This window comes from Streptomyces sp. NPDC050534 (assembly GCF_044457745.1).
In the GTDB taxonomy this organism is placed as follows: Bacteria; Actinomycetota; Actinomycetes; order Streptomycetales; family Streptomycetaceae; genus Streptomyces.
Genome location: NZ_JBITHF010000010.1, coordinates 341158 through 395532, shown reverse-complemented (window position 1 = coordinate 395532; position 54375 = coordinate 341158). Strand labels below are relative to the sequence as shown.

The 54375-nt window shown below is 71.5% G+C and carries 56 protein-coding genes (2 of these 56 cut by a window edge); 34 read left to right on the top strand and 22 right to left on the bottom strand.

Annotation, left to right across the window (positions count from 1 at the left end; all coding sequences use genetic code 11):
• Positions 1-23: the beginning of a helix-turn-helix domain-containing protein gene (locus ACIBN2_RS31895; protein ID WP_399139552.1), read on the bottom strand. 883 nt of this gene lie to the left of the window's left edge; 23 of the gene's 906 nt are visible here — the first part of the coding sequence; it begins with the start codon at positions 21-23; the stop codon falls past the left edge of the window.
• 117 nt (positions 24-140) lie between these two features.
• On the opposite strand from ACIBN2_RS31895, the gene ACIBN2_RS31890 reads away from it, so the two are divergent.
• The 3 genes from ACIBN2_RS31890 to ACIBN2_RS31880 all read left to right on the top strand — a co-directional run bounded on the left by ACIBN2_RS31890 (position 141) and on the right by ACIBN2_RS31880 (position 2564).
• Positions 141-1181 (top strand): NAD(P)-dependent alcohol dehydrogenase, encoded by a 1041-nt coding sequence (locus tag ACIBN2_RS31890; protein ID WP_399139550.1) that lies wholly within the window; start codon positions 141-143, stop codon positions 1179-1181.
• Between the two features lie 97 nt (positions 1182-1278).
• Positions 1279-1662, top strand: coding sequence for a VOC family protein (locus ACIBN2_RS31885; protein WP_399139548.1), 384 nt, complete (start codon positions 1279-1281; stop codon positions 1660-1662).
• A 125-nt stretch (positions 1663-1787) separates the two neighbouring features.
• Positions 1788-2564 (top strand): SDR family oxidoreductase, encoded by a 777-nt coding sequence (locus ACIBN2_RS31880; protein WP_399139546.1) that lies wholly within the window; start codon positions 1788-1790, stop codon positions 2562-2564.
• Positions 2565-2594: 30 nt separating this feature from the next.
• On the opposite strand, the gene ACIBN2_RS31875 is transcribed toward ACIBN2_RS31880, so the two are convergent.
• Positions 2595-3731 (bottom strand): serine hydrolase domain-containing protein, encoded by a 1137-nt coding sequence (locus ACIBN2_RS31875; protein WP_399139544.1) that lies wholly within the window; start codon positions 3729-3731, stop codon positions 2595-2597.
• A gap of 182 nt (positions 3732-3913) precedes the next feature.
• On the opposite strand from ACIBN2_RS31875, the gene ACIBN2_RS31870 reads away from it, so the two are divergent.
• The 8 genes from ACIBN2_RS31870 (at position 3914) to msrA (ending at position 10932) form a co-directional block, all read left to right on the top strand.
• Entirely contained in the window at positions 3914-5542 is a 1629-nt protein-coding gene (locus ACIBN2_RS31870) for a phosphodiester glycosidase family protein (RefSeq protein ID WP_399139543.1), read from the top strand.
• An 80-nt stretch (positions 5543-5622) separates the two neighbouring features.
• Positions 5623-6120 carry a hypothetical protein gene (locus tag ACIBN2_RS31865; RefSeq protein WP_399139542.1) on the top strand — a complete coding sequence of 166 codons (498 nt, stop codon included), beginning with the start codon at positions 5623-5625 and terminating at the stop codon, positions 6118-6120.
• Positions 6121-6277: 157 nt separating this feature from the next.
• Complete coding sequence (tgmA, locus tag ACIBN2_RS31860) at positions 6278-6469, top strand: putative ATP-grasp-modified RiPP (protein ID WP_399139610.1); 192 nt, start codon at positions 6278-6280, stop codon at positions 6467-6469.
• Between the two features lie 17 nt (positions 6470-6486).
• Positions 6487-7428, top strand: a complete 942-nt coding sequence (locus ACIBN2_RS31855) for an MvdC/MvdD family ATP grasp protein (RefSeq protein WP_399139541.1) — start codon at positions 6487-6489, stop codon at positions 7426-7428.
• A 166-nt stretch (positions 7429-7594) separates the two neighbouring features.
• Complete coding sequence (locus ACIBN2_RS31850) at positions 7595-8431, top strand: lysostaphin resistance A-like protein (protein ID WP_399139539.1); 837 nt, start codon at positions 7595-7597, stop codon at positions 8429-8431.
• On the top strand, positions 8428-9582 hold the full coding sequence (locus tag ACIBN2_RS31845) for a sensor histidine kinase (RefSeq protein WP_399139537.1): 1155 nt from the start codon (positions 8428-8430) through the stop codon (positions 9580-9582). The genes ACIBN2_RS31850 and ACIBN2_RS31845 overlap by 4 nt, the downstream gene beginning before the upstream one ends.
• Before the next feature lie 20 nt (positions 9583-9602).
• Complete coding sequence (locus ACIBN2_RS31840) at positions 9603-10262, top strand: response regulator (RefSeq protein ID WP_399139608.1); 660 nt, start codon at positions 9603-9605, stop codon at positions 10260-10262.
• A gap of 157 nt (positions 10263-10419) precedes the next feature.
• Complete coding sequence (gene msrA, locus ACIBN2_RS31835) at positions 10420-10932, top strand: peptide-methionine (S)-S-oxide reductase MsrA (protein WP_399139535.1); 513 nt, start codon at positions 10420-10422, stop codon at positions 10930-10932.
• A 111-nt stretch (positions 10933-11043) separates the two neighbouring features.
• Here msrA and ACIBN2_RS31830 read toward each other — a convergent pair whose 3' ends face one another.
• Positions 11044-12162 (bottom strand): hypothetical protein, encoded by a 1119-nt coding sequence (locus ACIBN2_RS31830; protein ID WP_399139533.1) that lies wholly within the window; start codon positions 12160-12162, stop codon positions 11044-11046.
• A gap of 123 nt (positions 12163-12285) precedes the next feature.
• Here ACIBN2_RS31830 and ACIBN2_RS31825 point away from each other — a divergent pair, with 123 nt between their 5' ends.
• Positions 12286-13440, top strand: coding sequence for a cystathionine gamma-synthase (locus tag ACIBN2_RS31825; protein WP_399139531.1), 1155 nt, complete (start codon positions 12286-12288; stop codon positions 13438-13440).
• A gap of 13 nt (positions 13441-13453) precedes the next feature.
• On the opposite strand, the gene ACIBN2_RS31820 is transcribed toward ACIBN2_RS31825, so the two are convergent.
• The 3 genes from ACIBN2_RS31820 to ACIBN2_RS31810 form a co-directional block, all read right to left on the bottom strand.
• A complete protein-coding gene (locus ACIBN2_RS31820; protein ID WP_399139529.1) occupies positions 13454-13702 on the bottom strand; it encodes a hypothetical protein in 249 nt (82 codons plus the stop codon).
• 25 nt (positions 13703-13727) lie between these two features.
• Positions 13728-14231 (bottom strand): sigma factor-like helix-turn-helix DNA-binding protein, encoded by a 504-nt coding sequence (locus ACIBN2_RS31815; RefSeq protein ID WP_399139527.1) that lies wholly within the window; start codon positions 14229-14231, stop codon positions 13728-13730.
• A gap of 171 nt (positions 14232-14402) precedes the next feature.
• Positions 14403-14909, bottom strand: coding sequence for a MarR family winged helix-turn-helix transcriptional regulator (locus ACIBN2_RS31810; protein WP_399139606.1), 507 nt, complete (start codon positions 14907-14909; stop codon positions 14403-14405).
• A gap of 163 nt (positions 14910-15072) precedes the next feature.
• On the opposite strand from ACIBN2_RS31810, the gene ilvA reads away from it, so the two are divergent.
• From ilvA to ACIBN2_RS31795, 3 genes are all read left to right on the top strand, one after another.
• The gene (gene ilvA / locus ACIBN2_RS31805) at positions 15073-16302 is read left to right on the top strand and encodes a threonine ammonia-lyase (protein WP_399139525.1); all 1230 of its coding nucleotides are present in this window, start codon (positions 15073-15075) and stop codon (positions 16300-16302) included.
• A gap of 205 nt (positions 16303-16507) precedes the next feature.
• Complete coding sequence (locus ACIBN2_RS31800; RefSeq protein ID WP_399139523.1) at positions 16508-17521, top strand: ATP-binding cassette domain-containing protein; 1014 nt, start codon at positions 16508-16510, stop codon at positions 17519-17521.
• Entirely contained in the window at positions 17518-18375 is an 858-nt protein-coding gene (locus tag ACIBN2_RS31795; protein ID WP_399139521.1) for an ABC transporter permease, read from the top strand. The genes ACIBN2_RS31800 and ACIBN2_RS31795 overlap by 4 nt, the downstream gene beginning before the upstream one ends.
• A gap of 84 nt (positions 18376-18459) precedes the next feature.
• Here ACIBN2_RS31795 and greA read toward each other — a convergent pair whose 3' ends face one another.
• Positions 18460-18960: a transcription elongation factor GreA gene (gene greA / locus ACIBN2_RS31790; RefSeq protein WP_399139519.1), complete on the bottom strand. Its 501-nt coding sequence runs from the start codon at positions 18958-18960 to the stop codon at positions 18460-18462.
• Positions 18961-19138: 178 nt separating this feature from the next.
• A complete protein-coding gene (locus ACIBN2_RS31785; RefSeq protein ID WP_399139517.1) occupies positions 19139-19537 on the bottom strand; it encodes a DUF4307 domain-containing protein in 399 nt (132 codons plus the stop codon).
• Between the two features lie 135 nt (positions 19538-19672).
• On the opposite strand from ACIBN2_RS31785, the gene mca reads away from it, so the two are divergent.
• Positions 19673-20533, top strand: a complete 861-nt coding sequence (gene mca / locus ACIBN2_RS31780; protein ID WP_399139604.1) for a mycothiol conjugate amidase Mca — start codon at positions 19673-19675, stop codon at positions 20531-20533.
• Complete coding sequence (locus ACIBN2_RS31775) at positions 20526-20774, top strand: hypothetical protein (protein ID WP_399139515.1); 249 nt, start codon at positions 20526-20528, stop codon at positions 20772-20774. Before mca ends, ACIBN2_RS31775 begins: the two co-directional genes overlap by 8 nt.
• A gap of 28 nt (positions 20775-20802) precedes the next feature.
• Here ACIBN2_RS31775 and ACIBN2_RS31770 read toward each other — a convergent pair whose 3' ends face one another.
• Complete coding sequence (locus ACIBN2_RS31770) at positions 20803-24003, bottom strand: tetratricopeptide repeat protein (protein ID WP_399139514.1); 3201 nt, start codon at positions 24001-24003, stop codon at positions 20803-20805.
• 77 nt (positions 24004-24080) lie between these two features.
• Complete coding sequence (locus tag ACIBN2_RS31765) at positions 24081-24569, bottom strand: hypothetical protein (protein WP_399139513.1); 489 nt, start codon at positions 24567-24569, stop codon at positions 24081-24083.
• 113 nt (positions 24570-24682) lie between these two features.
• On the opposite strand from ACIBN2_RS31765, the gene ACIBN2_RS31760 reads away from it, so the two are divergent.
• On the top strand, positions 24683-25273 hold the full coding sequence (locus ACIBN2_RS31760) for an ArsR/SmtB family transcription factor (RefSeq protein ID WP_399139512.1): 591 nt from the start codon (positions 24683-24685) through the stop codon (positions 25271-25273).
• Complete coding sequence (locus ACIBN2_RS31755) at positions 25254-27308, top strand: thioredoxin domain-containing protein (protein ID WP_399139510.1); 2055 nt, start codon at positions 25254-25256, stop codon at positions 27306-27308. Before ACIBN2_RS31760 ends, ACIBN2_RS31755 begins: the two co-directional genes overlap by 20 nt.
• A 33-nt stretch (positions 27309-27341) precedes the next feature.
• On the opposite strand, the gene ACIBN2_RS31750 is transcribed toward ACIBN2_RS31755, so the two are convergent.
• The 4 genes from ACIBN2_RS31750 to ACIBN2_RS31735 all read right to left on the bottom strand — a co-directional run bounded on the left by ACIBN2_RS31750 (position 27342) and on the right by ACIBN2_RS31735 (position 31177).
• Positions 27342-28067 carry a Mut7-C RNAse domain-containing protein gene (locus ACIBN2_RS31750; RefSeq protein ID WP_399139508.1) on the bottom strand — a complete coding sequence of 242 codons (726 nt, stop codon included), beginning with the start codon at positions 28065-28067 and terminating at the stop codon, positions 27342-27344.
• A 33-nt stretch (positions 28068-28100) separates the two neighbouring features.
• Entirely contained in the window at positions 28101-28742 is a 642-nt protein-coding gene (locus tag ACIBN2_RS31745) for a TetR/AcrR family transcriptional regulator (RefSeq protein WP_399139507.1), read from the bottom strand.
• On the bottom strand, positions 28739-30304 hold the full coding sequence (locus ACIBN2_RS31740) for an MFS transporter (RefSeq protein ID WP_399139505.1): 1566 nt from the start codon (positions 30302-30304) through the stop codon (positions 28739-28741). Before ACIBN2_RS31740 ends, ACIBN2_RS31745 begins: the two co-directional genes overlap by 4 nt.
• Before the next feature lie 126 nt (positions 30305-30430).
• Positions 30431-31177 carry a hemolysin III family protein gene (locus ACIBN2_RS31735; protein WP_399139503.1) on the bottom strand — a complete coding sequence of 249 codons (747 nt, stop codon included), beginning with the start codon at positions 31175-31177 and terminating at the stop codon, positions 30431-30433.
• A 341-nt stretch (positions 31178-31518) separates the two neighbouring features.
• Between ACIBN2_RS31735 and ACIBN2_RS31730 the strand changes: the two genes are divergently transcribed.
• Positions 31519-33342, top strand: coding sequence for a phosphoenolpyruvate carboxykinase (GTP) (locus tag ACIBN2_RS31730; protein ID WP_399139501.1), 1824 nt, complete (start codon positions 31519-31521; stop codon positions 33340-33342).
• A gap of 184 nt (positions 33343-33526) precedes the next feature.
• On the opposite strand, the gene ACIBN2_RS31725 is transcribed toward ACIBN2_RS31730, so the two are convergent.
• The 3 genes from ACIBN2_RS31725 to ACIBN2_RS31715 all read right to left on the bottom strand — a co-directional run bounded on the left by ACIBN2_RS31725 (position 33527) and on the right by ACIBN2_RS31715 (position 36632).
• Positions 33527-34735, bottom strand: coding sequence for a polysaccharide pyruvyl transferase family protein (locus ACIBN2_RS31725; protein ID WP_399139500.1), 1209 nt, complete (start codon positions 34733-34735; stop codon positions 33527-33529).
• 193 nt (positions 34736-34928) lie between these two features.
• Positions 34929-35348: a hypothetical protein gene (locus tag ACIBN2_RS31720; RefSeq protein ID WP_399139498.1), complete on the bottom strand. Its 420-nt coding sequence runs from the start codon at positions 35346-35348 to the stop codon at positions 34929-34931.
• A 72-nt stretch (positions 35349-35420) separates the two neighbouring features.
• On the bottom strand, positions 35421-36632 hold the full coding sequence (locus ACIBN2_RS31715; RefSeq protein ID WP_399139496.1) for a pyridoxal phosphate-dependent aminotransferase: 1212 nt from the start codon (positions 36630-36632) through the stop codon (positions 35421-35423).
• 125 nt (positions 36633-36757) lie between these two features.
• Between ACIBN2_RS31715 and ACIBN2_RS31710 the strand changes: the two genes are divergently transcribed.
• Both ACIBN2_RS31710 and ACIBN2_RS31705 read left to right on the top strand, forming a co-directional pair.
• Positions 36758-37435: a hypothetical protein gene (locus ACIBN2_RS31710; RefSeq protein WP_399139494.1), complete on the top strand. Its 678-nt coding sequence runs from the start codon at positions 36758-36760 to the stop codon at positions 37433-37435.
• A gap of 227 nt (positions 37436-37662) precedes the next feature.
• Positions 37663-38508: a trypsin-like serine peptidase gene (locus ACIBN2_RS31705; protein ID WP_399139492.1), complete on the top strand. Its 846-nt coding sequence runs from the start codon at positions 37663-37665 to the stop codon at positions 38506-38508.
• A gap of 25 nt (positions 38509-38533) precedes the next feature.
• Here the strand turns inward: ACIBN2_RS31705 and ACIBN2_RS31700 are convergent, their stop codons facing one another.
• Complete coding sequence (locus tag ACIBN2_RS31700; RefSeq protein WP_399139490.1) at positions 38534-40144, bottom strand: amidohydrolase family protein; 1611 nt, start codon at positions 40142-40144, stop codon at positions 38534-38536.
• 48 nt (positions 40145-40192) lie between these two features.
• Positions 40193-41458, bottom strand: coding sequence for an amino acid deaminase (locus tag ACIBN2_RS31695; protein WP_399139489.1), 1266 nt, complete (start codon positions 41456-41458; stop codon positions 40193-40195).
• Between the two features lie 146 nt (positions 41459-41604).
• On the opposite strand from ACIBN2_RS31695, the gene ACIBN2_RS31690 reads away from it, so the two are divergent.
• From ACIBN2_RS31690 to ACIBN2_RS31655, 8 genes are all read left to right on the top strand, one after another.
• Positions 41605-42828, top strand: coding sequence for a sugar kinase (locus ACIBN2_RS31690; RefSeq protein ID WP_399139487.1), 1224 nt, complete (start codon positions 41605-41607; stop codon positions 42826-42828).
• Positions 42825-43586, top strand: coding sequence for an IclR family transcriptional regulator (locus ACIBN2_RS31685; protein ID WP_399139485.1), 762 nt, complete (start codon positions 42825-42827; stop codon positions 43584-43586). The genes ACIBN2_RS31690 and ACIBN2_RS31685 overlap by 4 nt, the downstream gene beginning before the upstream one ends.
• 28 nt (positions 43587-43614) lie before the next feature.
• On the top strand, positions 43615-44025 hold the full coding sequence (locus ACIBN2_RS31680; protein ID WP_399139483.1) for a RidA family protein: 411 nt from the start codon (positions 43615-43617) through the stop codon (positions 44023-44025).
• A 120-nt stretch (positions 44026-44145) separates the two neighbouring features.
• On the top strand, positions 44146-45621 hold the full coding sequence (locus ACIBN2_RS31675) for a GntP family permease (RefSeq protein WP_399139481.1): 1476 nt from the start codon (positions 44146-44148) through the stop codon (positions 45619-45621).
• Positions 45622-45711: 90 nt separating this feature from the next.
• Positions 45712-46401 (top strand): hypothetical protein, encoded by a 690-nt coding sequence (locus ACIBN2_RS31670; protein WP_399139479.1) that lies wholly within the window; start codon positions 45712-45714, stop codon positions 46399-46401.
• A 245-nt stretch (positions 46402-46646) separates the two neighbouring features.
• Positions 46647-46931, top strand: a complete 285-nt coding sequence (locus ACIBN2_RS31665) for a hypothetical protein (protein WP_399139477.1) — start codon at positions 46647-46649, stop codon at positions 46929-46931.
• The gene (locus ACIBN2_RS31660) at positions 46928-47497 is read left to right on the top strand and encodes a LuxR C-terminal-related transcriptional regulator (RefSeq protein WP_399139475.1); all 570 of its coding nucleotides are present in this window, start codon (positions 46928-46930) and stop codon (positions 47495-47497) included. Before ACIBN2_RS31665 ends, ACIBN2_RS31660 begins: the two co-directional genes overlap by 4 nt.
• 52 nt (positions 47498-47549) lie before the next feature.
• Positions 47550-48449, top strand: a complete 900-nt coding sequence (locus ACIBN2_RS31655) for an anti-sigma factor RsbA family regulatory protein (RefSeq protein ID WP_399139473.1) — start codon at positions 47550-47552, stop codon at positions 48447-48449.
• A 315-nt stretch (positions 48450-48764) separates the two neighbouring features.
• On the opposite strand, the gene ACIBN2_RS31650 is transcribed toward ACIBN2_RS31655, so the two are convergent.
• Positions 48765-50030, bottom strand: coding sequence for a hypothetical protein (locus tag ACIBN2_RS31650; protein ID WP_399139472.1), 1266 nt, complete (start codon positions 50028-50030; stop codon positions 48765-48767).
• A gap of 69 nt (positions 50031-50099) precedes the next feature.
• Positions 50100-50612, bottom strand: a complete 513-nt coding sequence (locus ACIBN2_RS31645; protein WP_399139470.1) for a SigE family RNA polymerase sigma factor — start codon at positions 50610-50612, stop codon at positions 50100-50102.
• A gap of 131 nt (positions 50613-50743) precedes the next feature.
• Here ACIBN2_RS31645 and ACIBN2_RS31640 point away from each other — a divergent pair, with 131 nt between their 5' ends.
• Complete coding sequence (locus ACIBN2_RS31640; protein ID WP_399139468.1) at positions 50744-51310, top strand: WXG100 family type VII secretion target; 567 nt, start codon at positions 50744-50746, stop codon at positions 51308-51310.
• A 353-nt stretch (positions 51311-51663) separates the two neighbouring features.
• On the opposite strand, the gene ACIBN2_RS31635 is transcribed toward ACIBN2_RS31640, so the two are convergent.
• A complete protein-coding gene (locus ACIBN2_RS31635) occupies positions 51664-53079 on the bottom strand; it encodes an MFS transporter (protein WP_399139466.1) in 1416 nt (471 codons plus the stop codon).
• Between the two features lie 68 nt (positions 53080-53147).
• Between ACIBN2_RS31635 and ACIBN2_RS31630 the strand changes: the two genes are divergently transcribed.
• From ACIBN2_RS31630 to ACIBN2_RS31620, 3 genes are all read left to right on the top strand, one after another.
• Complete coding sequence (locus tag ACIBN2_RS31630; RefSeq protein ID WP_399139465.1) at positions 53148-53687, top strand: winged helix-turn-helix transcriptional regulator; 540 nt, start codon at positions 53148-53150, stop codon at positions 53685-53687.
• Between the two features lie 35 nt (positions 53688-53722).
• Complete coding sequence (locus tag ACIBN2_RS31625) at positions 53723-54037, top strand: DUF6412 domain-containing protein (RefSeq protein WP_399139463.1); 315 nt, start codon at positions 53723-53725, stop codon at positions 54035-54037.
• A gap of 88 nt (positions 54038-54125) precedes the next feature.
• A protein-coding gene (locus tag ACIBN2_RS31620) for a YidC/Oxa1 family membrane protein insertase (protein WP_399139461.1) crosses the window boundary here: on the top strand, positions 54126-54375 show its beginning. The gene runs 461 nt beyond the window's last position; 250 of the gene's 711 nt are visible here — the first part of the coding sequence; its start codon is at positions 54126-54128; its stop codon lies off the right edge, out of view.

Genomic DNA, 54375 nt, shown 5'->3' with positions numbered 1-54375 from the left:
ACGGGTTCGGGCTGTTCGTCCATGCGTCAAGTATTCACCGTCGTACGCACACCATCCTGACCCCGTCAGTGGTAGGCACAGCGGACGTACGCAAAGCCGTGGTCTGGGTGAACCCCTCTTGAGCGGGCAGTCTCGACGTCATGACCACTGTTGCTGCGTACGCCGCCCCCGCCGCGAAGGCTCCCCTGGAGCGCACCACCATCGAACGGCGGGCGGTCGGCGAGTTCGACGTCCTGATCGACATCAAGTTCGCCGGTATCTGCCACTCGGACATCCACCAGGCCCGCGAGGGCTGGGGCGAGGCGATCTTCCCGATGGTCCCGGGCCACGAGATCGCGGGCATCGTCTCCGAGGTCGGCCCCGGTGTGACCAAGTTCGCCGTCGGCGACCGCGTCGGAGTCGGGTGCATGGTCGACTCCTGCCGCGAGTGCGAGAACTGCCTGGCCGGCCTGGAGCAGTACTGCCTCAAGGGCAACGTCGGCACGTACAACGCCGTCGGCAAGGACGGGGAGCCCACCTACGGCGGCTACTCGGAGAAGGTCGTCGTCGACGAGAACTTCGTCGTCCGCGTCCCCGACGGCCTCTCCCTCGACGTCGCCGCGCCCCTGCTGTGCGCCGGCATCACCACGTACTCCCCGCTGCGCCACTGGAACGCCGGCCCCGGCAAGAAGGTCGCGATCCTCGGCATGGGCGGCCTCGGGCACATGGGCGTCAAGATCGCGCACGCCCTGGGCGCCGAGGTCACGGTGCTCTCGCAGTCCCTGCGCAAGAAGGACGAGGGCCTGCGGCTGGGCGCGGACCACTACTACGCGACCAGCGACGAGCAGACCTTCAAGGACCTGAAGGGCAGCTTCGACCTGATCCTGTCCACCGTCTCGGCCCCGCTGGACCTGGGCGCGTTCCTGTCCCTGCTGAAGACGGACGGTGCCTTCGTGAACGTCGGCGCCCCCGAGGAGCCCGTCAGGCTCAACCTCTTCTCGGTGATCAGCGGCCGCAAGACCCTCGCCGGCTCCGGCATCGGCGGCATCCGGGAGACCCAGGAGATGCTGGACTTCTGCGCCGAGCACGGCCTCGGCGCCGAGATCGAGCTGATCCGCGCCGACCAGATCAACGAGGCGTACGAGCGGGTGCTCGCGAGCGACGTCCGCTTCCGGTTCGTGATCGACACGGCGACGATCTGACCGGCGCGGCCAATCGGCGCAGGTGATCCAGGGCCCCGGCACGAGCTGCCGGGGCCCTCGGCGTGCCGCAGTATGTTGGGCCCGAGGAGGCCCACAGATGACCGTGCAGCTGAACCACACGATCGTTGCCGCGCACGACAAGCAGACGTCGGCCAGGTTCCTCGCCGACATCCTCGGCCTGGAGGTGAGCCCGCAGTACGGCCCCTTCGTCCCCGTGCGGATACCGAACGGCGTGACCCTCGACTACATGGACGCCGACGGGGAGATCACCCCGCAGCACTACGCGTTCCTGGTGTCGGAGGACGAGTTCGACGCGATCTTCGGACGCATCCGGGGCAGCGGCCTGACCTACTGGGCGGACCCCTTCCACCGCAGCCCCGGCAGGATCAACCGCAATGACGGCGGGCGGGGCGCGTACTTCGAGGATCCCGGCGGCCACAGCCTGGAGATCATCACCAGGCCGTACGGCAGCGGGAGTTGATCTTCGCCCTCGGCCGGCCGGCACCGCTCCGGAGAATTCCTTCCCCCGTCCTGTCACACACCTCCGCCGCCGGGGGTCATGGCAGCGAAGGCATACGACGGCGAAGACCTCTGGAGCTGGGCATCATGACCTCATCCATCACCTCCCCCATCCTGGTCACCGGCGGCACGGGCACCCTGGGCCGCCACGTGGTCCCACTCCTGCGGGCGGCCGGCCGCGAGGTGCGCGTGCTGAGCCGGTCCGGGCCCACGGCGCCGGACGGACTCGAACACGTCACCGGCGATCTGCTGACGGGCGAGGGCATCGACGCCGCCGTGCGCGGCGCGGAGACCGTCCTGCATCTCGCGGGCGGCCAGAAGGGCGACGACGAGGCGACCCGCACCCTGCTGCGGGCGGCCGGACCGGCCGGCGTACGGCACCTGGTCCACATCTCGGTCATCGGCGCCGACCGCGTGCCGCTGGCCTGGATGCGCACCAAGCTGGACGCGGAGCGGGCCGTCGCCGGCTCGGGCATCCCCTGGACGACCCTGCGCGCGGCCCAGTTCCACGACCTCACGCTGACGATGGTGGAGAAGATGACGAGACTCCCCGTCCTGCCGTGCCCGGGCGGGCTGCGCCTGCAGCCCGTCGACTCGCGCGAAGTCGCCGCCAGGCTGGTGGAGTTGACGCTCGGCGCACCGGCCGGCCAGGTCCCTGACCTGGCGGGCCCCAGGCTCTACGACATCCCCGCCCTGGCCCGCCCGTACCTCGAACTCCGCGGCAGGCGCCCGCGCCCGAAGCTGCCGGTCCGCATCCCTGGCAAGGCGGGACGGGCGTACCGGGCGGGGGACAACCTCACGCTGGAGGGCGCGGAGACCGGGAAGCGGACGTGGGAGGAGTTCCTGGCGGAGCGGCTGGGCTGATCGCCCCGGCCCACGGCGCGGCCCGGGCGGTCAGCCCCGCAGTCCCAGCAGACCGTCGTAGGCGGCCATGACGATCTCCAACCCCCGGTTGTCGGCGGCCGGTTCACGCATCTGCTGGGTCACGTACGCCACCACGGTCCGCGACTCGGGCTCGATCATCACCAGCGAGCCGCCCCAGCCGCCCCAGCCGTAGGTGGTGCCGAACAGCCCGTAGCCCAGGCCGTAGCGCACCGGCATGCCCAGGATGCGGTCGACGCCGCTGAACTGCTCCTCCCAGGCGCGGTCGCAGCCCTTCCCGGACAGCAGCCGCACGCCGTTCACCGTCCCTCCGCACGCCATGACCGACTGCACGAGGGCGACCGACCGGGCGTTGCCGAAGCCGCTCGCCGCGGGGATCTGGGCGCGGCGCCAGGCGACGCTGTTGCCGTCGCGAAGCCGGACGGCGGTGCCGGCGGGTGTGCTGCCGTCGGCCGTGCCGTCACCGGACCCGCCCGCGCCGCCGCCGGCCGCACCCGCCGTGTAGTCCTCGCCGTACCCCGGTGGAGGGACGGCAAGTGCCACCCGCCCGTCGTGTTCGGCGGCCAGCCCGATGTGGAAGTCCGCGCCCAGCGGCCCGGCCACCTCGCCGGCGAAGAACTCGCCCACGCTGACTCCGGTGATCCGCCGCAGGACCTCGCCCACCAGGAACCCCTGGGTGAGCGAGTGGTACCCGGCCGCGCTGCCCGGCTCCCACCGCGGGGCCCGGGCGGCGAGCCGCGCGGTCGCGGACGTCCAGTCGTAGATCTCCTCGACCGGTCCGTCCCAGTCGGGCAGCCCGGCGGTGTGCGAGAGCAGATGCCGTACGAGCACCCCGTCCTTGCCCGCCGCGGCGAACTCCGGCCAGTAGCGGGCCACCGGCGCGTCCGGATCGAGCTCGCCGCGGTCGGCGAGGACGAGCGCGGCGAGGGCCGTCATCGTCTTGGTGACGGACCAGACGTTGACGATCGTGTCCCGCTCCAACGGCACCGTCCGCCCCGCGTCGGCGAACCCGCCCCACACGTCCACGACCGGCTCCCCGTCCACGAACACGGCCACCGAGCCGCCCGCGTCCCCGCCGTCCAGCAACTCGGCCAGCGCACGGGGCACCGCGATGAACAAGTCGTCGTAGAAGCCCTGGATGTCTGCCATGCGAGGCATTAGCGCGCATCGGCTCGCGGGGAGCAACCGAATTCCCGCCGTTCCCCTCGCCCTTGCCCGCGCTTCATGTTCCGGAGCGCCGGGAGTCGGCGGGACCGTCTGGGATGGTGGGCGCACCGGGCAGAAGAACCTTGACCAGCAGGCCGTCACCGCGTTCGAGCCGTGAGGAAGCCATGAATCTCCGTGCCTTCGGCAGATCTTCCCGCAGTACCGCCCGCACCCGCGCCGGCCTCGCTGCCGCCGCCCTGCTCGCCGTCGTCGTCCCCGCCGCTGCCCCGGCCCCGGCGCAGGCCGCACCCGCGGACACCACGGCGGCCGCGGCCCTCGCGCAGTGGTCGACCGAGACGCTCGCGCCCGGCGTGGAGCTGCGCACGGGCACCGTCCGGCACACGGACGTCACCCACACATGGACGGTCACCGTCCAGTCGCCGGCCACCAGCCGGCTGACCGGCGCCGCGACGTGGGCCGAGGTGGGCACCCGCAATTGGGCCGACGCCACGGCCCTGAAGCTGCGCGACGCGGGATACGAACCGCGCGTGGAGAGCGTCCGCTGGCCGGACTACGCCGACACCCCCCACGGCGTGATGGGCTTCCGGGTGCGGATCGGCGCCTACGCCGCCCAGGCCGACGCGCAGGCCATCGCGAAAGCGATCACCTCGGCCGGCCTCCACACCGCCGTCGCCTGGACCGGCTACGACGTCCAGCAACCCGCCGACCGCGAGAACATCCACGTCGCGGTGATCGACCCCCGCCGCTTCAAGGGCACCGTCGAGGGCACGCACGACGGCAACGTCGCCCGGCGCGAGACCACGTCGTCGGTCGCCGCCGGGCTGCACTCGCTGGTCGCCGTCAACGGCGGCTTCTTCGTGACCTCGAACGCCGACGGCGTCCAGGGCACCATCTCCGGACTCGGCGCCTACGACGGCCGGCTGGGCTCGATGGCGGCCGGCTCCCGGGCCGCCCTGATCCTCGAGGACGGCGGCCGCCACGTCCGCGTCGCCGACCTGACGACCACCGTGACCGCCCGCGCCGGCACGTCCTCGTACGCGATCCAGGGCATCAACCGCGTCCCGTCCCTGGTACGCGACTGCGGCCGCCCCGGCGCCACCCCGAGCGAGCGCCCCTGGCAGGACGTGACCTGCCGGCTGACCGACGATCTGGTCCGGTTCACGCCCGAGTTCGGCGCGGAGCTGCCCACCGGTGCCGGCGTGCAGGCCGTGCTGGACCGGTCCGGCCGGGTGGTCTCGGTCGGCGCGCGGGGCGGACGGGTGCCTGCGGGCGGGAGCGTGCTGCAGGGCGTCGGCGCCGCCGCGACCTGGCTGACCGCCCAGGCCGCACCCGGAAAGGGTGTCCTCGTGCATGAGGACGTCCGCGACACGACCGGCCGTCGCGTCGGACTCGGCCGCGACGACTCCGTCGTGAGCGCGGCGCCCACCCTGGTGAGGAACGGCCGTATCGACATCGACGCCGCCACCGAAGGCGTGGTGGACCCGCAGGACCTCTCCTTCGGCTACGCCTGGGCCAACACCCGCCAGCCGCGCACCATGGCGGGCATCGACAGCGGGGGCCGGCTGATCCTGGCCACGGTCGACGGCCGCCAGACCGACGGGAGCGAGGGCTTCACCCTCTACGAGGAAGCCCGGTTCATGCGCTCGCTCGGCGCCGTACAGGCCCTGAACCTGGACGGCGGCGGCTCCACCACGATGGCCGTACGCGGCATCCTCGCCAACCACCCGTCGGACGCGACGGGCGAACGGCCGGTCGGGGACACGGTGCAGGTCCGTCCGGCCGCCGCCGGCTGACGGCCACCCCGCACCCGGTGCCCGGCGCCGGCGGCCCACCCCGCGCCGGGGCCGCCGGCACCGGCTGGGACACTGCGGTCATGGACACCACAGCCGAGCAGGTAAGCGCCCGGACAGCGGCCGCGTGGACCGTCGCACTGGCGATCCTCGGAGGATTCACCGGCTATGCGTGGGACGGGCCGTTCCTCGCCGTCACCTGCGCCCTCTCCCTGGGAGGCGGCGGGGCTGTGGGCACGATCCTGTCCCGGCGCCGGATGATCGAGACCATTCGGGAGGGCCGGGGCAGGGCCGCCGCGCTCGGCTACGCCGACGGCATCGCGGACATGATGGTGCTCGGGATATCGGCCTACCGGGCCGCCGTCTTCCCGCTGTCCGGCCCCGACGCGGTGGACACCGCCGAACGCGTCGCGCGCCGTGAGGCCGCCTACCGCCTTACGGCCGCCGACGGGCTTCCCCACCGGATCCGTGAGGCCGCGGCCGCCGCCCTCGCCGCGATCGACGACCGGCAGGACCACGAGGCGCGGTCCGCCATGGAGGACCTGATGAAGGCCGTCCAGGAGCAGCGCCGGGAGATGTGACGCGGCACGGCCGGCGGGTTTCGCTGTGACAGATCTGATGCGCCATCCGATGTGTGTTCTGTGGCGGAGATGTGGCCGCCGATGCTTCTGATGTGAAGGATCGGCGCACATGATGACCCTCCCCACGAGACAGACAACGTGCATGGAGGTTTTCAGAGTGCGCCCGTTCACCCTCAATTACGCCTTTCAGCAGGGGTTCCGGCCGGTGGTGACGCCGTACCGCTTCGACGAGGCGCGGCAGCTGAACGTGCTGCCCGACGGCCGCCCGGCCGTCAGTGACCCGGACCTGCTGCTGGCGGTCGGCACGACCACGTCCACCGCCGGCTCCCAGACCCACTTCGACGACTGACGGCCGTCCCCGACCGAATGACCGTACTGATCCTCACGTCCGAGGAGGACGTGACCGCCGACATGGTGGTGGCCGAACTGCACGCGTCGGGAACCCCGTTCGTGCGGCTGGACCCCGCCGACGTACCCGACAAGGTCGTGCTGTCCGCCCACTACGCGCACGGCGGCTTCGAGGGCCACCTGTCGGTGAACGGGCACCTGCTCGGCATGGGCGACCTGCGCGCCGTATGGGTGCGCAGGCCCGGCGAACCGGCCGCCCACGCGGCACACCCCTCGCCCTGGCTGACCGCCGAGACCCGGCAGGCCCTGTTCGGCATGCTCTTCTCCGCCTCCCCGAGATGGATGAACCATCCGCGCAACGCCGAACGGGCCCGCCTGAAGCCGTGGCAGCTGCGGATCGCCCACCGCAGCGGCTTCGCCGTACCGCCGACCGTCTTCACCACGGTCCCGCACCTGGCACGGCAGTTCGCCGAGGAGCACGGGGACGTGGTGGTGAAGTCCGCCTCGGGACCGCCGCCCGGTGAACCCGGGCTCGCCCTGCCGACCTCCCTGATCGGTCCCGACGTGGACTTCTCCGCCGTCGCGGCCGGCCCCGCCCTGCTGCAGCGGTACGTACCCAAGTGCGCGGACATCCGGCTGACCTGCGTCGGCACCCGGCTGTTCGCCGCCCGGAAGACCGCCGGCCCCGGCCAGATCGACGGCCGCTACGGCGACACCGAGCACGCCTGGCGGGCGGTCCCGGTGCCCGAGCGCGTCGGCAGGTCGGTGCACGCGTACGTCGCCCTCACCGGACTGGCGTACGCCGCCTTCGACTTCGCCGAGGACGAGGACGGCGTCTGGTGGTTCCTGGAGTGCAATCAGAGCGGCCAGTTCGGCTTCGTCGAGCTGGAGACCGGCCTGCCGATCGCCGGGGCGGTCGCCTCATGGCTGGCCCAGGACGAATCGGCGCAACGCCCCTGATGAACAAGGGCGTTCGGCCGCGTCGGAGGAACCGCACCGCCGGATCCGTCCCCCGTGCGAGCTACGCGCAGGTGTCCACCGCACGGTGACGATCCCGGGCCGCCGGATCCATAGCGTTCGGGGCAGCCGCGGCGCTCCGGCCGCGGATCCGGCGGAGGGGATTTCCATGAGGCTGATCTGGCAGCTCGCGGCCGTGGCGGCGGTCGCGTTCATCGGCGGGCAGAGTGTCGCCGCGGTGCAGGACAACGCGTTTCTCACGCTGATCCTGGGCACGGTGACCGCCGTGCTCGCGGTGCTCGTCTACCGGTGGGTGGTACGGCGGACCGAGCACCGCCCCGTCACGGAGCTCGCCCGGGAGGGCGCCGGGGCCGCGATCGCCCGCGGCGCGCTGCTCGGCGTGGTGCTGTTCGGGGCCGTCATCCTGAACCTCGCCCTGCTCGGGGACTACGACGTCCACGGTCTGGGCTCGGTGGGCGGCGCGGTGGGGCTGGTCGGCTTCATGGCCGCCGCGGCGGTGACCGAGGAACTGCTGTTCCGCGGTGTCCTGTTGCGGATCGTGGAGAAACGCGTCGGCACCTGGATCGCGCTGACCCTGACCGGCGTGCTGTTCGGCCTGATGCACCTGTCCAACCCGGACGCCACCCTGTGGGGCGCCGCCGCCATCGCGATCGAGGCGGGCGGCATGCTCGGGGCGGCCTACGTGGCCACCCGCAGCCTGTGGCTGCCGATCGGCCTGCACTTCGGCTGGAACTTCGCCGAGTCGGGCATCTTCAGCACCGAGGTCTCCGGCAACGACACCAAGCAGGGACTGCTGGACGCCACCGTGTCGGGCTCGAAGCTGCTCACCGGCGGCGACTTCGGCCCGGAGGGCAGCCTGTACGCGGTGGCGTTCGGGCTGCTGGCGACGATCGTGTTCATGCGGCTGGCCCGCCGGCGCGGCCACCTGGTGCCAAGACGCCGTAAGGCCAACGGGGTTGACGCGGCCGCTACAGTTTCCCGGTGATCGCTCTTCGGCGGTTCCCGGACCTCTGGCGCCGGCTCGACGTCACCGTCCGGGACCTTCCGCTCGGGGTGCTGCTCCTCGCCGTGTCGCTGCTGCCGGTGCTCCAGCGGCACGGGACCCGGCTCGGCGGCGTCGCGGACCGCCCCTTCGACGCTGGGGCCGCCGCGGTCCTCGCCCTGGAGTGCCTGCCCCTCGCGCTGCGCCGGCGGTGGCCGGACGTCTGTCTCGCCCTGGTGTCACTGGGCTTCGCCGCCGACCAGCTGCGCGGCTACCACCTCGTCGCGGGCGCCGCGCTGCTGGTCGCGCTGGTGAGCACGGGACTTCATCTGGAACGGCACCGGCGCACCGCCGCGCTGCTGTTCTCCGCGGCGTACGTGGTGCTGGCGGTCGCGCTCACCCGGCTCGGCTCGGGCGAGCCGGTCAGCGAGTTCGTGACGTTCTACCTGCTGGCAACGCTCGGCTGGGGCGCCGGAGCGTGGCTGCGGGCCGCCAGGGTCACGGAGGCCGAACGCCGCCTCCGGGTCGCCGAGGACACCCGCGCCGCCGAACGCGCCCGTATCGCCCGCGAGTTGCACGACGTGGTGACCCATCACGTGACGGCGATGGTGGTACAGGCCGAGGCGGCGCGCTACCTGACGGCCGCCCCCGACCGCCTGGACCAGGCCCTGACCGCCGTCACGGGCACCGGCCGCAGGGCCATCACCGATCTGCGGCACCTGCTCGACCTGCTCGACCCCGACCACGGCACCGAGGCGCGGACGCCGCCCGTCGGCCGCCTGCTCACGCTCGTCGAGCAGACCCGCCGGGCCGGACAGCCGGTGGAGTTCACCGAGGACGGCACACCGGCCGCGTCGACCGGCAGCGCCGACCTCGTCGCCTACCGCGTCGTCCAGGAAGCCCTCACGAACGCTCTCAAGCACGCCCACGGCAGACGCACTTCGGTCCAGGTCAGCCACGGCACGAAGGAGATCACCGTGGAGGTCGCCACGGCCGGCACCGGCTCGGGCGCGGCGTCCCCCGGCGGCAGCGGCCGGGGCCTGGCCGGCCTGCGCGAACGGGTCGGCGTCCTGGGCGGCGACTTCAGTGCGTGCCCGGGGGCGGACGGGGGGTTCCTGGTGCGGGCGCGGATCCCTGCCGGGAGCGGGTCGTGAACCCTGCGGGCGAGCGGGGCGTGACCGCACCGATCCGGGTCCTGGTCTGCGACGACCAGATACTGATCCGCACCGGACTGGTGACGATCATCGACGCCCAGCCGGACCTCGAGGTGGCGGGCGAGTGCGGGGACGGGCAGAGCGCCGTCGACCTCGCCGGCCGGCTCCTCCCGGACGTCGTCGTGATGGACGTGCGCATGCCGGTGCTCGACGGCATCGAGGCCACCCGCCTGCTGGCCGGCGCCGGGGTGCCGAACCCGGTGAAGGTCCTCGTGGTGACGACCTTCAACCTGGACGAGTACGTCTACGAGGCGCTGCGCGCGGGCGCCAGCGGCTTCCTCCTCAAGGACGCGCCACCGGCCCAGCTCCTGCACGGCATCCGCACGGTGGCCACGGGCGCGGCACTGCTCGCCCCCGAGGTGACGCGCCGGCTCGTGGGCAGGTACGCCGCCCGGATCCGCCCCGCCGAAGGCACCCCGCAGGACATCCCGCTGACCCCCCGCGAACTGGAGGTCCTCCGCCTCATCGCGGACGGCCTCTCCAACAGCGAGATCGCCGGCACCCTCGTCATCAGCCAGGAAACCGTCAAGACGTTCGTCTCCCGCATCCTCACCAAGCTGAACCTGCGCGACCGCGTCCAGGCGGTCGTGTACGCCTACCGGCACGGCCTGGTGACGTGACGTGACGTGACGTGACGTGACGGGGCCGCGGCAGGGCCGTGGCGGGCGGCCCCGGAATCGCCGGGAACCCGCGAGTGTTGAGCAGGGTGGGCACAGGACGCCGGTGGAGCGGTCCGGGTGGCCCGAGCCAGCAAGCTGAGAGGTATGGAGGGTCGCAATGGCTGCGCAGACGCAGAGGGCCGTTCTCGCGGGCGGATGTTTCTGGGGGATGCAGGATCTGGTCCGCCGGCTTCCGGGCGTGACGGCGACCCGGGTCGGATACACCGGGGGTGACGTGCCGAACGCGACGTACCGCAACCACGGCACGCACGCGGAGGCCATCGAGATCCTCTACGACCCCGCGAAGACCGACTACCGCGCGCTCCTGGAGTTCTTCTTCCAGATCCACGACCCGAGCACCAGGAACCGCCAGGGCAACGACATCGGCCTCAGCTACCGCTCGGCGATCTACTACGTGGACGACGAGCAGAAGCGGATCGCCGAGGACACCATCGCGGACGTGGACGCCTCCGGCCTGTGGCCGGGCAAGGTCGTCACCGAGGTGGAGCCGGCCGGCCCCTTCTGGGAGGCCGAGCCCGAGCACCAGGACTACCTGGAGCGTTACCCCGACGGCTACACCTGCCACTTCCCCCGCCCGGGCTGGCGCCTGCCCGCCCGCACGGAGGGCTGACGGCGAGCGGGCCCGGCGGAAGGGGACGGCCCGGCGAAAGGGGCGGACGCCACCGGCGGATGCCCCGCGGCCGGGCCGCGCAATGATCGTGCCGGCCGGGGCACCGGCGCGTCACTGCGCAAGCGTCGCCGGGCTGCCGCCGTTCGCCTCGTAGCCCGCCACCGCCAGCGCGCGGTACACCGCGAACTCCGCGGCCGGGTCCGCGGACAGGGTCCAGGGCAGGGCGCCGACATGGCCGTCGATGTGTATGAGCTGGTTCATGGCCTCGCCCCAGCGCTCGGCGCGGACCAGGAAGAACACCAGAAGATGGCGTACGTGCGCCAGCATCGGGTCGTCCGGCCGGGCCGAGTGGACCGCGTGCAGCGCTCCGTGCATCGCCTTCGTCACGACCTCGCTCTGGTAGAAGCCGCTGACCAGGTTCACCTCGGGGAGGTGCTCGAAGACCGAGAAGAGCGGCATCGCGGCGAGCAGCGAGCCGTGCGGAGCCCGCGCTGCCGCCGCCTCCGCGAAGGAGGTCGCCAGCTCCCTCGAGCCGTGCCACTTCTCGCACCAGTAGTGCAGTGCCGCCAGGTGCGCGCCCATGTGCGTCGGGGCGCGGTCCAGGATCTTCAGCCAGAGCTGCTCGAACTCCGGCCGGGAGTACGCCAGTCCCCGGGCCACCGACAGCTCGACGATGTACGGGATCGGGTCACCGGGAGCGAGCAGCGCCGCGTCGCCGCACGCCGACAGTGCCTCCTCCATGATGATCCGGAACTCGTCGGTGCCCGGCGTCGACGTCCGCCACGCCTGCTGCACCAGGAACTCCGCGTGCACGGCCGCACCGCCCGCGTCCTTGGGCTGCTCGGCCCGCCACACCCGCAGCCACTGCCCGCCCGGGATCTCGCCGACCCCGCCGGGCCGCTGCTGCAGTTCCAGCGAGGCGGCACCCGCGAAAGCCTGCACGCGCTGCCAGCGCAGCTCGCCCTCGGCCTCCGTGCCCGCCAGCAGCTGCGAGGCCGCGCGGTAGTCCTGTGTGCGCTGCACCAGGTCCAGGACGTCCAGCAGGTCGTGGTCGGGGCCGGGCATGCGGACGTCCAGCTCCTCCTCGCGCACGAATCCGTAGTTCGCGGGGTCGGCGGCGTCCGGGTGGCCGGCCGGGACCTGCTCGATCATGCCCCGACGGCGCCGCATGACCGGGAGCAGCACGAAGCCGAGCATGACCAGCGCGATCAGGACCCAGAGAAATTCCATGGCTCAAGCGTTCCAGACGCCACCGGCAAATGGCCAACCCGGTCGCCGGCCTGTGGAAAACCCAGCGATCTCGCGTGCCCCTCCGTCCGACACCGGCCCTCACGGCGCATTACGCTCGGGCCCATGAGCGACAGGCACATCAGTCAGCACTTCGAGACCCTCGCGATCCACGCGGGCAACACCGCCGATCCCCTCACCGGCGCGGTCGTCCCGCCGATCTACCAGGTCTCGACCTACAAGCAGGACGGCGTCGGCGGTCTGCGCGGGGGCTACGAGTACAGCCGTAGCGCCAACCCGACCAGGACCGCTCTGGAGGAGAACCTGGCAGCCCTCGAGGGAGGCCGCCGCGGTCTCGCGTTCGCGTCCGGACTGGCGGCCGAGGACTGCCTGTTGCGTACGCTGCTCAGCCCCGGTGACCACGTGGTCATCCCCAACGACGCGTACGGCGGCACGTTCCGGCTGTTCGCGAAGGTCGTCGCCCGGTGGGGGGTGGAGTGGTCGGTCGCCGACACCAGCGATCCGTCCGCCGTGCGGGCCGCGATCACCCCGAAGACCAAGGCGGTGTGGGTGGAGACGCCCTCCAACCCGCTGCTCGGCATCACCGACATCGCCGCGCTCGCCCAGGTCGCGCGGGACGCGGGCGCGAAGCTCGTCGTCGACAACACCTTCGCCACGCCGTACCTCCAGCAGCCGCTGGCGCTCGGCGCGGACGTCGTCGTGCACTCGCTGACCAAGTACATGGGCGGCCACTCCGACGTCGTCGGCGGTGCGCTGATCGTCGCCGACGAGGCGCTCGGCGAGGAGCTGGCGTTCCACCAGAACGCGATGGGCGCGGTCGCGGGCCCCTTCGACTCGTGGCTGGTGCTGCGCGGCACGAAGACGCTGTCGGTGCGCATGGACCGCCACAGCGAGAACGCCACCAAGGTCGCGGACATGCTCACGCGCCACGCGCGCGTGACGAGCGTTCTGTACCCGGGTCTGCCCGAGCACCCCGGTCACGAGATCGCCGCCAAGCAGATGCGGGCCTTCGGCGGCATGGTGTCGTTCCGGGTCGAGGGCGGCGAGGAGGCGGCCGTCGAGGTCTGCAACCGCGCCAAGGTGTTCACGCTCGGCGAGTCGCTGGGCGGTGTCGAGTCGCTGATCGAGCACCCCGGGCGCATGACGCACGCCTCCGCGGCCGGTTCGGCCCTTGAGGTGCCCGCCGATCTCGTACGGCTCTCCGTGGGCATCGAGAACGTCGACGACCTCCTGGAGGACCTGCAGCGGGCGCTCGGCTAGCCGGGCGCCGCGGTCACCAGCCCGTGTACGGGGGAGTCGTCTGCGAGGGCGGCTCCACCCACGGGCGGGCCATCATGGCCCAGACGAGGAACGCCACGGTCGCGGCGCACAGCAGGAGCCACAGCAGCCGCCGGGCGGCCCTCCTGCGGCGCAGGCTGCGGGTGCCGCGGCGTACGACGTCCCCGTACAGCTCCGGCGGAACCCGCGGCGGAACCCGCTCCATGATGCGGCGTGCCGCCGCCTCGCGCTCGGTGCGGTTCATGCGCCCCTCCCCACGCCCGCGCGCCTCATGACGGCGCCACCTTCGGGCCCGCGACCGTCCGTGCCGGGCCGCGCGGCGGATGCAGCAGGGTCGCCGTGGCCCGGTCGCAGATGGTGCGGACGCGTTCGGTCGGCAGGCCGAGCAGCGCCGCCGTCTGCTCCTCGGCGACACCCTCGTAGAGCCTGAGGACCAGGATCAGGCGCTCCTGCGGCACGAGCCCGGCCAGTGGGCTGTCCGGGTGGGGGCGGGAGCGGCCGAAACCGCCGTACTGGTGCCATGCGGCGCGCGCGAAGCGGGTGGCCAGGTACTGGCGGGTGCGGTCGTAGGGGTCCTCGCCGCGCAGTCGGCCCCAGGTGCTGTACGTGTGCGCCAGGGCCAGTGTCAGCAGGCGCCGCGCGCGCGGGTTGTCGTCCGGTGCCTCCGCGGTGAGCAGCGTGGCGGCATGCAGCAGCCGCCCTGCCGCGCCCGCGACGAATGCCTCGAACTCCCGGGCCCGGCGGGCGGATTGGGACGCCTGCCGTTGCCGCACCGCGCCTCCCGCCCTCACGGCGAAACGAAACGGAACCTCTGCCGCGTACGAGATGGTGAACCGCGTACGAGGAGGACCCGATCTCATATGAGGCCAGGGGTGCCCCGTCGGTCAAGAGCCGGGCGGCACGCGCGCGTGAGAGCCGGCGGGGGCGCAGGCGCGGACGGGGTCCTAGGAGGCGTCCGGAGCGTCCGCTCCCGGCACGCCCTGGGGCGACATCCGGGAGGAGAGCGCGCCGTTGAAGCGCGTCAGGAGCGCGCAGAACGCCTCGCGCTCCTCCGGCTCCCAGTCCTGCGTCAGCTCGGCCATGAGCTGGCGCCTGGACGAGCGCACCTCCTCGAGGCGGGACAGTCCGCGCGGGGACAGCTGAAGGACCACGGCGCGTCCGTCCTCGGGGTGCGAGGTGCGCTTGACGAGACCGGTGTCCACGAGTGGCGCCACCTGCCGGGTGACCGTCGAGGAGTCGATGCCCATGCTCGCCGCGAGCGCCTTGACGCCCATGGGCCCCTCTTTGTCGAGGCGGTTGAGCAGCAGGTATGCGGCGCGGTCCATGGAGTTGCGCACCTGCCCGACCCCCCCGAGCCGGGTCTGTTCGGCACGGCGGGCGAACACCGCCACCTCGTGCTGCAGCGTGTCGAGAAGACCGGTGTCACCGACGGTCGTCATGTCCATCGACATTTCTGGTGTTGTGGGCATGGCCGGAGGCTCGCTTCATGAAGGGGCTGCTGGAATGGGGGACAGAGTACGCGGCCCGGAGGCAGGCCGTACCGGCGCTGCGCAAACCAGTCTCGGAGGTTGGTCACACAGGCCCCGTGCGCCTGTGAACTGCGATGCTTGAGTCATGAGCTACAGCACGGCTGACTCCTTGCGGGCCGTCACCCTCGACGACGTGCGGGGCGCGCAGAAGATGCTCGCGGGCGTGGCGCGGGCGACGGCGATGGAGGGCAGCAGGCACCTGTCCCAGCTGGTGGGCGCACCGGTGCACCTCAAGTGCGAGAACCTGCAGCGGACGGGATCGTTCAAGCTGCGTGGCGCGTACGTGCGGATCGCCGGGCTGCTGCCGGAGGAGCGCGCCGCCGGAGTCGTGGCGGCGAGCGCGGGCAACCACGCGCAGGGTGTCGCCCTCGCGTCCTCGCTGCTCGGCGTGCGGGCGACGGTGTTCATGCCGATGGGCGCCCCGCTGCCGAAGATCAGCGCCACACGGGAGTACGGCGCCGAGGTGCGCCTGCACGGACAGGTGGTCGACGAGACGCTGGCCGCCGCGCAGGCGTACGCGGCCGAGACGGGCGCGGTGTTCATCCACCCCTTCGACCACCCCGACATCATCGCGGGCCAGGGCACGGTCGGGCTGGAGATCCTGGAGCAGTGCCCGGAGGTGCGCACGATCGTGGTCGGCGTCGGCGGGGGAGGTCTCGCGGCCGGCATCGCGGTCGCGGTGAAGGCGCTCAGGCCGGACGTGCGCATCGTGGGCGTGCAGGCGGAGGGCGCGGCGGCGTATCCGCCCTCGCTCGCGGCCGGGCGCCCGGTGTCGCTCGAGCACCCCGCGACCATGGCCGACGGCATCAGGGTCGGACGGCCCGGCGACGTCCCGTTCGCCATCTTCCGCGACCTGGTGGACGAGGTCCGCACGGTCTCCGAGGACGCGCTGTCCGCCGCGCTGCTGCTGTGCCTGGAGCGGGCCAAGCTGGTCGTCGAGCCGGCCGGGGCGAGCCCGGTGGCGGCGCTGCAGAGCGAGCCGGGAGCCTTCGAGGGTCCGGTGGTCGCGGTGCTGTCCGGCGGCAACGTCGACCCGCTGCTGATGCAGCGCGTCCTGCGGCACGGCATGGCGGCGCAGGGCCGCTACCTGGCCGTACGGCTGCGGCTGACGGACCGGCCGGGGGCCCTCGCCACACTTCTCGGGGTGTTGTCAGTGCTGGACGCTAACGTCCTCGATGTGAGTCACGTACGGACCGATCCACGGCTCGGGCTCACGGAGGCGGAGGTCGAGCTGCACCTGGAGACGAAGGGGCCGGAGCACTGCCTCGAAGTCGGCCGGGCCCTTCGCGAGGCGGGCCACACGGTCGTCGAATGAGGTACCGGGCGCCCGCCGATCAGCGGGCGCTCAAGCGGAACGACCAGTTCAGGGCGCTTCGTCACTCGATCGGGAAAATCCGTTGAGGGACGCGATACATCGCGTTATGGTGTGTCTCACATCCGCTCGCCCCGTCATCTGCCGGGCGGAGCGAACCGCACAAATCTAGGCTTTCCGAAGAATCCCCGACGACGTGGAGACTCACATGCCAGGCGCCATCTATGCCGAAGGCCTGGTCAAGACCTTCGGTGACGTAAGGGCTCTGGACGGCGTCGACCTCGATGTCCCCGAGGGCACCGTCCTGGGCCTGCTCGGGCCGAACGGCGCGGGCAAGACGACGGCGGTCCGCTGCCTGACCACCCTGCTGCGGCCCGACAGCGGCAAGGCGATCGTGGCCGGCCTCGACGTGCTCAAGCAGCCCAACGAGGTGCGGCGTTCCATCGGCCTGTCCGGCCAGTTCGCCGCGGTCGACGAATACCTGACCGGCCGCGAGAACCTTCAAATGGTCGGCCAGCTCTACCAGATGAAGGCCAGGGCCGCCAAGGCCCGGGCCGCGGAGCTGCTGGAGCAGTTCGACCTCGCGGACGCCGCCGACCGTCCCGCGAAGACCTACTCCGGAGGCATGCGCCGCCGGCTCGACCTGGCCGCGGCGCTGGTGGTCTCGCCGCCGGTGATGTTCATGGACGAGCCGACGACCGGCCTCGACCCGCGCAACCGCCAGCTGCTGTGGGACGTCATCAAGCGACTCGTCTCCGGTGGTACGACCCTGCTGCTGACCACGCAGTACCTGGAGGAGGCCGACCATCTCGCGCACGACATCGTGGTCGTCGACCACGGCCATGTCATCGCCCGCGGCACCTCCGACCAGCTCAAGGCCCGCACCGGCGGCGAGCGCGTCGAGGTCGTGGTGCACGAGCGCGAGCTCATCCCCACCGCCCGCGAGGTCCTGACCGGCTTCGGCAAGGGGGAGCTCACCGTCGAGGAGCACACCCGCAAGCTCACCGTGCCCGTCAGCGGCGGCGCCAAGCTGCTGGCCGAGGTCATCCGGGAGCTGGACGCCCGCGGCATCGAGATAGACGACATCGGGCTGCGCCGCCCGACCCTCGACGACGTGTTCCTGTCCCTGACCGGACATGTGGCCGAGGCCGAGGAAGAGAACGGCACAGCCGAGAAGGCGGCCGCCAAGGACCGCCGGCAGAAGAAGGAGGCAGTCAAGTGAGCGCCGTCACGGACGCCGTGCGGGTCGCGCCGACCGGGAACCCCGTCAGCCAGTCGTTCCGCGACTCGATGGTCGTCGCGAAGCGCAATCTGATCCGCATGTCCCGCATCCCGGAGATGATCATCTACGGCCTGATCCAGCCGATCATGTTCGTGGTGCTCTTCACCTACGTCTTCGGCGGTTCCATGCAGATCGGCGGCAGCACCAGCGCCACCGACTACAAGAACTTCCTGATGGCGGGCATCTTCGCGCAGACCGTCACCTTCGCCACCGCCAGTTCCGGCGCGGGCATCGCCGACGACATGCACAAGGGCCTCATCGACCGCTTCCGCTCCCTGCCCATGGCACGCGGTGCGGTCCTGACCGGGCGCACGCTCGCCGACTCGGTGCAGACGGCGCTGACCCTGGTCGTCCTCGCCCTGGTGGCCCTGCTCGTCGGCTGGCGCGTGGGGACGGACGGCACCACGAACGCCGGCAAGGTGCTCGGCGCGTTCGGCCTGCTCCTCCTGCTCGGTTACGCCTTCACCTGGATCGGCGCCCTGATCGGCATGTCGGTCCGCACCCCCGAGGCGGCCACGTCCAGCGGGCTGATCTGGCTGTTCCCGGTGACGTTCATCTCGAACGCCTTCGTGGACACCAGCCACATGACCCCGTGGCTGCGCCACATCGCCGAGTGGAACCCCTTCAGCGCCACGGTGCAGGCTTGCCGTGTGCTGTTCGCGAACCCGGGACAGTCGCCGTCGGACGCCTGGCCCATGGTGCACCCGGTATGGGCCTCGCTGATCTACTCGGCCCTGATCATCGTCATATTCAGGACGCTGGCGGTGCGGAAGTACCGCTCGGCGACCGCCTGACCCGGGAGACGGCTGCGCCCCCGGTGTCAGCAGGACATCGGGGGCGCAGCCGCGGACGCGCCGGTCCGGCCGGGCGTCCGGGGTCTAGCCGTTGTAGGGCTCGGCCTTGAGGATCGTCACGGAGGCCTTCTTGCCGTTGGGCAGTTCGTACTCCGCGTCCTCGCCGACCTTGTGGCCGATCACGCCGGAGCCCAGCGGGGACTGCGGCGAGTACGTCTCGATGTCGGAGCTCGCGTACTCGCGCGAGGCCAGCAGGAAGGTCGTGGTGTCGTCCTCGTCGCCGTCGAAGGCGATCGTGACGACCATACCGGGAGCCACGGCGCCGTCCGCGGACGCCGGAGCCTCGCCAACCTTGGCGTTCTCCAGAAGCTGGGTCAGCTGGCGCACACGGAGCTCCTGCTTGCCCTGCTCTTCCTTGGCCGCGTGGTACCCGCCGTTCTCACGCAGGTCGCCCTCTTCGCGCGCGGCCGCGATCTTGGCGGCGATCTCCGTGCGCGCAGGACCAGACAGGTGCTCCAGCTCGGCCTTGAGCTGGTTGTACGCCTCCTGGGTCAGCCAGGTGACGTTCTCGCTGGTCTGGGTCACAGGTGCTCCTCGTAGGTACTGGGAATACAAAGCATCGCCCTACCCAGAAGAGTGTTCCTTCACGGAAGGGCGAAACCACGAGCCTAACAATTCCGTGGCAGAAGGGGGAGGACATAAGCCATCAGAAATACGTCGGCGCAGGTCACCGCCTACGCATTCCGGCCAGGGAGGGTCGGCGTCAGTCGGCGTGACAGCCGAGGAGCTCCGCCGTGGTGCCCTGGGACGTCGTACGGAGCGTGACGACCTTGTCGATGCGCGTGGCGTGCCCGCCGAAATGGAAGTCGGCCCGGCCCACCTCGGAGCTGTCCGCCGCCTGGGAGCGAAGCGTGCAGTAGCCGCTGGTGCCGGCGTCCTTGCGGACCTCCAGATGCACCTTCACCGCGTTCTTCTGCGCATCGAAGGTGATCACTTCGGCGCTGATCTTGCTCTGGGCGACGTAGTGATAGGCGAAATAGCCGACCAGGGCGAGAAGTGCTGCCGCGAGGACGGCGCCGACGACCTTGAGCTTGCGGTCGGCGCGCTCGTCCGAGGAGCGGCCGTAGCGGCCCTCGGGCAGCTGTGTGCTCGCCGTGCTCATGATCGTCCCCTCGGAAACCGGGTCCAGGAATTTTTCGCCCCCCGGTTCGGTCACTATAGAAGCCGCCGATCGCACCCGAAGACACCGGGGGCGCCGACTTACGAGGATTGAGTCTTGACTGACCAGCTGCGACTGATGGCCGTCCACGCCCACCCCGACGACGAGTCGAGCAAGGGCGCGGCCACCATGGCGAAGTACGTGTCCGAGGGGGTGGACGTGCTGGTCGTGACCTGCACCGGCGGGGAGCGCGGTTCCATCCTCAATCCGAAGCTGCAGGGCGACAAGTACATCGAGGAGCACATCCACGAGGTACGCAAGAAGGAGATGGACGAGGCCCGGGAGATTCTCGGCGTCAAGCAGGAGTGGCTCGGCTTCGTCGACTCGGGCCTGCCCGAGGGCGACCCGCTGCCCCCGCTGCCCGAGGGCTGCTTCGCCCTGGAGGACGTCGACAAGGCGGCCGGCGAGCTGGTGAAGCAGATCCGTTCGTTCCGTCCGCAGGTGATCACCACCTACGACGAGAACGGCGGCTACCCGCACCCCGACCACATCATGACCCACAAGATCTCGATGGTGGCGTTCGAGGGCGCGGCGGACGCCGAGAAGTACCCGGAGGCCGAGTACGGCCCGGCCTACCAGCCGCTGAAGCTCTACTACAACCAGGGCTTCAACCGCCCGCGCACCGAGGCGCTGCACCACGCGCTGCTCGACCGGGGCCTGGAGTCGCCGTACGGGGACTGGCTCAAGCGCTGGAAGGAGTTCGAGCGCGTCGAGCGCACGCTGACCACGCACATTCCGTGTGCCGACTTCTTCGAGATCCGTGACAAGGCGCTGATCGCCCACGCCACGCAGATCGACCCCGACGGCGGCTGGTTCAAGGTGCCGATGGAGATCCAGAAGGAGGTCTGGCCGACGGAGGAGTACGAGCTCGCGAAGTCGCTCGTCGACAGCTCCCTCCCCGAGGACGACCTCTTCGCGGGCATCCGCGACAATGCCTGACATGAGCGCAAGCGTGAGCCTGGCAATGACGCACCTCGTCCCCCTCGCCAAGGAGGTCGACGAGAACAAGGTCACCCCTGGCGTCCTCGGCTTCATCGTGTTCGCGGCGATGGCCCTGGCGGTGTGGGCACTGATGAAGTCCATGAACCGGCACATGGGCAAGGTCAAGTTCAAGGAGTCGGCCGACCGGGACGGCGAGTCGGCGGGGACCTCCGCCGACTCCGAGGCGCGCCAGGGCTGACGCCGATGGGTGCGGGGGTGGCCCCCGGTCAGTGACTGGCCGCCACCGCCACCCCCATCACCTCCCGTGCGTGCCGGCTGGGCACCATGCCCAGGCGCCAGCCCTGCCAGCCGTCGTCCAGATTCACCCCGCGCTCCAGCAGCAGCTGGTACGCCTCCACGTAGTCGTCGAGCTTCTCGTCCCGCAGGGGGTGAGCCGTGCGGGAGAGCTGGGTCAGCTCCTCCTGGGCGACCGCCGTGCCGATCTCCACGCCGCCCGGCGCCGCGTAGGGGAGCAGGGTGCAGCGCAGGAAGCGGGCCCAGTCCTCGCCGCGCCGGTCGCCGTAGGACGTGAACAGGGCCACGGCCTCGTCGCACAGCGTCAGTGCCTGCTGCGTGCGGGCGTTGCCCCCGTCCACCACCGCGAGTTCCAGGCACGTCCACGCCTCGCCGTGGGCCACGCCGATGCGCTGGAAGTCCGCCCGGGCGTCCACCAGGAGCTGGCGGGCGAAGCCGGAGTTCCTGAGCGAGCCCGTCTGGGCCGCCCGCTGGTCCCGGGTGACCCGGGCCGAGTGGTGGCGGGCGCAGGCCAGGCCGTACACGTCGCGCATCCGGGAGAACATCGTCCGCGAGCGCTCCAGTTCGCGGACCGCGTGGTCGAGGTTGCCCGTCTCCTCCAGCGCCTGGCCGAGGTAGTAGACCGTCCACGCCTCCCCGCGCGCGTCCTCGTTGTCGCGGTGCCTGGACGCCGCCTGGCGCAGGCCGTCGACCGCGAGGGACGCGTCGCCGGCGACGAGCCGGGCGCGGGCCAGCTGCGTGAGGGCCCATGCCTCGCCGCGGGCGTCACGGGTGCGGCCGTACCGGTCGAGGGCGGCGCTCAGCTCCGACTCCGCGCGCGGGACGTCGCCCATGCGCAGGGCCAGCTGGCCGAGCTGGAAGTGGGCCCATGCCTCGCCGTGCACGGACTCGCCGTCGTGGTGCAGCACGAGGGATTCGGTGAGCAGGTGCAGCGCCTCGGAGACATGGCCGCGGTCGCGCTCCACCGCGGCCAGGGCGTGCATCGTCCAGGCGCGGTCCGTCGCCAGCTCGGGGGCCGCCTGGAGGTCCAGCGCCTCGCGGAGCTTGTTCGCGGCCTCCGTGAGATTGCCCTGGTGGTGCAGGGTGATGCCCAGGGAGCACAGGGCGCGGGCCGCGCCCGCGTCGTGGTGGGCCTCCATGTAGAGGTCGACCACCGAGGCCAGCGTCGTCCGCGCCTTGTCGAGCTCGCCCAGCTGACGGGCCGCGATGCCCGTGCGCCACTGCACCGAGCGGACCAGCAGGCCCTGGTCCACGGCCTGCGCCAGCTCGCTGATCTCGCCCAGGCGGTAGAGGTCGCCGCGTAGCAGGCAGTAGTCGCACAGCGCGCCGAGCAGGTTCAGCACCGCCGCCTGGTTCACGCCCTCCGCGTGCCGCAGCGTGGAGGTGATGAAGCTCGACTCGTCGTCCAGCCAGCGCAGCGCCTCGTCCAGCGAGGTGAAGCCGTGCGGGCTGAAGCGGTCGGAGCGGGTCGACATGTTGCCGTCGACCAGGCGCAGCACCGAGTCGGCCAGATCGGCGTAGTTCACGATCAGGCGTTCCTGCGCGGCCGTGCGCTCCGCGGGCTCCTCCTCGTCCAGCAGACGGGCGTGGGCGAAGGCGCGCACCAGGTCGTGCAGGCGGTAGCGGTTGCCGCGCACATGGTCGATCAGACCCGCGCGGGACAGCGCCGTCAGATGGCGCGTCGCCTCCGACTCGTCCGTCGCCAGCAGGGAGGCGGCCGCGGCGGCGCCGAGGGACGCGCGGCCGGCGAGGGCCAGCCGGCGCAGCAGCCGGCGGGCCGTCTGCGACTGGTCGGTGTAACGGAGCCACAGCGCGCGCTCGATCGGCTCCACCGGGCCGTAGACCCCGAGATCGGTGGCGAGTTGGCGCGGTGAACGCGGGCCGAGCGACGAGCCGGCGACGGACAGCGCCAGCGGCAGCCCGCCGCACAACTCCCGGATCCGGTCGGCCGAATCGGCGTCGTAGGGGCCGGTGCTGTCCTGCGCCGCCGCCTCCAGCAGCTCCTCCGCGCCCGCCGGGTCCAGTGCCTCGACCGGGAGTTCGTGAAGGTGGGCCTGGAGGTCGGAGGGGAGTTCGAGGGGCTTGCGCGTGGTGACCAGGACCAGGCTGTCGGACCGCTCGGGGACGAGCGTACGGACCTGCTCGGGGTCCAGGGCGTCGTCCAGGACGATCGTCACGGCCAGGCCCGTCAGATGCTGGTGGTACAGCTCGCTCAGCCGCTTGACCTGCTGGTCGGGGGAGGAGCGCTCACGGAACAGCAGCTGTTCGCGGGGCGCGCCGAGCCGGTTCAGCAGGTGCAGCAGGGCGTCGCGGGTGGACAGCGGCGGCTCCTCCGGGTTGCCGCCGCGCAGGTCCACGACGCAGGCGCCGCGGAAGTAGTCCTTCAGGTCGTGCGTGGCGCGCACTGCCAGAGTCGTACGGCCGCTGCCGGGCGGTCCGTGCAGCACCACCACGGTCGGGCGGGTCTCCGTGCTCGCGCGGGCCGCCTGCACCCACTGCCTGATCCGTGCCATCTCCTGCCGCCGGCCGGCGAACGCACCTGCGGGTACCGGGAGTTGGCCGAAGGACTGCGCCAGCACGCTGCGCCCGCGGGCCGCGGCGCTCTTGTCCGTGCCACGCAGCTTGGGCCCCGTCTTCTTCGGGCCGGTGGACGCGGCGAGCACGCGCTGCTGGTCGAGGAACGGGCGGATGCCGCGCACCTCCAGAGCCGTCAGCCACTGAAGCCGCAACTGCTCCGGGCCGCCCGGCTGGCTGGCGGCGCCCGCCCGGTGGTGCGCTGCGGGCAGATGCGAGCCGGCCACCTTGACCACGGTCGCCGCCGCGCCCACCACGCCCACGGTGACGCCGGCGCCGAGTGCCGTGCCCGTGCCGGTGCCGAGGGCAAGGTCGGACACCGCGGCCGTCACGGCGGCAACGGCCGCCACCAGCAGGGGAGTTCCGGCCCCCTCCCTGGCGTATCTCTGGGCGAAGGTGAGCCGGCCGGCCTCCGTCTCGTCGAGTGCGCGCGTGTAGGCGTCGTACTCCTCGGTGGCCGTCTGCGCCATCGCGTCCAGCGCTCCGCGCGAGCGCGACAGCAGGACCGTCCCGTCGGTGCGGCCGCCGGAGCGTCGTACCTCTTCCTCCACGGCCCGTGCCAACAGCCGTTCGGCATCCGCCCGATGACCGTCCCGCATGTCACGTCCCCCTCCGGCGGCAACTCCTTTGGCTAAGAGTGTCCTTCGAGTCGCGCCTGAGCGCGAGAGGGCAACGATCAACGCCGCCTGAAGTCCGCTCGGTTCCGGAACCGGCGGTCGCCCACCGCCAGGAACACACAGACGCAGGCCAGCGCACCCTCGCCCACCGCGCACGCCAGCGCCTGGGCGAGATCGGCTCCCGGTTGCGCCGTCGTTATGTCGAACCACGCGTCCAGCACCGCGACGGCCGCCGTGGCCGAGGCCGTGAGGCGGACCCTCGGGTCATCGCGCAGCCCCAGCAGGGCCGTTGCCGCGCAGCCCACCGCCATCAGGACGTCCAGGCCCGTCCAGGCCAACGACCAGTTCCGCACCTCGGTGCTGGCCGGGAGGGTCAGATCCAGCACCACCATCCACGGCACCAGCAGCACCGCCGCCGCGCCCAGGACGGTCAGCCTCCACCTCTTCAGCAGCGCGGCCACCACGCCCAGCAGAAGCAGCGTCCACAGGAGCAGCAGCTTCGCCTGTGGCTGCTTCCGCGGCGGCCACGCCGGCTTCGTCGAACTCATCAGGCTCCCCCTTCCATTTCCGTTCCTCCACCGTAGATTGCAGAGAAAGTTCTGCAAAGAAAATTCGGCAGATATCAGGGACGTCTCAGGGTTCGCGGAGTTACCGTGACCGCATGACCGACGGTCCTCCGCATCTGACCAGCCTCGAACGCACCGCCCTCTACAAATCCCTCGGCAACCCCCTCCGCCGCCGGATCCTCGAATACCTGGGCCGGCACGGCGAGGCGAACTCCACCGTGCTGGCCAGGGAGCTCGGCGAGAGTTCCGGCACCACCAGCTACCACCTGCGCAAACTCGCCGAGCAGCGGCTCGTGGAGGAGATCCCGGAGAAGTCGGGCGGCCGGGAGCGCTGGTGGCGGGCGCTGCCGTTCAGCCACACCACGCCGGACCCGGCCGCCATGACGCCGGAGGAGTACGCGGCGGCCGAGCACCTCGCCCTGCTGAAGATCGACGTGGACACCGAGCTGTTCCGCCGCGCCCACCAGGAGTACCGCGGTCCGGAGGGCTGGGCGCAGGTGCAGCGGCACGGCACCTGGATGACCCGGGACGAACTCCTGTCGTTCATGCGGGAGTACCACGCCCTCCTCGACCGCCTCGGCCACTCCCGCGAGACGGCACCAGAAGGGGCGCGCCCGGTCAACATGCGTTTCTACGCGGTGCCCGAGCCCGTGGGAGAGTGGAACGGTGAACCGACTGGCCCATGAGACGTCCCCGTACCTCCTCCAGCACGCCGACAACCCCGTCGACTGGTGGCCCTGGTCGACCGAGGCCTTCGACGAGGCCCGCGAGGCGAACAAGCCCGTCCTGCTGAGCGTCGGATATTCGAGCTGCCACTGGTGTCACGTCATGGCTCACGAGTCCTTCGAGGACCGGGCCACCGCCGACTTCCTGAACGAACACTTCGTCAGCATCAAGGTCGACCGCGAGGAGCGACCCGACGTCGACGCCGTCTACATGGAGGCCGTCCAGGCGGCCACCGGCCACGGCGGCTGGCCCATGACCGTGTTCCTCACCCCGGACGCCGAACCCTTCTACTTCGGCACCTACTTCCCGCCCGCCCCCCGCCACGGCATGCCGTCCTTCCAGCAGGTGCTGGAGGGCGTGCGGTCCGCGTGGTCCGACCGGCGGGGCGAGGTGACCGAGGTCGCGGCGAAGATCGTCAAGGACCTCGCCGGCCGGGAGATCTCCTACGGCGACGCGCAGGTCCCGGGCGAGGAGGAGCTCGCGCAGGCGCTGCTCGGCCTCACCCGCGAGTACGACCCGCAGCGCGGCGGATTCGGCGGTGCGCCCAAGTTCCCGCCGTCCATGGTGATCGAGTTCCTGCTGCGCCACCACGCCAGGACCGGCGCCGAGGGCGCCCTGCAGATGGCTGCCGACACCTGCGAGCGCATGGCCCGCGGCGGCATCTACGACCAGCTCGGCGGCGGCTTCGCCCGCTACTCCGTCGACCGCGACTGGGTCGTGCCGCACTTCGAGAAGATGCTCTACGACAACGCCCTGCTCTGCCGCGTCTACGCCCACCTGTGGCGCTCCACCGCCCGCGACGGAGCCGCCGATGAGCTCAGCGAGCTCGCCCGCCGCGTCGCGCTGGAGACCGCCGACTTCATGGTCCGCGAACTCCGCACGAACGAGGGCGGGTTCGCGTCCGCGCTCGACGCCGACAGCGACGACGGGACGGGACGGCACGTCGAGGGCGCGTACTACGTGTGGACCCCGCAGCAGCTCACCGAGGTCCTCGGCGCCGAGGACGCCGAACTCGCCGCCCACTACTTCGAGGTCACCGAGGACGGCACCTTCGAGAACGGCTCCTCCGTGCTGCAACTCCCGCAGCACGAGGGCGTGTTCGACGCAGTGAAGATCGAGAGCATCAAGGACCGGCTGCTCCGGGCCCGCGGCGAGCGCCCCGCCCCCGGCCGCGACGACAAGGTGGTCGCCGCCTGGAACGGCCTCGCGATCGCCGCGCTCGCCGAGACCGGCGCCTACTTCGGCCGCCCCGACCTGATCGAGGCCGCGGTCGGCGCCGCCGATCTCCTCGTACGGCTGCATCTGGACGAGCAGGCCCGTCTCGCCCGCACCAGCAAGGACGGCCAGGGGGGCGCCAACGCGGGTGTCCTCGAGGACTACGCCGATGTCGCCGAGGGCTTCCTGGCGCTCGCGTCCGTCACCGGCGAGGGCGTCTGGCTGGAGTTCGCGGGTTTCCTGCTGGACCACGTCCTGGCCCGCTTCGTCGACCAGGAGAACGGCACCCTCTACGACACCGCCGCCGACGCCGAGAAGCTGATCCGCCGGCCGCAGGACCCCACCGACAACGCCACGCCGTCCGGCTGGTCCGCCGCCGCGGGCGCCCTGCTCGGCTATGCCGCGCACACGGGCTCGGAGCCCCATCGCGCGGCCGCCGAGAAGGCGTTGGGCGTCGTCAAGGCGCTCGGCCCGCGCGTGCCCCGCTTCGTGGGCTGGGGCCTCTCGGTCGCCGAGGCACTGCTCGACGGCCCGAAGGAGGTGGCGGTCGTCGGCCCGTCCCAGGACGACGAGGCGACGAAAACCCTGCACCGCACGGCACTTCTGGGCACGGCGCCCGGAGCTGTGGTCGCCGCGGGGGTCGCGGACGGCGACGAGTTCCCCCTGCTCGCCGGCCGCCCCCTGGTCGCCGGCGCGCCCGCCGCGTACGTCTGCCGCGACTTCACCTGCGACGCCCCGACCACCGACCCGGACCATCTGCGCGCCGCGTTGGGTCGCTGAACGGACAGGAGGGCAGGAGGAGTTGGCGCGGCGCTAGCCGGCGAACTCCTCCAGAGCCCGCTCCACGATGGCCTCCAGCTGTTCGTGGTGGGCGCCCTTCCAGTAGGCCCGACCGCAGTCCTGGCACTGCGCGAAGACGTCGTAGGAACGGTGTGTCCCGCCGTGCAACTGGTCCGCCACCTCCTCCTTGGTGGCCGCCTTCAGCAGGCCGTTGCAGGCGGTGCACCGGGTCCAGGGGCGCAGGTCGGGGCGGAAGCGGTCAAGGACGTCGCGGAGCTGGTCCTCGGGGCGGGTGCTGTAGACGTAGGCCCCGGCCCAGAGTTCGCGGCGGCGCAGCAGGCCCCGGTCGCGGCTGAGCATGACGCGCCGCTCGGCGGCCGAGCGGGCGGCGAGGGCCGGGTCGCCGATGTCCGTCGATTCGTACGCCGTGTCCACGCCGAGCAGGCGCAGCCGGCGGGCGAGGGTGCCGAGATGGACGTCGAGGAGGAAGCGCAGGGGGGCGCCCGGGACGTGCTGGGGCCGCTCGACGGGCCGGACCTCGACGACGTCGCCGGCCCGGGGGACGTACGACGTGGGTACCTCGGCGCCGTTCACCCGCAGTGGGCCGACCTCGGTCAGCGGGACGCCGGTCGACTCGACGACGTGGCCGAGGGTCGAGACGCCGTCGGTGGTGACGGGACTGGCGCCGCGGCGGCGCTCGCTCGCGACGAACAGGGCCAGGCCGGGGGCGAACTCGACGCTGATCTCGGGACCGTTCACCCGGTCAGGATGTCACGGGTGGGGGCGGCGGGCTCAGGGGTTTTCGGTGGGCAGGCCGCGCTCCAGGACGTCCAGGGCGCGGTCCACGAGGCCGTTCAGGTCGCCCTCGAAGCCGTTCTCCGCCCAGTACATGGAGGCCTCCATCAGGCCGCCGATGAACGACATCGCGTAGACGCGGACCTCGAGGCTGTCCGGGTCAAGGCCGTGGCGCTCGGCGACGGCGTCGCGCAGCATGCGTCCGGTCGACGACATGCTCTCGACCATCCGCGAGCGGACGGCGGGGACCTGGACCGCGAGATGCGCCCGCATGCGGGCCACCTCGGGGTCCTCCCGGTCGTTCGCCTCGATGGCCAGGTGCATCACGTGCCGCACCGACTCCATCCACGACTCGCCGGCCGGCCGGGCGCGCAACTCCTCGGCCATCAGCTGGTCGTACTCGTCCGTGAGGACGATGTCCTCCTTGGTCGGGAAGTAGCGGAAGACGGTCGACGGCGACACCTCGGCCCGCTCGGCGATCTGCTCGATCGTCGTGGCGTCGTACCCCTGCTCCTTGATCAGCGCGTACGTCGCCGCACGGATCGACTCGCGGGTCTTGATCTTCTTTCGTTCGCGCAGGCCCAGTGTGGGGCGGTCGGCGGGGGAGAGGGGGGAACGTGCGGCCGTCATGGGGTTCATTGTCGGGCATCCGCCGTCGGCGCCACCATGTCGGGTCCGGCGTCCTGTGCGGTCCGCGCGGGTGCCGTCCGCGGCAGGAACGCCGCCGCCAGCAGCGCCGAGACCAGGGCGGCGACGCCGCACACCAGCAGGACGACGCTCATGCCGTGGACGTACGCGCCGTTCGCGGAGGCGGCGAGGTGGGACGAGTGCACCCGGCCGGCGACCAGGTGCGCGGCGACCACGGAGTCGCCGGCGGTGTCGGCGGCCCGTGCGGGCAGTCCCGTGACGTCGAGCCGGTCGCGGAAGATCCCGGCGAGCAGGCTGCCCAGCAGGGCGATGCCGATCGCGGCACCGACCTGGCGCAGCGTCATGAGCAGGCCCGAGCCGCTGCCGGCCCGGTCGCGGGGCAGGGTGCCGAGGGCGCCGTCCATCGCGGGCACCACGGAGAAGCCGAAGCCGACGCCGGTGATCGACAGCCACAGCGCGACGAAGCCGTAGCCGGAGTCGGCCGTCGTACGGCTGCCGAGCAGCGCGGCGAAGGCCAGCACCACCAGCCCGGCGCTCACCACGGCACGCGCCCCGAACCGGGCGACCACCGGCTGCGCGCCCCGTGCGGCGACCATGAGGCCGCCCATCATCGGCAGCAGCCGCAGACCGGTGCCGAGGGCGTCATGGCCGAGGACGGCCTGCAGGTACGGGGGCAGCACGAACATCAGGCCCGACAGCACGAACATCACCAGGGTCGCGGCGAGCGTGTTGAACAGGAAGCCGCGCTGTCCCAGCAGCGTCATGTCGAGCATGGGGCGCGCCACCCGCCGCTCGCGCAGCACCAGCGTGGTGAGCAGCAGCGCGGCCGCGGCGAACACCGCCAGCACCTGGCCGTCGCCCCAGCCGCGGTCGGGTGCCTCGATGATCGCGTAGATGAGGGCGCCGAGGCCGGTCGCGGTGAGCGCGGTGGACAGGGCGTCGACCTTGGGGGAGGCGGGGTCGCTGGTCTCGGGGAGCAGGAAGACGCAGGCGGCGATGCCGATGGCGGCCATCGGGACGTTGACCAGGAAGACCGAGCCCCACCAGAAGTGGTTCAGCAGCCAGCCGCCGATGATCGGGCCGAGCGGCAGGCCGAGCGCGGAGGCGGCGGAGATGACGCCGACGGCCTTGGTGCGCTCGTCGGCGCCGAACAGCGAGGGCAGCACGGACAGGGCGAGCGGGGTGACCAGGGCGCCGCCGATGCCCATGAACGCACGGGCCGCGACGACCCAGTTCACGTCCCCGGCCAGGGCGCCGACGAGTGAGCCGGCCAGGAAGAGCCCGAGCCCGGCGATCAGCATCCGCCGGCGCCCGAAGCGGTCGCCGAGCAGGCCGGCCGGGAGCATCAGCGCGGCGAAGACGACGACGTAGGCGTCCGCCATCCACTGCTGCCCGCCGGTCGTGGCGCCGAGTTCGGCGGCCATGGTCGGCAGCGCCACGTTGAGGATCGTCATGTCGAAGCCGAGCGTGAGCATGCTCGCGACCAGGGCGCCGAGGGCCCACCAGCGGCGGGGGTCCCGCCGGGTCTCGTCCGAGTGCGTGACAGTAGCCATGAAATGAGAGTAGCTCTCAAAATATAGTTGCTGTCAATCGGTTTCGGCATGCAGAATAGGCATGCAAAATCGGCATGAAAAAGGGCCACGGCTCTCCAGCCGTGGCCCCGGGGTACCGCGCGGGGGCTATCCGTGCTGGTACGCCACCAGCGAGATCCCCACGTAGTGGACGACGAATGCGGCGAGCGTGAGCGAGTGGAAGACCTCGTGGAAGCCGAACCAGCGCGGGGAGGGGTTCGGCCGCTTGAGGCCGTAGATCACGCCGCCCGCGCTGTAGAGGAGGCCGCCGACGATCACCAGGACCAGCACCGCGATGCCGCCGGCGCGCATGAAGTCGGGCAGGAAGAAGACGGCCGCCCAGCCCATGGCGATGTAGCAGGGGGTGTAGAGCCAGCGCGGGGCGCCGACCCAGAAGACGCGGAAGACGATCCCCGCGAGCGCCGCACCCCAGATCCCCCACAGCAGCCACTGACCCTTCGCCCCCGGCAGGAGCAGCATGGTCAGGGGGGTGTAGGTGCCCGCGATGATCAGGAAGATGTTGGCGTGATCGAGGCGGCGCAGAATGCCGTCCATGCGCGGGCTCCAGTTGCCCCGGTGGTAGAGCGCGCTCACGCCGAACAGCAGGCAGGCCGTCAGGGCGAAGATGCCGCAGGCGATGCGTCCCCGGGGTGACTCCGCGAGGGCGGTGAGCACCAGGCCCGAGACGAGGGCGGCCGGGAACATAGCGAGGTGCAGCCAGCCGCGCAGCTTGGGTTTGATCGGCTCGGCGAACTGCTGGGCGTGCTGCTTGATCTGGTGCGGCAGTGAGGGCCCGTCGGAAGCGCGGCCGGCGGCCGGCGAGTCCGAGGGCACGTCGGGGACAGGCGCTGTCATGCCCGGCATCGTACCTACGGAACCGTAAGTTGCAGATGAGTGCGGCCCCAGAACCGGTCAAGAGTGGCCATCGTCTCACGGGAGTTGACCATCCCGCACCGCGCAAAGAAACAGTCACTTGAACCCTAGGTGCACGCAAATAAACGCGCCGTGCACGAATGGCACGTGACGATCCCCACTCCGCTCACCTGTGAGGCCCTCTGGACATATGGGCACTCGCGTCGGATGATCAAATGAGTGCGGTCGGCACCGGATGAGCGCTGAAGATCCAGACAGAAGCATCCGGGTCGCAGCCCCCACGGGGCCTCCCAAATCAACAAATCCCTCATTTAGGAGCAATCGTGGCGCGCGACAACGCGGCTCCCACCGTCGTTCCCACCAACCACAAGGAACTGATCTCGTGGGTCAACGAGATCGCAGAACTGACCCAGCCGGACAACGTGGTCTGGTGTGACGGATCCGAGGCCGAGTACGAGCGTCTGTGCGAAGAGCTCGTCGCGAAGGGCACCTTCAAGAAGCTCGACCCGATCAAGCGCCCCAACTCGTACTACGCGGCCTCCGACCCGTCCGACGTCGCGCGCGTCGAGGACCGGACCTTCATCTGCTCCGAGAAGGAGGAGGACGCGGGCCCGACCAACCACTGGAAGGCCCCGGCGGAGATGCGGGAGATCTTCCAGGGCGAGAAGGGCGTCTTCCGCGGCTCGATGAAGGGCCGGACGATGTACGTCGTCCCGTTCTGCATGGGTCCGCTGGGCTCCGACCTCTCCGCGATCGGCGTCGAGATCACCGACTCCGCCTACGTCGCGGTGTCCATGCGCACGATGACGCGCATGGGGCAGCCGGTCCTCGAGGAGCTCGGCTCCGACGGCTTCTTCGTCAAGGCCGTCCACACCCTCGGCGCTCCGCTGGCCGAGGGCGAGCAGGACGTCCCGTGGCCGTGCAACTCCACCAAGTACATCTCGCACTTCCCCGAGGACCGCGAGATCTGGTCCTACGGCTCCGGCTACGGCGGCAACGCCCTGCTCGGCAAGAAGTGCTACGCCCTGCGCATCGCCTCCGTCATGGCCCGTGACGAGGGCTGGCTCGCCGAGCACATGCTGATCCTCAAGCTGACCCCGCCGCAGGGCGGTTCGAAGTACGTGGCCGCGGCCTTCCCGTCCGCGTGCGGCAAGACCAACCTCGCCATGCTGGAGCCCACGATCTCCGGCTGGACCGTCGAGACGATCGGCGACGACATCGCCTGGATGCGCTTCGGCGAGGACGGCCGCCTCTACGCCATCAACCCCGAGGCCGGCTTCTTCGGCGTCGCTCCCGGCACCGGTGAGCACACCAACGCCAACGCGATGAAGACGCTGTGGGGCAACTCGGTCTTCACCAACGTCGCGCTCACCGACGACAACGACGTGTGGTGGGAGGGCATGACGGAGGAGACTCCGGCCCACCTGACGGACTGGAAGGGCAACGACTGGACGCCGGCCTCCGAGACCCCGGCCGCGCACCCCAACGCCCGCTTCACCACCCCCGCCGCGCAGTGCCCGATCATCGCGCCCGAGTGGGAGGACCCGAAGGGCGTGCCGATCTCGGCGATCCTCTTCGGCGGCCGCCGCGCCACCGCGGTCCCGCTGGTGACGGAGTCCTTCGACTGGAACCACGGTGTCTTCCTCGGAGCCAACGTCGCGTCGGAGAAGACCGCCGCCGCCGAGGGCAAGGTCGGCGAGCTGCGCCGCGACCCCTTCGCCATGCTGCCGTTCTGCGGCTACAACATGGGCGACTACATGGGTCACTGGGTCGACGTCGCCAAGGGCAAGGACCAGTCGAAACTCCCGAAGATCTACTACGTCAACTGGTTCCGCAAGGACGACGAGGGCAAGTTCGTCTGGCCCGGCTTCGGCGAGAACAGCCGTGTCCTGAAGTGGATCGTCGACCGCCTCGACGGCAAGGCCGAGGGCGTCGAGAGCCCGATCGGCATCCTGCCGACGAGGGAGGCCCTCGACACCAACGGTCTCGAACTGTCCGACTCCGACCTGGACTTCCTGCTCACGGTCGACAAGGAGGTCTGGCGCGAGGAGGCCGCCCTGGTCCCCGAGCACCTCAACACCTTCGGCGACCACACCCCGAAGGAGCTGTGGGACCAGTACCGCGCGCTGGTGGAGCGCCTGGGCTGAGACCCGCTCCTCGCACAAAGCTCCGCGGCCGGCACGGATGTGCCCTGACCAGTGATCGTCACGGCCGGCCGCGGTGACAGCCGGCGAGGCTCCGTACAACGGCGTACGGAGCTGTGGGCCCGTTGTCGCGTTCCCGTCCGCCCCGACGGGTAGGCGACGGCGGGCCCTCGCCCGTTCCTGTGCCCTAACGGCTGCCGAGGAGTGCGGAGAGCGTGCCGGTGAAGGCGGACGCCGAGTGGTCGGCGTGTGCGCGCAGCCGCGTGGCGACGGCCTCGGCGCCACCACCCTCCACGAGCCGGAGGATCCGGTCGGCCCGGCGCTCCTGGCCCTCGGGGGTGTCGGGCAGCGTGGACAGGTAGAAGTCCTCCGCGTCGTAGGCGAGATGGAACACGTGCTTCTTCACCTCGCTCAGCGTCCAGTAGTCGTCGTGGGTCCGCGGCACCGGCTCGGGAGCGCCCACGCACACCACCGGGGTGCCGGCGCCCCACGCGTTGACGCACAGGTGGTAGGTGTCGGTGATGACCAGCCGGTAGCGCGGGAGGACCCGCAGCAGGTCGCCGACGGTGTGGCCGCCCGGGCGGGGCGCGAGGTGCGCGACCTGGGGCGGGACGTCCCGGTCGAACCAAGGCAGCCATTCGAGCGGGGCGCCGAAGCGTTCGGAGAGGCCCTCGCAGAAGGCGGGCAGCCAGTCGGGGATCTTCGTACGGGCGCCGAGGAACACCCCGATCGCGCCGCCGTCCGGGACCTGTTCGGACCACCGCGTCGCCGGGAGGTGGTCCAGGTCGCCCGGGCGGGAGAGCAGTGCCGCGTCCGAGGCGAAGTACTCGTTCGTACGGTCGCCGCGCAGGAGCGCGATCTTGGCCGCCGACAGCGGATCGCGCATCCAGACGCGGTGGCTGCGGGTCATCAGGCGGGAGAAGAGCGGGCCGAACTCCTTGTCCTCGTAGTCGGACTGGGAGTTGTGCAGGATCGTGCCCCCGTAGCTGAGGGTCCGGCCGAGGACCTCGTCCGGCTGGTCCGCCAGCAGCAGGGTCCGGTTCAGCAGGGCGCGGGCGGCGTCGCGGTCCTCGGCGATGCCGAAGTCCAGCAGGCGGTTCGTGGCGTCCTGCGCCATGTAGTGCCGTGTGTGCAGGAAGTCGCCCCAGAAGACGACCGCGTCGTGGTCGCGGAGTTCGCCGAGGTGCTCGGGCAGGGAGCGGAAGCGGAACGGGAAGTCCGTGCCCTCGGCGGACGCGCGCAGCGGCACGGTCTCCGGCACGTGCAGCGTGTACCAGGTCGGGTCGATCCCGGGGCCCATGCGCCGCAGCAGGGACTCGAGGGCCAGGTCGACGGTCAGCATGCCGGTGTTGCGGTACCCGATGTTGGGCGCCGTGATGACGGCGACGCGTGTCATGTCTTCGTTTCCCCCAGCCGTGGCCGGCGCCACGCGGCGTGACGCGGATCTCCGGCCAACGTACACATCGCCGCCGGTCGGGGGGCGGCCCGCCCCCGCGCGAGCGGGCGGAACGAGCCGGTTCATGGCGCCCGGTCCGCGCGTCTCTGCGGGTGCACGCGGACCGGGGCCGTTTCGGGGAGCCTCGTGGGGCTCAGTGCGACGCGAGTTCGTGGGGCTCCAGGGCCGCCGCGTGCACGTCCATCTGCTCGGCGGCGAGGATCGCCGCGGCGGTGTCGGCGCGGGAGGCCGCGACGACGAGTGCGCGCCCCGCCAGGGCGTGCGCCCGGCGGTGCAGGGTGGCGGGTTCGGCCTCGGCGACCTGGCCGGTGACCGCACGGACCGGCGGGTGGCCTCCCCGCAGCCGGGCCACCTGGGCGGTGAGCCGCTCGGCCGCGCCGTCCAGGTCCGCGGACGGGGCGGCGCCGCGCAGTTCGTCCGTGACGGCGAGCAGCGCCGCGAGATGACCCGCGAGCTGGATGTCCAGCTCTTCCTCACGGGACCGGTGGGGGAAGTCGGAGGTGGTGCCGGCCATCGTGCTGTGGACCGACTTGGTGCGGATCGGTTCGTACATGGATGGCCTCCTGTGCTGCCAGGAAACCATCTTAGCTTAGATTCCGTCTAATGTTGAGCGAAGCGAAAAGATCTACGGCTGGCCGTAGCCGTCCAGGAAGGTCCCGATCCGGGTGATCGCATCGCGCAGATCCCCGACCGTCGGCAGGGTCACGACCCGGAAGTGGTCGGGCTCGCTCCAGTTGAACCCGGTGCCCTGCACGACCATGATCTTCTCGCGGCGCAGCAGGTCCAGGACCATCTGCCGGTCGTCCCTGATCTTGAAGACCTTGGGGTCGAGGCGCGGGAAGAGGTACAGCGCGCCCTTCGGCTTCACGCAGCTCACCCCCGGGATCTGGGTGAGCAGCTCGTAGGCGACGTCCCGCTGCTCCTTCAGGCGCCCGCCCGGCAGCACCAGGTCGTTGATCGTCTGGCGCCCGCTCAGTGCGGCGACCACGCCGTGCTGTCCCGGCATGTTGGCGCACAGGCGCATGTTGGCGAGGATCGTCAGGCCCTCGATGTAGGAGTCCGCGTGCGCGCGCGGCCCGGAGATCGCCATCCAGCCGACCCGGTAGCCCGCCACCCGGTACGCCTTCGACATGCCGTTGAAGGTGAGGGTCAGCAGGTCCGGGGCGACCTTCGCGGTCGGGGTGTGCGTGGCGCCGTCGTAGAGGATCTTGTCGTAGATCTCGTCCGAGCAGACCAGCAGGTTGTGGCGGCGGGCGATGTCGGTGAGCCCCTTGAGCATCGCCTCGTCGTAGACGGCGCCCGTCGGGTTGTTGGGGTTGATGACGACGATGGCCTTGGTGCGGTCGGTGACCTTGCGCTCGACGTCCGCGAGGTCGGGCATCCAGTCGGACTGCTCGTCGCAGCGGTAGTGCACGGCCGTGCCGCCGGAGAGCGAGACGGCGGCGGTCCACAGCGGGTAGTCCGGCGACGGTACGAGGACCTCGTCGCCGTCGTCGAGCAGGCCCTGCATGGCCATCACGATCAGCTCGGAGACGCCGTTGCCGACGAAGACGTGCTCGACGTCCGTCTCGATGCCGAGGGTCTGGTTGTGCATGACGACCGCCCGGCGTGCGGCCAGCAGGCCCTTCGCGTCGCCGTAGCCGTGCGCCGACGAGACGTTGCGGAGGATGTCCTCCAGGATCTCGGGCGGGCACTCGAAGCCGAACGCCGCCGGATTGCCGGTGTTCAGCTTGAGAATGCGGTGACCGGCCGCCTCCAGCCGCATCGCCTCCTCGAGCACCGGGCCCCGGATCTCGTAACAGACGTTGGCGAGCTTGGTCGACTGGATCACCTGCATGTCTGGGAGCTTACGGCCCGGTTGCGCATCCTGGTCCGTGTTTTCCACCACGTGAGACGCGGCGTTTGTGCTGTTATCGCCGGTAGCTGTCACAGGAAACCCCTGCGTCTCTACAATTCCCTCCCATGTCAGGAGCGGACGAGCGCGAGAAGGGGACGTACGGGGCGCGGGCCGCGTACCTCCCGGAGAGTGACCCCCAGGGTCCGCCGAACGTGTTCCATCCGCAGCCCGAACCGCCCCCCGGGTACGACGGCTACGCGGACCCGGCGGCGGCGCACGGCTGGGAGGACAACGCGTTCGACGAGACGGCCCAGCTGCCCCGGATGCCGGACGAGGCGCCGTGGGACGACCCGTCTCCGGCCGGCCGGGGCCGGCATTCCCGGCACGGACGCGACGCCCGACGCTCGTCGCGGGCAGCGTTCCTCGCCGCGGCGGTGGGGGCGGTGGCCCTGGTGGCCGTGATCGCCGGGTTCGCCTTCTCGGGGTCGTCGTCAGGCGGGTCCGACGACAAGCGCACGGGGCCGACGGCCCCGGACTCCGCGGCCACGGGCGCGAAGTCGTCCGGCGGGGCGTCCGCGAGCGCCGGCGCGTCCCCGGGCGTCGGTGGGCCGTCCGGGGCGGCGTCGGTGAGCGCGTCGACGACCGACTCGGTGACGGGCGGGAGCAGCACGCCCTCGCCGCGTACGTCGTCCTCCACGAGCACCGCGCCGACGCCGAGCCCCAGCGCGACGAGCAGTACCCCGGGCCGGGGCAACTCCGGCGTCGGTCCCGGTCGCGGGCACGGCGGCGGCAAGAAGGCCTGACGCCTCGGCGGCAAGAAGCCCTGACGCCTCCGGAACCCGCCCGGTCCCCAACCCGTCTTTCCCGGTGCGCAGTTCGGCCCGTTCGGCGCGGCCCCTTTTTCCCGCGCCCCCCGCGGGTCCGAAACGACTCCTTGCCCCGCCATGCCCTTCCCCTCACAATGCACATGTCAAATCTATGGGCGGCCGGAAGATCTCCGGTCGCCCAAGTCGCAGGAGAGGACCCCCACATGAAGAAGCCTCTCGGCGCCGCGCTCTTCGCCCTGGTGATAGCCGGGGCGGGCGCGGCACCAGCGGTCGCGGCCCCGGTGCCCACCGAAGGCGCCGCCGCGCCCGCCGTCAGGGCCGTCAACTTCGCCGGCACCGTCTCGCTCAGCAACTGCTCGGGCTCCGTCGTCCGCTTCCCCAACTCCGCGGACAGCGACCCGGCGCTCGTCATGACCAACGGCCACTGCCTGGAGACCGGGTTCCCGGAGCCAGGCGAGGTCATCACCGGCCAGTCCTCCAGCCGCAGCTTCGGGCTGCTGAACTCCTCCGGCAGCAGGGTCGCCACGCTCCGGGCCAACCAGGTCGTCTACTCGACCATGACCGACACTGACGTCACGATCTACCGCCTGACCACCACCTACGCGGCGATCAAGAGCTCGTACGGCATCAGCCCGCTCACCGTGCAGAACACGCATCCGACCGCCGGCACCGCCATCACGGTCGTCTCCGGCTACTGGAAGCGGACGTACGCCTGCAACGTGGACGGCTTCGTCTACCGCCTCAAGGAGGGCGACTGGACCTGGAAGGACTCGGTCCGCTACACCTCCGCCTGCCAGACCATCGGCGGCACCTCGGGCTCGCCCGTGATCGACAACGCCACCGGCAAGGTCGTCGCCGTCAACAACACCGGCAACGAGGACGGCGAGCGCTGCACCGAGAACAACCCCTGTGAGGTCGACGAGAACGGCAACGTGACCGTCCGCAAGGGCATCAACTACGCCGAGGAGACCTACCAGATCCCCGCCTGCTTCGGCACCGGCAACAAGCTCGACCTGAGCGCCTCCGGCTGCGTCCTGCCCAAGCCGTAGCCACGCGGAGCCGAAGGGCGGGCCGTCACACGGGACTGCGACGGACCGCCCGCCCCGCCAGCACGTCCGTACGCCGCCCGTCCTCGATCACGAACTGCCCGTCGACGAGGACGTGGGGGATGCCCGTCGGCAGCGCCCGCGGATTCTCGTACGTCGACCCGGCCGCCACCGTCCGCGGGTCGAACAGGACCAGGTCGGCCCGGTGACCCTCGCGGACCAGGCCCCGGTCCGGCAGCCGCAGCCGGGCGGCGGGCCGGGACGTGAGGTGCGCGACGCACTCCTCCAGCGACAGCACGCCCAACTCCCGTACGTAGTGCCCGAGATACTGCGGGAAGGTGCCGTACGCGCGCGGGTGCGGCTTCGCGCCCTGGAGGATGCCGTCCGAGCCGCCGGTGTGGACGCGGTGGCGCATGATCGCCCGCACGTTCTCCTCGTGGCCCACATGCTGCAGGATCGTCGGGCCCAGCCGGTCCTGGACCAGCAGGCGGTGGGCCGTGGCCCAGGGGGACTCGCCGCGCAGGTCCGCCGACTCCTGGACGGTCCGGCCGACGAAGTCGCCGAGCCCCGGATCGCTCACGCCCGAGATCTCGATCGTGTCCCACTCGATGGGCACGCCGTGGCAGCCGTCCGAGCCGACGACCTCCAGGTCGTGCCGGATGCGTGCCGCCGTCTCCTCGTCCGCGAGCCGCTTCAGGATCGCCTCCGGGCCGCCCTCGCTCGCCCAGCTCGGCAGCATCGCCGCGAGCGTCGTGCAGCCCGGCGTGTAGGGGTAGGTGTCGAGGGTGATGTCGGCCCCGGCCGTCAGCGCCTCGTCCAGCAGGGCCAGCAGCTCCGGCGCCCGGCCCTTGTTCACGCCGAAGTTCATGGTGGCGTGCGCCAGATGGAGCGGGCAGCCCGCCTCCCGGCTCAGCTCGACCATCTCCTGGTACGCCTCAAGTGCCCCGGCGCCGTAGGAGCGGTGGTGCGGGCAGTAGTAGCCGCCGTACGACGCCACCACCCGGCACAGCTCCGTCAGTTCGGCGTCCTTGGCGTACATGCCGGGCGTGTACGTCAGTCCGGACGACATGCCGATCGCGCCCTGCTCCAGGCCCTCGGCGACCAACTGCCGCATACGGTCGAGTTCCTGGGGTGTCGCGTCGCGGTCGTCCCAGCCGACGGCGAGCATGCGGACCGTGCCCTGGGGGATCAGGTACGCGGCGTTGACGGCGATCCCGCGGTCCAGCCGGTCCAGGTACTCGCCCACCGAGCGCCAGTCGAAGTCGATGTCGTCGCCGTAGCCGTTCCAGCCCGTGATCGCGCGGCGCACCTCGGCGAGCGTGCGGTCGTCGACGGGTGCGTACGACAGACCGTCCTGGCCCAGCACCTCCAGGGTGACGCCCTGCGCGGCCTTGGCGCTGTGGTCCGGGTCGCGCAGCACGGCGAGGTCGCTGTGGGCGTGCATGTCGATGAAGCCGGGGCAGAGGACCAGCCCCTCCGCGTCCAGCTCCCGCATGGCCTTCGGGCGCTGGCAGCCCGCCGCCGCGGCCTCCTTGACGATGGACACGATCCGGCCGCGGTCGACCACCACGTCCGCGCGGTAGGACGGCGCACCGCTGCCGTCCACCACGTCCGCATCCCGGATGACGAGCTGCTCCACGACTCCTCCTGATCCTGATCCTGATCCGGTCCTGCCCCGGTGCTGCTCCTAGAAGAACGTGCGGATGTAGTCGACGACCGTGCCGTCCGCCTCGACCAGCGGGATCAGCTGCCACTTGTCGAACGACGTGCACGGATGCGACAGACCCATCCCCACCCAGTCTCCGACCTCCAGGTCCGCCCCGTCACCGGTCCGCAGCCAGGCGTGCTGGTCGGACAGGCCGGTCACCGTGATGCCGGCCGCCGGGCGCTCGGCGCCGTCCGCGTGCACGACCTGGGCGAAGGGGAGGTCCAGGTCGTAGGCGGCGTCCCGCTTGCCCGCGTTGGCGAAGGCCTGCCCGGGCGAGGGCCGCGAGACCACCTGCGCCCACAGCCGGAACGCGGGCTCCAGGGCGCCTTCCTCGGGGACCCGGTTGAAGGGCGTCACCTCGCGGTAGTGCCCGTCGTCGTGCGAGACGTACGCACCCGAGCGCAGCAACTTCAGCACGGGGGCGGAGAGTTCGGGGATCTCGGCGAACACGTCGGCCACCGCGTCGAACCAGGCGCTGCCGCCCGCGCTGACGACGATCTCGTCCAGCCCCGCGAACCGTCCCGCCTTGTCGAAGTCGGCGGCGAGCGCGGTCAGCCGCCGCAGCCACGCGTGCACCCGCTCCGGGTCGGCCTGCGGGACCTCGCCCTCGTAGCCCGCCACGCCCACCAGCCGCAGCGTGCGGGTGCCGGCCACCGCGTCCGCGACGGCAGCGCACTGCGCCTCCGTGCGGACGCCGGTACGGGCGCCCTCGCCGGCGCCCAGCTCCACGACGACGTCCAGCGGGCGCGAGGCGCCCTGCAGCGCCGCGTCCATCAGTTCCACGCCGCGCACGGAGTCGACGTAGCAGACGAAGCGGAAACCGGGGTCCGCGTCGAGCTCGGCGGAGATCCACCTCAGGGCCGCGGCGTCGACGAGCTCGTTGGCGAGGAAGACCCGCTCGACGCCGAACCGCCGTGCCACGCGCACCTGATGGGGGACGGCGAGGGTGATGCCCCAGGCGCCGCGCTCGATCTGCTGCCGGAACAGCTGCGGCGCCATCGAGGTCTTGCCGTGCGGGGCGAAGGCGAGGCCGTGACGGGTCGCGTACGTCTCCATGAGCGCCAGGTTGTGCTCCAGGCGCTCCGCCGACAGGGCGAGGACCGGGGTCGCGAAGCCGCCGGTGAAGAGGTTGCGGCGCTGGGCGGCCAGCTCGCCCACGGTCAGCCCCTCCGCGTCCGGCGGGAGGCCCTTGAAGCGGTGGTCGACGCGTTCCTCGGCGAGGCGGGCGAGGGCTTCGGTGCCCATGGGACCTCCCTGATCAGGTGTATTGCACAAATTGCAACGGTCATTGCATATACCGCTTACCGCTGTCTAACATCTCGGCCAACGTGGGGTCAACGGAGCCGTCTCGCTGCACCCGCCCGCCATCACACCGAGGAGCCACGACGATCGTGACCGCGACCGGACCCTGCAACGCCCTCGACGCCGGCGATCCCGTCGACGTCGTCACGCTCGGCGAGTCCATGGTCACGTTCCTGCCCACCACGTCCGGGCGCCTCGCCGACGTTCCCTCCTTCGATCGCGGGATCGGCGGGGCCGAGTCCAACGTCGCCTGCACGCTGGCCGCCGCCGGGCACTCCGCGCGCTGGGTGAGCAGGGTCGGCGCCGACGGGTTCGGCGACCACCTGGTCGAGGCGATCGGGGCCCACGGCGTCGACGTCGGCGCCGTGCACCGCGATCCGGACCGCCCCACCGGCATCTACTTCCGCACGGCCGGCGACCGCTCGACGGACGCCCACGAGGTCGCGTACTACCGCGCCGGGTCCGCCGCGTCGGCGATGTCCGTCGAGAACACGGATCTGCAGGCGGTGCGGGCGGGGCGGGTGCTGCACCTGTCCGGGATCACGGCGGCGTTGTCCTCCGACTGCCTGGGCCTGATGCGCGAGCTGACCGCGCGCCGGCCCGGGCGGCCGCTGGTGTCCTTCGACGTGAACTACCGGCCGGCGCTGTGGGCCGACGCCGACGGATCGGGCGTGCTGCTGGACCTGGCGCGGGCGAGCGACCTCGTCTTCGTGGGGGAGGACGAGGCGGAGGACGCCTGGGGCATCACCGGCGGACCGGGGGCGATCCGGGACGCCTTGCCCGAGCCGGCGGTGCTGGTGGTGAAGCAGGGGGCGCGGGGCGCGACGGCGCTGACCGGTCCCCGGACGCCCGTGCCGCCCGCGACGGTTCCCGACCCGGATCACGGCGACGCCTCGCAGGCGCCGGGCCATGAGGCCGGACTCCGGGCCACGGCGCCCGGCGCGGTCCCCCCGCCGCCCGTGCCGCCCGCGCCGCCCGCGGCGGCCCCCGGCCCGGGCGCGGCACAGGAGACCGTCACCTTCGTCCCGGCCCTCGAGGTCGACGTCGTGGCAACGATCGGCGCCGGCGACGCCTTCGCCGCCGGTTTCCTCTCCGCCACCCTGCGCGGGCTCCCCGTGCGCGACCGGCTGCGGCACGGGCACCTCATGGCCGCCGCCGCCCTCACCGTCCCCGGAGACCTGGCCCCGCCCCCCGCCCGCGATCACGCGGACCGACTCGCCGACCTCGACGACGACGCGTGGGGGACACTTCGACTCGGCCCCGGCTGGACGAAGGCCGCCGACCGGGGCGACGAGGAGGTACGTACGTCATGAGCCAGACCGTCGACCGCGCGCTCAGCATCCTGCCGCTGCTCGCCGAGGGGCCCGCCGACCTCGGCCAGGTCGCCGACCGGCTGGGCGTGCACAAGTCCACGGCCCTGCGCCTGCTCCGGACGCTGCACGAGCACGGTCTCGTCTACCGCCAGTCCGACCAGCGCTACCGCCTCGGCGCGCGCCTCATCGCGCTCGCCCAGGAGGCCATGGAGAACCTCGACATCCGCGAGATCGCCCACCCCCACCTCATGCGCCTCAACGAGCAGTGCGGGCACACCGTCCATCTCGCGGTGTACGAGGAGTCCGAGGTCCTCTACATCGACAAGGTGGAGAGCCGCTACCCGGTCCGGATGTACTCGCGGATCGGCAAACCGGTGGCGATCACCGTCGCGGCGGTGGCGAAGCTGCTGCTCGCCGACCTGCCCGAGGGGGAGCGCCGAGTGCTCGCCGAGAAGCTCGACTACCCCATGTACACGGCCCGGTCCACCCCCAACGCGCCCGCGTTCCTGCGGGAGTTGGAGAAGGTGCGCGACCAGGGCTGGGCCACCGACCTCGGCGGCCACGAAGAGTCCATCAACTGCGTCGGCGCGCCCATCCGCGGCGCCGACGGCCGGGTCGTCGCCGCGATGTCGGTCTCCGCGCCGAACGTCGTCGTCACCGCCGACGAACTCCTCACCCTGCTCCCCCTGGTGCGCCGCACGGCGGACGCGATCAGCGGCGAGTACTCCGGCAGGACGCCTGTGAAGGACACCATATGAACCGCACGAAGTACATGAAGGGCACGGCATGACCGAGAAGATCGCGCTCACCCCCAGGACGCACACCACCCCGCCCGCGAAGTTCTCCCACGGCGTCAGGAAGGGCAACATCCTCCAGGTCGCCGGCCAGGTCGGCTTCCTGCCCGCCGAGGAGGGCAAGCCCCCCACGCCCGCCGGCCCCGCTCTGCGCGAGCAGACCCTCCAGACCCTCGCCAACGTCAAGGCGATCCTGGAGGAGGGCGGCGCGAGCTGGGACGACGTGATGATGATCCGCGTCTACCTGACGGTCGTGGACCACTTCGCCGAGATGAACGCCCTCTACAACACCTACTTCGAGGAGCAGGGCCTCACCCAGCCGCCCGCCGCGCGCACGACGGTCTACGTCGGTCTGCCCGCGGGGCTCCTCATCGAGATCGACGCGCTGGCCGTACTCGGCTGACGCCGCCTCGAACTCCGCACCTCGTACGTCCTCACGGCGCGGCGCCCCTCACCCCCGGGGTGCCGTGCCGCGATCCCCCCTGCCCGAAAGCACCATGCCCTTACGCAGAGGACCACCCACATGTCCCTCCCGCTCGCCGCGGACGCACCCGCCGCCCCACCCCACACAGGCGGCCTGCTCCTGCTGATCGACGGCACGGCCGGTCTGCTCACGGTCGCCGCCATCGGCATCGCGCTCCTCCTCTTCCTGATCATCAAGGTCAGACTCCAGCCGTTCGTCGCCCTGCTCGCCGTCTCCATAGCCGTCGGCCTGATGGCCGGACTGTCGGTCACCGAACTCTTCGGCACGGTCCAGCGCTCGGACGCCGTCTCGACCATCGAGACCGGCATGGGCGGCATCCTCGGCCATGTCGCGATCATCATCGGCCTGGGCACCATGCTCGGCGCGATCCTCGAAGTCAGCGGCGGCGCCGAGGTGCTGGCCTCCCGCCTGCTGAACCTCTTCGGCGAACGCCGGGCCCCGCTCGCCATGGGTCTCACCGGCCTGATCTTCGGCATACCGGTCTTCTTCGACGTCGGCATCTTCGTGCTCGCGCCGATCGTCTACGCCGCCGCCAAGCGCTCCGGCAAGTCGATCCTGCTGTACTGCCTGCCGCTGCTCGCGGGCCTGTCGATGACCCACGCCTTCCTGCCGCCGCATCCGGGACCGGTGGCCGCCGCCGGACTGCTCCACGTGCAGCTCGGCTGGATCATCCTGATGGGCGTCGTCTGCGGCATCCCCGCGGTGCTGGCCGCCTGGGTGTTCTCCGCGTGGATCGGCCGCCGCATCTTCGTGCCCGTGCCGCAGGACATGCTGGAGGCCGCCGAGGAGGCCAAGGCCGCCGTCGTCGACGAGCAGCGGGAGCAGGGCGTGCAGCCGCGCGAGGAGCCCGTGTCGCTGGGCGTCGTCCTCGGCATCATCGGCACGCCGCTGATCCTGATCCTCGCGGCCACCTTCTCCTCCATCGCCCTCGACCCCTCCACGGGCCGCTCGGTGATCGAGTTCTTCGGCCACCCCTTCGTCGCCCTGACGATCGCGCTGCTGCTGGCGTACTACCTGCTTGGCATCCGCCGGGGCTGGTCCCGCAGGTCCCTGGAGACCGTCTCCACCGCCTCGCTCAAGCCGGTCGGCAACATCCTGCTGGTGGTCGGCGCCGGCGGTGTCTTCGGCGCGATCCTCAAGGCGAGCGGAGTCGCACAGGCCCTCTCGGACACCTTCCACGACGTGGGCCTGCCGGTGCTCGTCCTCGCCTACCTGATCTCCCTCGTCCTGCGGGTCGCCCAGGGCTCGGCCACGGTCGCCATCGTCACCACGGCCGGTATCGTCGCCCCCCTGCTCGCCGAGGGTCACCACTCCCAGGCCTTCGTAGCCCTGGTCATCATGGCCATCTCCGCGGGCTCCATCTTCGCCTCGCACGTCAACGACGGCGGCTTCTGGATGGTGGCGAAGTACTTCGGCATCAGCGAACGGGACACGCTGAAGACGTGGACGGTGCTGGAGTCGGTGCTGTCGGTGGCCGGGTTCGCGGTGGCCGCGGTGGTCAGCCTGTTCGTCTAGGCGGGTTCGTCCGGGCGCGCGTGTAGGCGTCTGATAACGAAGTTGGGGGCGGCTGTGTCCGGCACAGGATCTTCGACCATACTGCCCGCTGTGGAGCAGCGCATAGGATCGAGCAGCCAGCCCCTGAAGGGGGAGCCCGTGACGGGTGCCGGGTTCGACCCGGCCTTCATTCCCGGGCTCACCCCACCCGTGTCCGAGGAGCCGGAGGAGGCCGAGGCGGAACGCCCCGAGGCCGAGACCGCGGCTGAGGACGCGGACGCCGGCGACGTGTCCGGGGAGACCGGAGCCGAGGCCGGGGCGCGGGAGCCGGCCTCGGGTGAGGACGGGGACGGGGACGGGGACGAGGAGAGCCCCGAGGGCCCCGTCTTCGAGGCCGCCGACCGCCGCGCGAAGATCGTCGCCGACCACAGCGGCGTACGGCTCACCCTGGACGACCAGGCGTGCGAGTTCCGCTGGGACGAGATCGGCGCCGTGGAGACCGAATCCCCGCGCTTCGGCAAGCGGTTCACGATCACGGTGCACACCCCCGACAGCCGCTGGTACCCGATCGAGATCGAGGCGACCGCCCGGGCCCGCTTCGAAGAGTGGGAGTCCCAGCTGGACGCGGTCCTCGACGCGTACTTCGAAGAGGGTGCCGAGGAGGGGGAGTCCGAGGACGAGGACCCGCAGGCCGCGGACGCCACGGCCGAGGACCTCAAGGCCGGGGACGCCAAGGACGACACCGAGGCCGGGGACGCCGAGGACGACACCGAGGCCGCGGACGCCAAGGACGTCGACTAACCCCCCGCTCCCGGGACCGTCCCCCCGCTCAACGCCCCCTCACACCAGGGCGCGATTCCTTCACTCGACATTCGGCCGCGCAGTGTACGCGCGCCCGTAACCCCTGCACGGGCCTGAGGCATACATGCACCCGCGGGTGTGACCGGCGCGTGCATATATGCCGAAAACCCAGCAGAGTGAAGGTTCGCGCAGGAGGGTCCGGCCGTCCGGATCCTCGCCCCCCACCCCAAGAGGACGGGCTGATCATGGGCGGATCAGCGCCGCGACGGCACCGTCGACCGCCGGTCGAGACGACCAGCTTCGTCGACCGGCGCGCCGAACAGACCGAAGGCCGCGAACTGCTCGCCAGGGCGCGCCTGGTGACGCTGACCGGACCCGGCGGCGTAGGCAAGACACGCCTCGCCGCACGCGTCGCGGCCCGTGTCGAGCGAGCGTTCCCGGACGGCGTGCACTTCGTGCACCTGACCGGCCTCGACGACCCCGAGTTCGTCCCGCTCGCCGTCGCCGACGCGCTCGGCCTGGGAGGGTGACCGAGGTGCGCGTCTGCCACGTCCGCCACGGGTGCCGGCCTGGTCCGCGCGACGCCCTCACCCTCGACCTGCTGGCGCACATCGCGACCCGCGAGGGCGCGCACGAGCACGCGGCCGCCCTGCTCGGCGGCGCCGACCGCACCTGGGCCGACATCGACCGGGACCGCTGGGGCTCGGCCGACCTCAACTGCCTTCGCCGCGGCAGCGAGGAGCAGGCACGCGGCGCCCTGGGACAGGCCGCCTTCGAGCGGTCGTACGAGAAAGGAGGTGCCCTCGGGCTCGAGGAGCTCGTCGCCCACGCCACGGAGGGCGAGCAGTCTCAACCGCCCGGAACCGTACGGAAGGTGAACGGCCGGCGCGGCCCATGCGCGCCCCAGGACATCCCGCTCACTCGCCGCGAGGCGGAGGTGGCCGGACTCGTCGCGCAGGGGCTCGCCAACCAGCAGATCGCCGACCGCCTCGTCATCGCCCGACGCACCGCCGAAGGCCATGTGGAACGCATTCTCAGCAAGCTCGGATTCAGCAACCGCAGCCAGATCGCCGCCTGGGTCACCGCCCAGCGCTGAGCCGCGTCCAGGCTCCCCTCCCGGACACCACACACCCACTGAGAGGAGAACCATGACCACCGTCCATCACGGTCCGTTCGACCATCGCATGACCGTGTACGGCGCGGACGACGAGTTCGTGGCCGCCGCCGTGCCGTTCCTCCACGAAGGACTCGGTGCGGACGACGAGGCCCCGCCCGTCGCCGTCGCCGCCCCCGACAAGCTCGCGCTCCTGCGGGAGGCCCTGGACGGCGACGCGAAGGGCGTCGTCCTCGTCCCGAACACCGAGTGGTACTCGGGCTCGGCCGCCAACGCCGTCGCGCAGAGCGCGGGTTACCTCGCCTCGCACGCCGCCCCCAGCGGCCGGATCCACCTCCTGATGGAGCCCGTCTGGAACGGCCGCGCGGGACGCTCCGTCCGCGAGACCACCGAGTGGATCCGCTACGAGGCCCTGGCCAACCTCCTCTTCGCACCGATGGCGACGACGGCCCTGTGCGCCTACGACACTCGTGTCGCCGGCGAGGCCGTCGTCGCCGCGGCCCGCCGCGCCCATCCGGGCACCGGCTCCTACGAGGACCCGGTCCGGCTGACGGCCGAGCTGGACTCCTTGCCTCTGCCACTGCCCCCGGTCGACGCGGAGACGCTCGCGCCGCCGACCGGTGATGCCCTACGCAGCAGGGCATCCGCCCATGGACTGCCCCCTGCGGACGCGGAGTTGTTCACCGATGCCGTGCTCGCCGCGGCCGCCGCCCTCGGTCCCGTCTCCCGCACCCTGATGTGGGGCGAGGCGCCCGCCTGCGTCTGCGAACTGCGCACGGCGCGCCGCGTCGACGACCCGCTGGCGGGCTTCGTCCCGCCCACCGGCGCCGAACTGGAACCCGACCAGGGACTGTGGTTCACCCGCCAGGTGTGCGCCTACGTCGACGTACGCGATGACGTCGCGGGGGCGACCGTACGGCTGCAGTACGGGTAACCGCTTGCCCGTACACAGGTAGGGAGACAGGTAGTCCTCCCCGTGCCCGGCACCCGCCGGGGAGGCATTCTGAAACCATGCTTGATCTCTCCGGGTCCCACTCCCGGACCCTGACCCTCAGTTCGCTGGCCTGCCCCGAGGTCCACGACTCCGGTGGACGCACTCCGCAGGTGCTCCACTCGGGCTCCGCCGAGAGCGGCCGCGGCCTGTTCCTCGTGAACGAGCTTGCGAGCCTCTGGGGTTGTCATCGGGAGGGTCCGGGCAAGACGGTGTGGTTCGAACTGGGCACGTGCGGATGCGTTCCGCCGGGCCAGGTCAGGCACTCCTGTTCTGGAGGAACCACTTGGGGCTGAGGGCGATCTGCCGCAGCTGTGCAATGGTGAGGGCCGGGGTCTTGCGCGTCGCGGCGGTGTCCTGTGCACCCGAGTTGAAGGCGCTGACGACGACCCGCGTGCCGTCGGTCCGCAAGGTGTCGACGGTCCACATCACGACGCCCGCGCCGCCCTTCTCGCCGGGCCCCTGGTGCACGGCGACCCGCGTCCCGTCGGGCAGCGTCTCGGCGCCGGACCCGAAGAGATCACCCGCGACGTCCGCCATGCCGGCCTGGACGTTGACCTGGACAAGGCTCCTGCCCTTGCCGTCGTCGGCGACGACGTATCCGAACCCGCTGTCTTCGCCGCTGCTCTCGGAGACGGTGAGGCCCTTCGGGAGTAGGGACTTGAGGGTGGGGGCCACGGGCGCGAACGCGGTGCTCTCGGTCGCGCTCGGCTCCGCGGTCGGCTTCTTCTTGTCCTCGGGCATCGCGTCGATGGCGTCGCGCCAGGCGGCGGCGGAGGCGATGTGCTTCAACTGGGCCGGAGTAAGGGGAGGTTGGCTGCGGGTGATGGGCGCGTCCTTCTCCGCCGCGGCGTTCCACTCGCTGACGCTCACGTGGTGGCCCTGCGGTGAGACGAGTTCGGCGTTCCACCACTTGGTGTCCACGCGGCGGTCCGGATACTCGTAGCCCTGAAGCACCATGACGACGGAGCCGTCCGGGAGCCTGCCGGTGCCGCAGGTGTCGTAGTGCGCGTAGGCCTTGCCCGGGCACTCGGTGACCTGCCGGGCCTGGTCGCTGCCCGGCTGCACGCGCCCGAGGCCGACTCCCACGGCCGCCGCGCCCTTGCCGTCGTCGAAGACGAGATGCACGTACGGTGCGTCCTCGTCCGTGCCCCTGGCCTCGGCGCCGCTGAACTTGCCGGAGGGGAGCAGCTTTTCGAGCGTACGGATCAGCGAGTCGCCGGAGACGGGGGAGGGGGCGGCCGACGGTGAGGCGGAGGGGTGCCGGCTGTCGGCGGCAACCGATGTCCTGTCGGTCCGGGACCCGGCACCGGGCAGCAGCAGCGCCCCGCCCACACCGACGAGCGCGAGCCCCGCGGCCCCGCCCGCGACGGCGGCCCGGCGCCGCAGCAGCAGTCGCCGCCGTCCGCGCGCCGCACCGGCGGTGACGAGGGCGGCCCGATCGGTCTCGAACGCGCCGGCGGCGTGCCGCATTCCGGCGGAGAGCTGCTCCTCGAAGGGATCGCTGTGCTGTTCCAAGGGCATGACGGATCACCGTTTCGCGAGGGTTGGGGTTGAGGGTTGAACGGATGGACGGGACGGACGCTGAGCGCCCTACGGCCGGGCGTACTCGCTGAGATCCTCACCGAGCAGCTCCCGCAACCGCCCGAGAGCACGAACACAGCGCGTACGCACGGCGGCTGAGCTGACGTTCATGACCTGCGCGGTCTCCTCGACGGAGCGGTCCTCCCAGTACCGCAGGACGACCACGGCCCGGTCCTTGGCGGGAAGCCGAGCGAGTGCCTCCAACAGGGTCAGCCGCAACGGCATGTCGCGACCGGCGCCGTCGTCGGGCCGATCGGGCAGTACCTCCATGGCCCGCTCGGTGCTGCTGCGGCGCCGCTGATGAGTGAGGAACGTACGCAAGAGAACGGTCTGCGCGTATCCCGCCGGATTCTCCACCCGCGCCACCCGCCGCCAACTGACGTACAGCCGCCCGAGCGTCTCCTGCACGAGATCCTCGGCCAGATGCGTGTCCCCGGCGGTCAGCAGACAGGCAGACCGATACAGATGCCCGGCCCGCACAGCAGCGAACTCCGCATACTCATCAGCCCGCACCTGCCACATCGCTCCCCCTGCCCGGCCCCGCCCACCAACCGCTCTCACTTCATTGACGCGGTGGGACCGGGGAAATGTTTCACGCGGCCGGCGAAGTACTCGACGCAGCTTCTGCCGCTGGTCCGCGATCTTTACTCCCCATGAGCGGCGGCGTCATGGTCGATCTCAACCCTTTGCACTACGTCAACAAGTTCAACCACATGTTCGGCGACTCGATCGCCAGCGGGCTGGAGTTTTTGGGCATCTCGGATCCGGCGGTGGACCCGGACGGGGTGCGGGAGATCGCGAAGAAGTGGCGGCACCTGGCCACCGGCCTGGGCGACGCGGCGGGCGCTGCGGAGCGGGCGCTGGGCGGGGTGGAGTGGGAGGGCAAGGCCGCCAAGGCCTTCACCAAGCGCTCCAAGGCGGCCCGTAAGCAGGCCACCGAGATGGCCCACTCGCTGCGCGAGGGCGCGAAGGCGCTGGACGACTTCGCGGACAAGGCGCACGAGTTGCTGTCCGAGAACGGGGTGATGCTGGCGGAGATCGCCGAGTTCGAGATCGCCGGCCTGGCGCTGTCGATCCTGACCGCCGGTGCCTCCGAGGTCGCCTCCACCTTGATGGCCGGGGAGCGGGCGCTGAAGGTGGTGGCGCTGGTCCGCCGGATCGAACTGGGCCGCAGGGCCGGCGTTGAACTCCCGGTGGACACGGCAAAAAGCAGTTCGTGAGAGAGGCGTACGCACATGGATGATGCAACACGCGGGAAACTGCAGATCTATGCGGTGGAGAACGTTGATTCCGCGAGAGCGACCTGCGTTGTCAGATGCGTGGGAGGCATTGTGCGGGCTGGACAGCAATTCACCGATGAGTCCGCCGCCGGCTCTCCGAGCGAACGTGCTCGCATGTCTCTCGACTGGATCGAGCGTTACGGGCGTCGGGTGGAATTCATCGACCCTCCGAACAATGGGAGAGTGCAGCTGACCGGCGACGGGGTCACCTCACTGATGAAAGGAGCAGTGATCAACGCTGTCGAGTAAAGGCTGTCGAGGTCTTCGCCGCAGCTTCAGGGTGGGGGTGGCCGTCACGCCCGCTCCCGCAGGACCAGAACAGCCCCAGCCGCAAAGGCGGCCAGTCCCGCCGACACGGCCATCGCGATGTCCGCGCCGTGCGCCAGACCGCCGCCCGACGACGTCGCGATCGCGATCGTCAGGGCCACGCCCGCGCAGGAGCCGATGTAGCGGAAGGTCTGCTGCGCGCCTGAGCCCATGGCCGCGCGGGCGCTCGGGACGGACTCGACCGCGAGGAGCGGCAGGGCGGCGTTCAGGAGGCCGCTGCCGGTGCCGGCGATGAGGAGGCCGGGGAGGAGGCGGGGCCAGGAGTGGGCGTCCAGGGCGCCGAGCATGGTGAGGACGCCCGCCGCGTGGAGGGCGAAGCCCACGGCCAGCTGGTGGCGGGGCGGGACGCGGCCGGCCAGGCGCTTGGACTGCAGGGCGACCGTGAAGGACAGGCCGGACCAGAGGAGGAACAGCCAGGCCGTGTCCATCGCGGACAGGCCGAGCGTCCGCTGGAGCAGGGCCGGCAGGAAGCTGAACATGCCGATCACCGCGAGGCCGGTGAACAGGCCGCCCGCGGACGAGGCCAGGAAACGGGAGTGGCGGAGCAGGCCGAGGTCGATCATCGGCGTGGCCGAGCGGCGCTCCACGAGCGTGAAGACCACCATGAGGATCACCGTCGCCAGGAGCAGCAGGCCCACCTGCGGACGCAGCCAGCCGTCCCGGCCCAGGGTCAGGGCGGCGACCAGCGCGACCAGCGCCAGGCCGAAGGTGACGGCGCCCGGTACGTCCGGGCGGCCGCCCCGTGGCGAGCGGGACTCCGCCAGCCTGCGGGTGCCGAGGGCCGCCACGAGCAGCGCCGCCGCGCCCAGGACTGCGTAGGCCACCCGCCAGTCGGCGAACGCGCCTGCCACCAGCGGGCCCACCGCGATGCCGCCGCTGACGAACGCTCCCCACACACCTGTCGCGTGCAGCCGGCCACGCGGGGTCGGGAAGGCGTGGACGATCAGGCCCAGGCTGCTCGCCAGGATCGCCGCGCTCGCCGCGCCCTGCGCGATGCGGGCCAGCGTGAACAGCCAGGTGGAGGAGGCCAGCGCGCCGAGGGCCGTGGTGATGCCGAGGGTGAGCGTGCCGGCCAGGAAGATGCGGCGGCGGCCGTAGTCGTCGGCCAGGCTGCCGGCGACCAGGAGGAGAGCGGCCAGGCCGAGCGGGGTGCCGTTGAGGAGCCATGCCTGGGCGGAGAGCGGGGTGTGCAGGGCCGCCGCGGTGTCGGGGAGCGTGACCACCGGCGCGGTGTACGTCATCAGCGTCACGGCGGTGGCCGCGCTGGTCAGGGCGAGGGTGGCCCGCGGGTGCGGGGGCGCCTGCGCCGTCTGTGCACGGGGCGCGTCGGATGTGGTCGGCGCCTCGACCTCAGTGAGGGTTCGTTCATTGAACCTAGCCATGTCCGCAACCGTAGCACCTAGATTCGGTCATTGAACCAAGTCCGCGGAAAATGGTTACAGTGGGCGTCATGGCATTGGGCAAGGACTACGCGACACAGCAGTGCTCCATCGCCCGCGCGCTGGAGGTCGTCGGCGAGCGCTGGACGCTGCTCGTCATCCGCGACGCCCTCTACGGCGTGCGGCGCTACAACGACTTCCTCGTCCACCTCGGCATCCCGCGCGCGGTCCTCGCCGCCCGCCTCCAGGCGCTGACGACGGAGGGGATCCTCGAGAAGCGGCGCTACCAGGAGTCGCCGCCGCGCGACGAGTACGTCATCACCGAGCGCGGCATCGCCCTGTGGCCCACGCTGCGCTCGCTCGGCCTGTGGGGCCGCGAGCACTTCGGCGAGACCAAGCTGCGCACCTTCCGGCACGCGGACTGCGGCACCGAGCTCGGGCCGTACGGCGAATGCCCCGTCTGCGCAACCGTCGTACCCGTCGAGGACGTCATCATGGAGCCGGGACCCGGACTCGACGAGGCCCCGGCGGATCCGGTCAGCCGGGCGCTGCTCAGGCCCAAGCGCCTGCTGGAACCCATCGAGCAGCCGGCCGGGGCGGATCCTGTATAACCGGGAGCAGTGCTCGTACGAGAGGGGGAACAGCCGTGACGCGTAGCCGCACCTTCCTGCGTCCCGCCGCCGTGCTGCTGCTCCTCGTGCTCCAGGCCGTCCTGCTGGCCGACACCGGCAGCCTCACCGCCACCGTCGCGCTCGCCGCGACCGCCGCGGCGGGGTCCGCGCTCGCCGTCTGCGCCCTGCTCGCCGCGCGCTGCGTGCCCGTGGTGCCGCCCACGCGCGTGCGTACGGCCATCCGCGACCGCGCTCGCCGTACGGCCTTCCTGCCGCAACGCGACCCCGACGCGCGGGGGCGCACCCGCCCCCGAGCTCCCGGTTCCGCCCTTGCGGCGACCGTCGCGTAGGGCACCCGGCTCCCTTTCGGGCCGTGCCCCGCGCCGGTCGTCATGCCGCCGTCACCCCGTTCCGGCATGACCCTCGGAGGGCTCACCCATGTCTGTTTTCCCTGCTTTCGCGCATCTCGTCGAGCAACTCGCCGATCTGATCCAGCCGTTGTTCGGCGCCACCGCGGCGGCCGCCGCGATCGTCCTGTTCACCGCTCTCGTACGACTCCTCGTACATCCCCTGTCCCGGGCGGCCGCCCGCGGCCAGAAGGCCCGTACCGCGCTGCAGCCGAAGATCACCGAGCTGCGCACCCGGCACAAGGACGATCCCCGGAAGTACCAGCAGGCGCTTCTCGACC

Excerpts from the sequence above, each read along its gene's own strand:
- ACIBN2_RS31890 (WP_399139550.1), top strand. The coding sequence starts at position 141 with ATGACCACTGTTGCTGCGTACGCCGCCCCCGCCGCGAAGGCTCCCCTG.
- ACIBN2_RS31885 (WP_399139548.1), top strand. The coding sequence starts at position 1,279 with ATGACCGTGCAGCTGAACCACACGATCGTTGCCGCGCACGACAAGCAG.
- ACIBN2_RS31880 (WP_399139546.1), top strand. The coding sequence starts at position 1,788 with ATGACCTCATCCATCACCTCCCCCATCCTGGTCACCGGCGGCACGGGC.
- ACIBN2_RS31875 (WP_399139544.1), bottom strand. The coding sequence starts at position 3,731 with ATGGCAGACATCCAGGGCTTCTACGACGACTTGTTCATCGCGGTGCCC.
- ACIBN2_RS31870 (WP_399139543.1), top strand. The coding sequence starts at position 3,914 with ATGAATCTCCGTGCCTTCGGCAGATCTTCCCGCAGTACCGCCCGCACC.
- ACIBN2_RS31865 (WP_399139542.1), top strand. The coding sequence starts at position 5,623 with ATGGACACCACAGCCGAGCAGGTAAGCGCCCGGACAGCGGCCGCGTGG.
- ACIBN2_RS31855 (WP_399139541.1), top strand. The coding sequence starts at position 6,487 with ATGACCGTACTGATCCTCACGTCCGAGGAGGACGTGACCGCCGACATG.
- ACIBN2_RS31850 (WP_399139539.1), top strand. The coding sequence starts at position 7,595 with ATGAGGCTGATCTGGCAGCTCGCGGCCGTGGCGGCGGTCGCGTTCATC.
- msrA (WP_399139535.1), top strand. The coding sequence starts at position 10,420 with ATGGCTGCGCAGACGCAGAGGGCCGTTCTCGCGGGCGGATGTTTCTGG.
- ACIBN2_RS31830 (WP_399139533.1), bottom strand. The coding sequence starts at position 12,162 with ATGGAATTTCTCTGGGTCCTGATCGCGCTGGTCATGCTCGGCTTCGTG.
- ACIBN2_RS31825 (WP_399139531.1), top strand. The coding sequence starts at position 12,286 with ATGAGCGACAGGCACATCAGTCAGCACTTCGAGACCCTCGCGATCCAC.
- ACIBN2_RS31820 (WP_399139529.1), bottom strand. The coding sequence starts at position 13,702 with ATGAACCGCACCGAGCGCGAGGCGGCGGCACGCCGCATCATGGAGCGG.
- ACIBN2_RS31810 (WP_399139606.1), bottom strand. The coding sequence starts at position 14,909 with ATGTCGATGGACATGACGACCGTCGGTGACACCGGTCTTCTCGACACG.
- ilvA (WP_399139525.1), top strand. The coding sequence starts at position 15,073 with ATGAGCTACAGCACGGCTGACTCCTTGCGGGCCGTCACCCTCGACGAC.
- ACIBN2_RS31800 (WP_399139523.1), top strand. The coding sequence starts at position 16,508 with ATGCCAGGCGCCATCTATGCCGAAGGCCTGGTCAAGACCTTCGGTGAC.
- ACIBN2_RS31785 (WP_399139517.1), bottom strand. The coding sequence starts at position 19,537 with ATGAGCACGGCGAGCACACAGCTGCCCGAGGGCCGCTACGGCCGCTCC.
- mca (WP_399139604.1), top strand. The coding sequence starts at position 19,673 with ATGGCCGTCCACGCCCACCCCGACGACGAGTCGAGCAAGGGCGCGGCC.
- ACIBN2_RS31775 (WP_399139515.1), top strand. The coding sequence starts at position 20,526 with ATGCCTGACATGAGCGCAAGCGTGAGCCTGGCAATGACGCACCTCGTC.
- ACIBN2_RS31770 (WP_399139514.1), bottom strand. The coding sequence starts at position 24,003 with ATGCGGGACGGTCATCGGGCGGATGCCGAACGGCTGTTGGCACGGGCC.
- ACIBN2_RS31765 (WP_399139513.1), bottom strand. The coding sequence starts at position 24,569 with ATGAGTTCGACGAAGCCGGCGTGGCCGCCGCGGAAGCAGCCACAGGCG.
- ACIBN2_RS31760 (WP_399139512.1), top strand. The coding sequence starts at position 24,683 with ATGACCGACGGTCCTCCGCATCTGACCAGCCTCGAACGCACCGCCCTC.
- ACIBN2_RS31745 (WP_399139507.1), bottom strand. The coding sequence starts at position 28,742 with ATGAACCCCATGACGGCCGCACGTTCCCCCCTCTCCCCCGCCGACCGC.
- ACIBN2_RS31740 (WP_399139505.1), bottom strand. The coding sequence starts at position 30,304 with ATGGCTACTGTCACGCACTCGGACGAGACCCGGCGGGACCCCCGCCGC.
- ACIBN2_RS31735 (WP_399139503.1), bottom strand. The coding sequence starts at position 31,177 with ATGACAGCGCCTGTCCCCGACGTGCCCTCGGACTCGCCGGCCGCCGGC.
- ACIBN2_RS31725 (WP_399139500.1), bottom strand. The coding sequence starts at position 34,735 with ATGACACGCGTCGCCGTCATCACGGCGCCCAACATCGGGTACCGCAAC.
- ACIBN2_RS31720 (WP_399139498.1), bottom strand. The coding sequence starts at position 35,348 with ATGTACGAACCGATCCGCACCAAGTCGGTCCACAGCACGATGGCCGGC.
- ACIBN2_RS31715 (WP_399139496.1), bottom strand. The coding sequence starts at position 36,632 with ATGCAGGTGATCCAGTCGACCAAGCTCGCCAACGTCTGTTACGAGATC.
- ACIBN2_RS31710 (WP_399139494.1), top strand. The coding sequence starts at position 36,758 with ATGTCAGGAGCGGACGAGCGCGAGAAGGGGACGTACGGGGCGCGGGCC.
- ACIBN2_RS31705 (WP_399139492.1), top strand. The coding sequence starts at position 37,663 with ATGAAGAAGCCTCTCGGCGCCGCGCTCTTCGCCCTGGTGATAGCCGGG.
- ACIBN2_RS31695 (WP_399139489.1), bottom strand. The coding sequence starts at position 41,458 with ATGGGCACCGAAGCCCTCGCCCGCCTCGCCGAGGAACGCGTCGACCAC.
- ACIBN2_RS31685 (WP_399139485.1), top strand. The coding sequence starts at position 42,825 with ATGAGCCAGACCGTCGACCGCGCGCTCAGCATCCTGCCGCTGCTCGCC.
- ACIBN2_RS31680 (WP_399139483.1), top strand. The coding sequence starts at position 43,615 with ATGACCGAGAAGATCGCGCTCACCCCCAGGACGCACACCACCCCGCCC.
- ACIBN2_RS31675 (WP_399139481.1), top strand. The coding sequence starts at position 44,146 with ATGTCCCTCCCGCTCGCCGCGGACGCACCCGCCGCCCCACCCCACACA.
- ACIBN2_RS31665 (WP_399139477.1), top strand. The coding sequence starts at position 46,647 with ATGGGCGGATCAGCGCCGCGACGGCACCGTCGACCGCCGGTCGAGACG.
- ACIBN2_RS31655 (WP_399139473.1), top strand. The coding sequence starts at position 47,550 with ATGACCACCGTCCATCACGGTCCGTTCGACCATCGCATGACCGTGTAC.
- ACIBN2_RS31650 (WP_399139472.1), bottom strand. The coding sequence starts at position 50,030 with ATGCCCTTGGAACAGCACAGCGATCCCTTCGAGGAGCAGCTCTCCGCC.
- ACIBN2_RS31645 (WP_399139470.1), bottom strand. The coding sequence starts at position 50,612 with ATGTGGCAGGTGCGGGCTGATGAGTATGCGGAGTTCGCTGCTGTGCGG.
- ACIBN2_RS31640 (WP_399139468.1), top strand. The coding sequence starts at position 50,744 with ATGAGCGGCGGCGTCATGGTCGATCTCAACCCTTTGCACTACGTCAAC.
- ACIBN2_RS31635 (WP_399139466.1), bottom strand. The coding sequence starts at position 53,079 with ATGGCTAGGTTCAATGAACGAACCCTCACTGAGGTCGAGGCGCCGACC.
- ACIBN2_RS31630 (WP_399139465.1), top strand. The coding sequence starts at position 53,148 with ATGGCATTGGGCAAGGACTACGCGACACAGCAGTGCTCCATCGCCCGC.